The sequence below is a fragment of the Streptomyces sp. NPDC015345 genome (genome assembly GCF_043078805.1).
Taxonomy (GTDB): Bacteria; Actinomycetota; Actinomycetes; order Streptomycetales; family Streptomycetaceae; genus Streptomyces.
In genome coordinates this window covers 1-57,671 of sequence record NZ_JBIBTX010000003.1, presented here as the reverse complement: position 1 = coordinate 57,671, position 57,671 = coordinate 1, and the positions used below count along the sequence as shown (strand labels likewise).

The window sequence follows — 57,671 nt, the reverse complement described above, 5'->3', positions numbered from 1 at the left end:
CGCTGACCAGAGCGCGGTGGACCACCGCGCCGGCGATGACGTCGAAGATGAGGTCCGCCGTGCGGGCGGCGGCGGACGCGTCCGGCTCCACGGGGAGTTCGCCCCGTTCCTGCGCCCGCTTGCGCCCCGCGAGGACCAGCCGCTTCTGGCGGTCGACGATGGACTCCCGGATGCGGTGCCGCAGCGGCTCGTCCGTGGTGGACTCCGCGACCACCGCCATCAGCGCCGTCTTCGTCTCGGGGCGGCCGAGCAGCGCCGCGAACTGGAGGACCACGCCCTCGATGTCCGCGGCGAGGCTGCCCCGGTCCGGCAGTTCCAGCTCGTCGAAGAGCTCGGCCACCGCGTCCACGACCAGCTCGCTCTTGCCCGCCCAGCGCCGGTACAGGGTGGTCTTGGCGACCCCCGCGCGCGTGGCGACCGCGCCGAGCGTCAGCTTGGACCAGCCCAGTTCGACGAGGCCCTGCCGGGTCGCCTCCAGGATCGCGGCGTCGGCGGTCGCGCTGCGCGGGCGGCCGCCGGTGCGGGAGGGTGGAGTGGTGGACGTACGGCTCTGCATGGCCGCGACCATACCGGTCGGTACGGACCGGCCAGGGACCCCTTGTGCACCGGCAGTGAGGGAGATCACCGACGGGGGCTGTTCACGCCCGGGGCCCGCCGGTTACGCTACGACCCGTAGCGAAAGCCATGAGCGGCAACCACGAACGGCAACCTCGCACACACGCACGACGGCACGGGGTGGGGACCCCGGGCCAACCACCGGTCCTCCTCGGGACCTTGGACCAAGGCCTCCGTGGCCCCGCAATCCGGCGGGGGGTCACGGACGGGCGCGGTTCCCGCACGGCTTGGGGGAGGATGTACTCATGCAGCCACGGAACATGTCCATGAGCGGAGTCGTCGACCTCGCCGCGGTGAAGGCGGCCCAGGAGGCCAAGGCGAAGGCGGAGCAGGCGCGCGCCGAAGCGGCCCGGCAGGGCGGGGGCGCGGCGGGCGCCGCGATCGCCCCGTCGAGCCTCGTCATCGATGTCGATGAGGCGGGCTTCGAGCGCGAGGTCCTCCAGCGCTCCACCGAGGTCCCGGTCGTCATCGACTTCTGGGCCGAGTGGTGCGAGCCGTGCAAGCAGCTGAGCCCTCTTCTGGAGCGGCTCGCGCAGGAGTACAACGGCCGCTTCCTCCTCGCCAAGATCGACGTCGACGCCAACCAGATGCTGATGCAGCAGTTCGGGGTCCAGGGGATCCCGGCGGTCTTCGCGGTGGTGGCCGGGCAGGCCCTGCCCCTCTTCCAGGGCGCGGCCCCCGAGGCGCAGATCCGCCAGACCCTCGACCAGCTCATCCAGGTCGGCGAGGAGCGCTTCGGCCTGACCGGCCTGGTGGTCGACGCCGACGCCCAGGGGCAGCAGGCCCCCGCGCCGGCCGAGGTGCCCGCCGGTCCTTACGACGCCCTGCTCGAAGCGGCCGTGCAGGCGCTCGACGCGGGTGACCTGGCCGGCGCCGTACAGGCGTACAAGAACGTGCTCAGCGACGACCCGGCGAACACCGAGGCCAAGCTCGGTCTCGCCCAGGCCGAACTGCTCCAGCGCGTGCAGGGCCTCGACCCGCAGCAGGTCCGCAAGGCCGCCGCCGACCGGCCCGCGGATGTCGCGGCCCAGATCGCGGCCGCCGACCTGGATCTGGTGGGCGGTCATGTCGAGGACTCCTTCGGGCGGCTCATCGACACGGTGCGGCGCACGGCCGGTGACGACCGCGACGCCGCGCGGGTGCGGCTGCTCGAACTCTTCGAGGTGGTGGGCTCGGACGACCCGCGCGTGACGGCGGCGCGCACGGCGCTCGCCCGGGTGCTCTTCTGAGCCACGCGGCGAGCCCGCGGCCGGTCCCTCCACCGGCCCATCGGCTGACCAGACCCTAAACACTGGGGCTTGTGATGCCGGAGTGAAAACTCTGTTCCCAGGACGCGACGGTGGCCGTGCTTTGCCAAAACTTGGCAAACACGGCCACTGTTACTTGGAGTAAGTCGGAGGCGTCGGTCCGAACGCTTTCGCCCGGACATGTCCCGTTCCGCTCCCACCTGTTGGGCCACCGTCCGTGGCCGACCGATATCGCGTGGTCGCGGTTCGGTTATCCGCCCGTTACTAGCCAGTAACGAACCCCCTTGTGCGGGGACCGAGAATGCACCACGATCGGCCACGCTCGGTCCGATGAACCGCGACCCCGACAGCCGGTCGGGAGCGGGACCTTCGGGTCCCCACCGAGCAGACCGGTGACGCCGTCGCCGGTCTTGGACAGGGGGGTCTCTGCCGCTCCCGGCAGGGCCTGTCCATGAGGTTGTGCGTGATGCGTCAGGCGCGACCAGTGGTTGTCGCTCGGGGGTGATCGCCGGTGATGTGCGGTGCGGTTAGCGCCCTACGATGCGGGCGCTCTCCTTCCCGAGGACGTAGCACTTCTCCCATCCCTGCCCGGCTGAGCCGCCCGAAAGGGAGCAGTCAGGGCCGGAGATGTACGTCCGAGAAGGAGGAAAGTCATGGAATCTGTGGCTCGTGGCGGAACCAGATGGAAGCGGTTCGCCGTAGTCATGGTGCCGAGCGTCGCGGCTACCGCCGCGATAGGTGTCGCCCTCTCGCAGGGCGCGCTCGCGGCATCGTTCAGCGTGTCCGGCCAGTCGTTCAAGGTCTCGGCCGACAAGCTCGACGGCCGTGGAATGGTGCAGTACGGCGGCGTTGACGTCGGCGTCGACATGGAGGGCAAGAAGGCCGCCCACCCCGTGTCGGTCTCGGCCTTCAAGAAGGCCAAGATCACCAACATGTGCCAGTCCGTCGTGACGCACATCCCGGTGCTGGGCGATGTCACGCTCCAGTTGAGGGCGGGCGGCGGCAAGACGCCGGTCGTGGCCAAGAACCTGTACATCGACGTGGCGCAGCTCGATGCCGACGCCGAGTTCAGGAACATCAACATCGGTGTCGCGGCCGGGGAATCCACCAAGGGCCCCGGCATGAAGGGCGGCAAGGAGCAGGCGAACCCGAACGGCTTCGCCCAGGAAGCCGACCGCGCCATCCTGACCGACATCGAGCAGACGGCCTGGGCGACCAGCGCGGGCACCTTCAAGCTGAGCGGCCTCAACATGAAGCTGCACAAGGGCAAGAAGGAGTGCTTCTAAGCATCCGCTTGAGCACTCGCTGAGCCTTGACCCGTCGGCCCGTCAGGGCGGGCACGGGGCAGCGACTGGCCCGGCGGGCGCGGAGATCCACTCTCCCGCCCGCCACCACAGAGCTTCACCGAATTCACGTACCGCCGGTTCCAAGGAGCTGTTTTCCCATGAGCGCCAAGTCACCGGGGCCGAACGATCACTTCCTCAACGTCTACCGCAGGAAGTTCCGGGCCTGGCGGGGCACCCGTCCGTTCTGGGCGGGCCTCCTCACCATCCTCGGCGGCGTGCCGATCGCCTACCTGCCCTACGGCAACATCAAGCTCGGCAACCTGACGCTCGCCCTGGCGACGACGGCGGGAGCCGGCTCGCTGATCATCGGCGTCCTCCTGATGGTGCTCGGCCTGACCATGTGGTTCCAGGTGCATACGCGGGTCTTCGCGGGCGTCGCGGCGATCCTGCTCGCCCTGGTCTCCCTGGTCGTCTCCAACATCGGCGGCTTCGTCGTCGGCTTCCTGCTCGCGCTGATCGGCGGTGCCCTCGGCATTTCCTGGGGCGAGGGCGAGACCGTTCCCGCGAAGGGGAGTACGGAGAAGGAGCCCGAGCCCGCGGCCGGGGGCGGCCCGAACGGTGTCGGCGGTGCGAGCGTGACCGACGATCTGTCAGGAACGAGCCCGGTGGACGGGACGAACGGGAGGCACCGTGCAGGCTGACGAGGTGCGTCACGAGGACATGGCGGGGGCGACCCGTGCGAGATCCGGGCCGCGTCACGCGGCCCCCAGGAAGCCGCTGCTCACCCGTCTGCAGATGCCCGCGGGCAAGGCGATAGCCCTGGCGGCCATGCCGAGTGCGGTCCTCATGGGAATGGGCCTGACCCCCACGCTCGCGCAGGCGAAGCCGGGCGTCCCGAAGAACCCCTTCCAGGACGGCCCGTGTGTCACGGCGCCGGACGAGGCGTCCAAGGACGTCGAGAAGGAGGCCAAGGACGCCGAGGACGCCAAGAAGGCCGAGGACGCCGAGGACGCCGAGAAGAAGGCCGGTCAGGGCGAGGACGCCAAGGGCGAGACGGGCGAAAAGGGCGGCGGGGGCGGGGACACGGACGCGGCGGGCAAGGACTCCACCGGGCCCGCACCCTCCACCGACCCGGACGCCGGCGAGAAGGCCGGGGACACGCCGTCCGGCGACGCGGAAGACAAGGGCGAGGCGGCGGAGCCGAGCCCCGAACCGTCGAAGCCCAAGAACCCCTTGGACCCGCTGGGCCTGGGCGACGCGCTCAAGGACGTCTTCACGCCCGACGACAAGGAGTCCCCGGACCGGGCGCCCGTCCCCTCCGCCTCGGAGGAGACCAAGTCCCCAAAGGACACGGCCAAGGACACCGCGGACAAGGTCACCGAGCCCGCCGACGACGCGAAGGACACGGTCGACGGGACCGGGGACCGTGCGGACAAGACGGAGGACAAGGCCGGGGACACGGCACGGGACGCGGCAGGGAACGCGGACAAGGCCGGCGGCCTCGACGACGCGGCCGGGAAAGCCGCCGAGGGCGCGGACGGCAGCGAGGACGAAGGGGCCACCGACCCGATGGCCCCGGACGCGGACGGCAAGAAGCCGTTCCCGTGCGTGGTCGAGAAGAAGGTCGACGGCGAGGCCGAGGAGACCCCCGTCCGGGTCGCGGACGAGCCGTGGGAGCTGGAGGCCAGCTCCCTGCTCCTCAAGGGCCTTGACTACAAGGGCGTCGTGAACCTGACGACGGCCGGCGGCAAGAAGAAGCAGGCGCTGAAGTTCACCGTCGACAACGGCACGGACATCGGCGACCTGCACCAGATCGCCCCCGGCCCCGACGGGACGAAGTACCACATCCGGGCGGACGAGGGCTCCACGTCCACGATCCGCGACGGGCAGACGGTCATGTACACGGAGCGGTTGCAGGGCAACCTGTTCGGCCTGATCCCGATCGTCTTCGACCCCGAGCACCCGCCGCCGCTGAACATCCCCGTCGCGTACTTCACCAAGGTGAAGGTCCTTCAGGCCGCCCAGTTCGGCGGGACCCTGAAGGTGCCGGGCCTGGAGCAGACGATCACGCGGTGACGGCGCCGCCCCCCAAAGGCCTTTCCGGGCCCTGCGGGAGCCGCGAACGCCGAGGGCGCCCCCCTTGAACCAGGGGGGCGCCCTCGGCGCGTACGCAGGAAGGGACGGCCCGTCAGTCGCGGTCGCCGTTGCCCAGGTGGTGCACCCGCACCATGTTGGTGGTGCCGGGGACGCCGGGGGGCGAGCCCGCGGTGATGACGACCGTGTCGCCGTCGTTGAAGCGGTTGAGCCTGATCAGCTCGGCGTCGACGAGCTCGACCATCGCGTCGGTGTTGTCGACGTGCGGCACGACGTAGGTGTCCACGCCCCAGCTCAGCGTCAGCTGGTTGCGGGTCGACTCGTCGGTGGTGAAGGCCAGGATCGGCTGGGCCGCGCGGTAGCGGGACAGGCGGCGGGCCGTGTCACCGGACTTGGTGAAGGCCACCAGCGCCTTGCCGCCGAGGAAGTCGGCGATCTCGGCCGCGGCGCGGGCCACCGAACCACCCTGCGTACGCGGCTTCTTGCCGGGCACGAGCGGCTGGAGGCCCTTGGAGAGCAGCTCCTCCTCGGCCGCCGCGACGATCTTCGACATCGTCTTGACGGTCTCGATCGGGTAGGCGCCGACGCTCGACTCGGCCGACAGCATGACCGCGTCCGCGCCGTCCAGGATCGCGTTGGCGACGTCGGACGCCTCGGCGCGCGTCGGGCGGGAGTTGGTGATCATCGACTCCATCATCTGGGTCGCGACGATCACTGGCTTGGCGTTGCGGCGGCACATCTCCACGAGGCGCTTCTGCACCATCGGGACCTTTTCGAGCGGGTACTCGACCGCGAGGTCACCGCGGGCCACCATCACGGCGTCGAACGCCGCGACGACGCCCTCCATGTTGGCGACGGCCTGCGGCTTCTCCACCTTGGCGATGACGGGGACACGGCGGCCCTCCTCGTCCATCACCTTGTGGACGTCCTTGATGTCGCCCGCGTCGCGGACGAAGGACAGGGCGACCATGTCGCAGCCCATCTTCAGGGCGAAGCGCAGGTCCTCGATGTCCTTCTCGGACAGCGCGGGCACGTTCACGGCCGCGCCGGGCAGGTTGATGCCCTTGTGGTCGGAGATGACACCGCCCTCGACGACGATCGTCTTCACTCGCGGGCCGTCCACCTCGACGACGCGCAGCTCGACGTTGCCGTCGTTGATGAGGACCTGGTCGCCCTTGGAGACGTCGCCCGGCAGCCCCTTGTAGGTGGTGCCGCAGATCGACTTGTCACCGGGGACGTCCTCGGTGGTGATGGTGAACTCATCCCCGCGCACCAGCTCGACGGGGCCCTCGGCGAAGGTCTCCAGACGGATCTTCGGGCCCTGGAGGTCGGCGAGGACGCCGACCGCGCGGCCGGTCTTCGCGGCGGCCGAGCGGACGCGGTCGTACCGGCCCTGGTGCTCGGCGTGCGTGCCGTGGCTGAAGTTGAAGCGGGCCACGTTCATGCCGGCCTCGATCAGCGAGACGAGCTGCTCTTCGGAGTCGACGGCGGGGCCCAGCGTGCAGACGATTTTGGAACGGCGCATGGGGCGATCCTATCGGTTTGTTTCGCTACGGAATATTCCGTCTGGTGGAATATACAAATGGGCGGACACGCGCTCAGGCGTTGCGGTCGTCGACCAATGCATACGCCTGAGTGGCGATCTCCAATTCTTCGTCCGTCGGCACCACGGCGACGGCGACGCGCGCGTACTCCGGCGAAATGAGCCGGGCCTCATCGGAACGTACGGAATTGAGCGCGCCGTCGACCGCGAGCCCCAGCTCCTCCAGGCCCGCCACCGCCGCCTCGCGCACCGGGGCCGCGTTCTCGCCGACACCCGCCGTGAACACGACGGCGTCGACGCGGCCGAGGACGGCGTAATAGGCGCCGATGTACTTCTTCAGCCGGTGGACATAGATGTCGAAAGCGAGCGCCGCCTCCTGATCACCTTCGTCGATACGGCGCCGGATCTCCCGCATGTCGTTGTCGCCGCAGAGTCCGATCAGACCGCTCTTCTTGTTGAGGAGAATGTCGATCTCGTCGATGGACATTTTGCCGACCCTGGCCAGATGGAAGATGACCGCGGGGTCCATGTCGCCGGAACGGGTACCCATCACGAGCCCCTCAAGCGGCGTGAGCCCCATCGAGGTGTCGACGCAGCGACCGCCGCGCACGGCGCTCGCCGAGGCGCCGTTGCCCAGGTGCAGCACGATGACGTTCACGTCCTCGGGCGCCTTTCCCAGCAGCTTGGCGGTCTCGCGCGAGACGTACGCGTGGGAGGTGCCGTGGAAGCCGTAGCGCCGCACACGGTGCTCGTCGGCGGTCCTCACGTCGATCGCGTAGCGCGCCGCGGACTCCGGCATCGTCGTGTGGAACGCGGTGTCGAAGACGGCGACCTGCGGCAGGTCCGGGCGCAGTGCCTGGGCGGTGCGGATGCCCGTGATGTTGGCCGGGTTGTGCAGGGGGGCCACCGGCACCAGCCGCTCGATCTCCTTGAGCACCTCGTCGGTGATCACGGTCGGCGCGGTGAACTTCAGGCCGCCGTGCACCACGCGGTGGCCTATCGCGGCCAGCTCGGGGGAGTCGAGCCCGAGCCCGTCGGCGGCCAGCTCCCCGGCGACGGCCCTCAGCGCCGCCTCGTGGTCGGCGATCGGCTCCTCGCGCTCACGGGACCGGGCGTCGCCGCCGGTGAGCGGGGTGTGCTTGAGCCGCGAGGTCTCCTCGCCGATCCGCTCGACGAGACCGACGGCCAGACGTGAGCTGTCGCGCATGTCGAGCAGCTGGTACTTCACCGACGAGGAGCCGGAGTTGAGGACGAGGACGCGCGTAGCAGTCACGGATTCGGGGTGCTTTCTGTGGGGGAACTACTGGGTGGGCGTCTGGGACTGGATCGCCGTGATGGCGACGGTGTTGACGATGTCCTGGACGAGCGCGCCCCGGGACAGGTCGTTGACCGGCTTGCGCAGGCCCTGGAGGACCGGGCCGACGGCGATCGCGCCGGCCGAGCGCTGCACGGCCTTGTAGGTGTTGTTGCCGGTGTTGAGGTCCGGGAAGATCAGCACGCTGGCCTGGCCCGCGACATCGGAGCCGGGCAGCTTGGTGGCCGCCACCGACGGCTCCACGGCGGCGTCGTACTGGATCGGGCCCTCGATCTTCAGGTCGGGGCGCTGCGCGCGCACCAGCTCGGTCGCCTCGCGCACCTTGTCCACGTCGGCGCCCGAACCGGACGTGCCCGTCGAGTACGACAGCATCGCGATCCGCGGCTCCACCCCGAACTGCCCGGCCGTGGCGGCCGCCTGCACGGCGATGTCCGCGAGCTGCTCGGCGTTCGGGTCCGGGTTCACGGCGCAGTCGCCGTAGACCAGGACCTTGTCGGCGAGGCACATGAAGAAGACCGACGACACGATCGAGGCGTCCGGCTTGGTCTTGATGATCTCGAAGGCGGGCCGGATGGTGGCGGCCGTGGAGTGCACGGAGCCCGACACCATGCCGTCGGCCAGGCCCTCCTGGACCATCAGCGTGCCGAAGTAGTTCACGTCCGCCACCACGTCGTACGCCAGCTCGACGGTGACGCCCTTGTGGGCGCGCAGCTCGGCGTACTTCCCGGCGAAACGATCCCGCAGCTCGGAGGTCTGCGGGTCGATGAGCTCGGAGTCGGCGAGGTCCACGCCGAGGTCCGCGGCCTTCTTGCGGATCTGCTCGACGGGACCGAGCAGCGTCAGGTCGCAGACGCCCCGGCGCAGCAGGACGTCGGCGGCGCGCAGCACCCGCTCCTCGGTGCCCTCGGGCAACACGACGCGGCGCCGGTCGGCGCGGGCCCGCTCCAGGAGCTTGTGCTCGAACATCATCGGCGTGACGCGGTCGCTGCTCGGCGCGGAGACGCGCTTCAGGAGGTCCGCGGTGTCGACGTACCGCTCGAAGAGGCCGAGGGCGGTCTCCGCCTTGCGGGGCGTCGCGGCGTTCAGCTTCCCCTCCAGGGCGAAGAGCTCCGCCGCCGTCGGGAAGGAGCCGCCGGAGACCGCGACGACCGGGGTGCCGGGGGCGAGGCGGTCGGCGAGGGTGAGGATCTCCTGGCCCGGCTGTTCGTTCAGGGTCAGCAGGACGCCCGCGATGGGCGGCGTGCCGGCGCTGTGCGCGGCGAGCGAGCCCACCACCAGGTCGGCGCGGTCGCCCGGGGTGACCACCAGGCAGCCGGGGGTCAGGGCGTTCAAGAAGTTCGGCAGCATGGCGCCGCCGAACACGAAGTCCAGGGCGTCGCGCGCGAGCCCCGAGTCGTCGCCGAGCAGCACGCGGCCGCCCAGCGCGTGGGTGATCTGCGCGACGGTCGGCGCGGAGAGCGCGGGCTCGTCGGGCAGGACGTAGCAGGGGACCGGCAGGCTGGCTTCCAGCCCCTGGTGGATCTCGTCGCGGTCGGCGGGCGCCACCCGGTTGGTGACCATGGCGAGGACGTCGCAGCCGAGGCTCTCGTACGCGCGGTGGGCGTTGCGCGTCTCGGCGTGCACGGACTCCGCGGTCTGGTTCTTGCCGCCGACCACGGGGAGCACGGAGGCGCCGAACTCGTTGGCGAGGCGGGCGTTGAGCGCCAGCTCGTCGGGGAGCTGCGTGGCGGCGAAGTCGGTACCCAGGACGAGCACCACCTCGTACTCCCCGGCCACCCGGTGGAAGCGGTCGACGAGCCGCGAGACCAGCTCGTCGGTGCCCCGCTCGGCCTGGAGCGCGGACGCCTCGTGGTAGTCCATGCCGTACACGGACGCGGCGTCCTGCGAGAGGCGGTAGCGGGCCCGCAGCAGGTCGAAGAGGCGGTCGGGGCCGTCGTGGACGAGGGGCCGGAAGACGCCGACCCGGTCGACCTGACGGGTCAGGAGTTCCATCACTCCCAGCTCGACGACCTGGCGGCCGTCGCCGCGGTCGATCCCGGTCACGTACACGCTGCGCGTCACGCGTGCTCTTCCCTTCCTCGCTGCCCGCTGCTCACCCGGCGGGGGCGCCGGGTGAGCAGGACAAATTACCCGATATCGCGGCTGTGCCCTCTTGACAATACCTCTGCGGCTGGCTAGGTCGCCCGCCGGCCGAAGGCTCCGGCAGGAGGGGTCATAAGGCCTCTGCCCCCGCATCGCCCCCGTATTTCCCCTGTAGTGCCCCTCTGGTGCCCCCGCATCGCACACGCGTCCCTCGGACATCGGTGAGCGGCGACCCCCTTCCGGCCGTGGAACAATCGGATCGGCTCACAAGTACCAACAGCGAGCAGGAGACACAGCGCGATGCGTATCGGAATTCTCACCGCGGGCGGCGACTGCCCCGGCCTCAACGCAGTGATCCGGTCGGTCGTGCACCGCGCCGTGACGCACTACGGCGACGAGGTCATCGGCTTCGAGGACGGCTACGCAGGCCTGCTCGACGGGCGCTACCGCCCCCTCGACCTGAACGCGGTCAGCGGCATCCTGGCCCGCGGCGGAACGATCCTCGGCTCCTCTCGCCTGGAGCGCGACCGCTTCCGCGCCGCCTGTCACAACGCCAAGGAGCTCATCGAGAAGAGCGGCTTCGACGCGCTCATCCCGATCGGCGGCGAGGGCACGCTGACGGCGGCGGGCATGCTGGCCGACGCGGGCGTGCCGGTCGTCGGCGTCCCGAAGACGATCGACAACGACATCTCCTCCACGGACCGCACCTTCGGCTTCGACACGGCGGTGGGCGTGGCCACGGAGGCCATGGACCGCCTGAAGACGACGGCGGAGTCCCACCAGCGCGTGATGGTCGTCGAGGTCATGGGCCGCCACGCGGGCTGGATCGCCCTGGAGTCCGGCATGGCCGGCGGCGCGCACGGCATCTGCCTGCCCGAGCGCCCCTTCGACCCCGCCGACCTGGTCGCGCTGGTCGAGGAGCGGTTCTCGCGCGGCAAGAAGTTCGCGGTGATCTGCGTCGCGGAGGGCGCGCACCCGCAGGACGGCACGATGAACTACGGCAAGGGCGCGATCGACCAGTTCGGCCACGAGCGCTTCCAGGGCATCGGCACGGCCCTCGCGTACGAGCTCGAGGCCCGACTCGGCAAGGAGGCCAAGCCGGTCATCCTCGGCCACGTGCAGCGCGGCGGCACCCCGACCGCCTACGACCGTGTCCTCGCGACCCGCTTCGGCTGGCACGCGGTGGAGGCGGTGCACCGCGGGGAGTACGGCAAGATGACGGCGCTGCGGGGCACGGACATCATGATGGTGCCGCTGGCGGAGGCGGTCACGGAGCTGAAGACGGTGCCGAAGGACCGGATGGACGAGGCGGAGTCGGTCTTCTAGCGGTTCTCCGCGGGCCCCTCGGGCCATGGTGGCGGCGGGGGCGGGACACGGCAGGCCGGTGATCAGGCCCGGCCGCCCCCCGCCCCGCCGCGGACCAGCGTCCAGAAGTGCTCCAGGATCCGGTCGAGGAAGTCCCGCCCGGCCTCCCCGGACGCGTCGGAGCTCGCGCCGCCGCCCCAGCTCAGGGTCCGCGTCATCCGGGACTGGTAGTCGTCGTGCATCTGCCGCAGCACGTCCTCGACGTGCCGCTTCTCCACGGGCAGCAGCTTGCTGACGGGCCGCACATAGCCCTGCCACCGGGTGGTGACGGCACTGCGCAGCAGCTCGGCGAGCTGCTCGGCCCGGCCGGTGACGGTGACGAAGTCGGGCACGGAGAGCCGCAGGACCCGGGCGAGGGCCTCGGACTGCCGCTCGTTCCCGCGCCAGCTGTTGGTCTCCTCCATGCGCAGATACGCCTGGACCTCCACGCCGGACTCCCGGGCGACGTCCTCCGGCGCGAGCCCGCGGGCGACGCGGTGCTCACGCAGGGTCCGGGGGGCGCCCATCAGCTCCCCCGGCGCACACCAGAGCGTGGCGGCGAGCGCGGTGAGCTCGGCGGAACTGGGCGAGGCGAGCCCGCGCTCCCAGGCGGCGATGGTGTCGGCGGTGACGTACGTGAGCCCGTAACTGGCCCGCATCCCATACGCGACGTGCCCATGCGCCATCCCGAGCGCCTCCCGCAGGCGCCGGGCGGCGGGGAAGTTGAAGGGGGGTGTGGGCTGGTGCGGTGACTCGCTCGGTTGGCTCGGTTGCACGGGCACACGGTAGGCGCCTGGGGGGCCGGCGACTACGGTGCGTTCCTACGAGGTTGCGGGGTGGTGGGAAGGTACGTCCTGTGCTGAGCGGCCCGGGGAGGGCGTCAGCGGTACCAGTCCTCGCCCGCGTTCCCAAGGCAACTCCGAAGAAAACTCTCGAGGTCGGGCGAGATCAGGCTCCGGGAGTCCGTCTCGTGGTCCCACACGAATACTTCCTCGCGTTCCGGAGTCCGGACGAAAGCGAATTGGTCACCGCCGCCGTTGTCCCCGAAGAAGAGCAAGGAATCGAACGGCATGTACAGCGTGCGGTATTGCCCGTCACTCCTGAACGCCAAATTCTCCGACAGGATCTTCGCCGCGCTCCAGATCACTTCCGTTCCGAATTCGTCTTCGACGCCGTCCGTCTCCAGGAGCAGCGTCGAAAGGGAGGCGGGCACGGACTGGCCGAGGCCGCTCTCAATTGCGCGAACCGTGTCACCGTTCGCACCTTCGGACAATTGAACATCCGGGAATTCTGCAACAAGTTCACGCCACATATTGTCTGATCAAGAACTTCCTGCTCGCGGATTTTCGAGCGAGTGTATCTCGTCCGCGAGAACGGGTTCGGATAGCGCTTCAAGACCTGCTGCTCGATGACGTGGTGGACCACCACCTTGCCCTTGAGGTGCGGATGCTCGTCGAAGAAGGTCTTCTTGCAGCTGTGGCTCGTGGTGCTGCCGACAGAAGCCTCAGTTCTTACTGGAATACCCTTGCCCCAAGACGGTTTCATTCCTGACGGCAGCCCGCTTGACCGCCTCCTCGCGAGGCGTGGGGCCGAGAGGGGCGATCCGCGTGAAAGTGTAAGTGCAGGCCGCTTTCGGGGTCGAAGTGCTGCCCTGGAAATCGCAGTGGCGTATGGGTCACCTGCTTCGTGGATGAGTTCGGTGGGCGTACCGACGAGATCAGTGACGATGGCGAAGAATCGAGCGTCGATCTCATGACCCGGGACTTCCGACCCGGCTATTCGCTCGGTCCGGGCAATGGGTGTCAGGCCCTTGTGGTCCCAGGCGAGAATGACCTGATGCGGTAGTTCATCGGACGTCGTCTCGGGGTGACGACGCCGATGAGGCGGTCCTTGACGTCCCATGCGTAACGCCAGGTGTCCGGGGCACGGGACAGGCGCCGCTTTCGGCGAACGGTCATACGGCCGAGCGCATCGCGCTCGTAACGGACCTTGCCCGCGCGGTCGATGCGGGTGCCGCTGTACTCGTGCGTTCCTGTGGCCTCATGACCCGGATGAGTGCGGAGCCAGTCGCTGCGAATCAGGTTGCCGACCGTGTCGTACGCGTAGGTCTCGGTCCAGTTCGCGGCATGTACGGCCGTGACGCGGCCCAATGGCCAGTTCGAAGCGCCGGCTGCCGGAGAGCTGATCGTCGATGGCCGTGAGGCCACCGTCGGCGCGGTAGGAGTACGAGCGGTGCTGGAGGGACCGGCCGTAGGGGCCGGTGACCGACTGAGGCGTCCGCGGTCTTCCCCGCCCACCGCGGGATCGCGTCCTCGCCCGCCATCCCCTTGATGTCCCGCAGTACCTTGCCGACATCATCGGAGAAGTCATGCAGATCCTTGGCGAGCTTGCGCACCCGGTGCGGATCACCCGGCGTCGGATCCTTGTCCAGATCCAGGACATGCCAATCCCTCGGCCGATGGCCCCCCATGCGCCGTCCCCCGTACCTCTTGCGACTTCAGTAACCACACGCACGAAAGAAGCTATCGAATGCGGGTGCGACCGTGGAGGTCGGGCCACGGGGCCCGAATGGCATGCTCAGCGGCGCGTCGGCTCGAACTCCGTGTCGACCTTGCCGATCTCCGTCCAGCTGTTCCCCTCGCGGCGGTCGAACCACACCGGGCGCCCGCGTGCCGAGCGCCGCTTCTCGAAGGAGATGTCGTCGAGGACGCCGTTCACGGAGACGCGCTGGATCTCGCGGTCCAGGGTGTGGCGCAGCGAGGTGGCCGACGTGTCGGTGGACGGGAGCTTCTTGAGGGCCGTGGCCAGGGCCAGGGCGCCGTCGTACAGCTCCTGGTTGCCGCGTGCGGGGAGGTTGTCGCCGGGTTCGCCGGAGTAGTTGCGGGTGCGCAGGACGCCGGCGGGGACGTTCTTGTCCCGTGCCTCCGCCTTGGAGCGGTCCTCTGAGTCGGCGCAGGTGCCGTCCGGGTCGGCCTGCGTGAGTATGGGGCCCTTGAAGCCGTCCGTCCGCAGCGCCTTGGCCCATACGTCGGCCCGCGTACCTGTGGGCACCACGAGCGCGTCCGCCCCGGCCGCGGCGACCACGGAGGGAATCCGCGACGCCTCCACCTTGCCGGGCTCGACGTCCAGCGCCCGTACGGCGATCCCGCCCTTGCGCAGTGCGGTGCCGATGCCGTCCTCGCGGTCCGCCCACAGCTTGTCCTCCGCCACGAGCACCCGGCGCGCGGTCGTCTCCGTGCGCAGGTAGCGGGCCATCGCCTCCCCCTGCCGGGCCTCGTCCGCCGGAATCGCGAATGCCCCGTCGGCGTGGGCGTACTCGGCGCATGTGCTGATCTCCGGCAGGAACGCCTCGTCCGTGTCGTGGACCCAGGAGAAGTCCGTGGTGTCACCGACGACGGCGAGCATGCCCGGGTGCCGGGCCAGCAGTTCGCGCGAGGTGGTGTCCGGGTCGGCGGTCACCGGCACGATACGGAAGCGCGCGGCCTTCTCCGCGCCGAGCGTCTCGGTGAGGGCGGACTTCACCGTGCGCAGCTGCTGGGTTTTGAAGGCGGTCAGTTCCGTCTTCTCGTACTCGTTGGGGCGGGCGTCCGAGCCACGGGAGTTGCCCACGTGCCGGTAGCTGTGGGCGACGCCTATTTCGAGGGGTGCCGCCTTGCCGCCGGTGACCGACGGCGCCCCTGACGTCGAACCGGCATCCGGCGCGGTGAGGGCCTGCACGCCGAAGCCCGCGGGGATGGCGACCGCGAGGATCAGGGCCGCGGGGAGCAGCAGGGAGCGTCGCTTGCGGGGGCCGGGGCCCGGTGTGATCGGGGCGGTGGTCTTCCCGAGGCGGGGGGTGGGCTGGTTCGCGCGAGGCGGTGCGGGCCGGGTGTGGGCGGCATCCTGGGGCTCCGGCCGTGCGTGAGCGTGAGCGGTGGTTGACGGCGCCTCGTCGGACGGTGCCGGCTCGCGTCCGGCCGGCGCGTCGGCCTCGGGCACCGTCCCCTCACCCGTCGGCAGCGACCGCGCGACCGTCAGGATCCGGTCGAGTGCCGTCGCCGCGTCCGCCGGGCGGTCCTCGGGGGCCTTGGCGAGGAGGTCGAGGACGAGGCGCTCCACCGGCCGCGTCACCTCGCGGCGCGCCGCGCCCGGACGCAGCGGCGCGTCGTTGACGTGGTTGTACATCATCCCGACCGCCGTGCCCGTGAACGGGGGCCTGCCGACGAGGAGTTCGTACAGCACGCAGCCGAGCGCGTACAGGTCGGTGCGGCCGTCACCCGCCTCCTGGCGGAACCGCTCCGGGGCCAGATACGGCACGCTGCCGAACGGCAGCTGCCCCGTCCGCGTCAGGCGCGAGTCGCCCGCCGCGCGCTCGACGAACGTCGCGATGCCGAAGTCCACGACCTTCGCCGTGCCGTCCCGCGCGACCATCACGTTGCCCGGCTTGATGTCGCGGTGCACGATGCCCGCCGTATGCGCCACGTCCAGCGCGCGGCAGACGTCCGCCGCCCAGCGCAGCGCGTCCGCCACCGGCACGCGGACGCTCTCGCGCAGGATCTGGTCGAGCGAGCGGCCCTGTACGAGGGCCATCACCAGGTAGGGGGTGCTGTCGTCCTCGCCGTGGTCGTGCACGGCGACGATGTACGGGCTGTCCAGGGAGGCGGCGGCGCGGGCCTCCTGCCGGAAGCGGGCCAGGAGCTGCTCCTGCTCGCCGTCGTCCGCCGACGCGGACGGCACGAGGAGTTTGACCGCCACCTCGCGGTCCAGGCTGCGGTCCCGCGCCCGCCAGACCTGGCCCATGCCGCCCGCGCCGATCGGCGCGAGCAACTCGTACCGACCGTTCAGCAACCGCCCCTGCACGGCGTTCCCCCTTCGACGCCGGTGATCCTAATGGCAGCGGTTTTCGGTTACCGGTTGATGGACTGGATCTCCTGCACGACCACGTCCTGCTCCGCGCCGAACTCGCCGTCGGGGAGCGGCTGTTCGCCGTCCACGCCCGTCCCTGTCCAGCGGATCTTCCAGGTGACCGTCGCCTTCAGCGGATACGAACCGTCGCCCGAGGACCGCAGGTACTTCACGCCGCAGGGCGGGGTCTCCTTGGCCTTGCCCTTCGCGTACGGGGTGCCGATCTTGTCGCCCACGAGGTCGCAGACGCCGGACGCGGGGTAGGTCTCGGCGTCCGGAGTACCCGGGTCGATCTTGAGGGAGACGGGGGTGGCGGTCGTCGTCGCCTCGATGTTGAGGACGTCGACCCTCGCCGTCACCGACACCGGCTTGAACTCCGTGCCGTCCAGCCATGCCCAGGTGGGGAGGTTCACCTTCGTCTCGCCCTCGGGGGCCAGGGACACCTTCGTACCGGGTACGCGGATCCTGGCGTACGCCAGCTTCGCCAGGATCTCCGCGTCGATGGCGGGGATGTCGGCGGGGGGCGGCTCGTTCTCGTCGACCCAGAAGGTCTCCCTGTCGCACTTGTCCCAGCCGGGCGGGTAGGCCTTGTTGGGGAAGCCCGACCACCAGTAGCCCTTGCCGGCCTTGTCGAGGTTGAAGTTCTTGTACGGCTCGCCCTCGACGTACCGCTTGCGCTGCTCCAGGTCCCAGGAGGCGCCCGTGGAGTCCACCGCCCAGACGGCCTCGCGCTCCTTCTTGAACTGCGCGGGGGTGTAGGCGGGGCCGTACCAGCAGGGCGGTGGGCTGTAGTCGCCCGTCGGGGCGATGGTTCCGGACCTGGGTCCGGAGCCGTTCTTGGACTCGTCGTAGCTGATGCCGCCGGCGGTGGCCGTCAGGGAGCCCCCCTGCTGGTCACCGGATACGACCGGCGGCGCCTCGGTTCCGCCCCCGATCTCCTTCTCGGCCACGGCGGGTGTGGTGGTCAGTGCCACTGCGGCCATGGCGGCCATGGCTGTCAGCGCGAGTGCCCTCGTCTTCACGGCCGGCATTTGTCGCTCCCCCGAGTCGCGTTCAGTTCTGTCGTGACCCAGACACCCGCGTCGTTCCTGGTCAGCTTCGCCGCGTAGAGCACGTAGCTGTTCTTGGTGGCGGGTCCCTTGTCGACCTTGTCCTTCTTGAGGTACTTGTCGTACACCTTGCTCTGGTCCTCGCAGTAGGTGAGGGCCGCCGTGTCGCCGTCCGCCGTGACGGTCGGGGCGTAGTAGCGGTAGGCGCCGGTGGTGCGCGCGTCCGCCTTCACGTAGGCCTGGATGTACCTCTGCGCGTTGGCAGCGGCGTCGCCTTCGTAGTAGAAGCGCATGGCCTTGTGCGACGGGTCGTGCTCGGCGATGGCCAGGTCGACGGACTTGATCGCCTGCTGCCTGTCGGCCAGGACCGCGTCCTTGTTCTTGTCGCCCGTCTTGGCCCACGCGAACTCGTACGTCAGATCCGAGGGCAGCGAGATCTTCGGCCGCTCGGCCGCGGTCTCGGCCGGCTCGCTCGGAGGCGCCGACTTCTTCGCCTCCCCCTGTTCCGCTCCGGCGATCTTCTCATCGGCCCCGGAGGACTTGTCGTCGCTGCCGCAGGACGTCAGCAGCAGGGCCGCGGACGCGGTGAGCGCGGCCGTCGCGAGGCGGAGGGGGCGGTTCACTGTCGACTCCTGGCAGGTGGGGAGAGGGCGCGGGCTCAGCACGCTAGTGCGAGGCCGGGGCTGATGCCAGGGAGTCGTCTCGTCACGAATGGGACGTGGGGGATGTATCGCCCCGAACGCATGTCACAGTTCTGTGCCCACGGCCACGGCCACGGCACCACGGTCACACGACGGCCACGCCACCACCCCTCAGCCCTTCACCGCCCCGCCCAGCGCGAAACCGCCGCCCAGGCGGCGCGAGACGAGGACGTACAGCAGGATCACCGGCGTCGAGTAGAGGATCGAGAACGCCGCCAGCTGGCCGTAGACCACGGTTCCCTTGTTGCCGAAGAAGTCGTTGATGCTGACCGACGCCGGCATCTGTTCCGGGGTGAGCAGGAGCATGAAGGGGACGAAGAAGTTCCCCCACATCATGACGAAGGAGAAGACCGTCACCACGGCCACGCCCGGGCCCATCAGGGGGAGCACGATCCGCAGCAGGGACTGGAAGGAGGACGCGCCGTCCGTCCACGCCGCCTCCTCCAGCTCCTTCGGGACGCCGTCCATGAAGTTCTTCATCAGCCAGATGGCGAAGGGTAGTTGGGACGCGGCGAAGAAGAAGATCGTGCCCTGCATCGTGTCGATCAGGTCGACCCGCACGAACAGCGCGTACACCGGGACCATGATCGCCGTGATCGGCAGGCTCGTCGCGAAGAGGATCGTCAGCATGAACGGGCGGTTCAGGCGGGACCGGTAGCGGGACAGCGGGTACGCGGCGAGGGCCGCGCAGACCACCGTGAGGAGCGTGCCGCCGCCGCACAGGAGAAGGCTGTTGAGCAGCGGGGTGAAGGTGATCTCGGGGGTGAGGACCTTGTCGTAGTTGTCCAGGGTGAGGCTGTCGGGGAGCCGCACCCTGAGGTCCGCCTCCGGGTCGAAGGAGGACAGGACCACCCAGGCCAGGGGGAGTACGAACGCCGCGGCCACGGCCAGCAGGCCGGCGTCCGCCGCCAGGCGGTGCCTGGCGCGTCGGGAGCGGAGCGTGCGGGGGCGCTTGTCGGCGGGCACTCAGACCTCCGTACGCAGCAGGCGCATGTAGACGAGAGAGAAGAGCGAGCCGACCAGGAGGAGGAGCAGGGCCACGGCCGTGCCGTAGCCGATCATGCTCTTCTGGAAGGCCTGCTCGTACATGAACAGCGGCAGGGTCTGGCTGCGGTTTCCCGGGCCGCCGCGCGTCATCACCCAGATCAGGCCGAAGACGGAGAGGGTCTGGAGGGTGTTGAGCATGAGGTTCGTGCCGATCGAGCGGCGGATCATCGGCAGCGTGATGTGCCACATGCGGCGCCAGCCGCTCGCGCCGTCGACCTGCGCGGCCTCGGTGATCTCCTTGGGGATCTCGTTGAGGGCGGCGGAGTAGACCAGCATCGAGAAGGCCGTCCCGCGCCAGACGTTCGCGAACGACACGGCGAGGATCGGGAGCGTGAACAGCCAGTTCTGGGACGGGAGATGGAGGAGGTCCAGGACGGCGTTGAGGGTGCCCTCACGGCGGAAGAAGGCGTAGAGCAGGAAGCCCGCGACGACCTCCGGCAGCACCCAGGCCGTGACGACGATCGCGCCGGTGAGCGTGCGGACCGGCCTCGAGGCGCGCTGCATGAGGGAGGCGAGGGCGAGGCCCAGGACGTTCTGTCCGATGAGGGAGGAGACGACGGTGAAGACGAGGGTCAACCAGACCGCGTTGAGGAACCGCTCGTCGCCGAACGCCTCACGGAAGTTCTCGAACCCCACGAAGCTGGACTCGGCCTGACCGGTCAGCTGGAGGTCGGTGAAGGCGATGTACGCGCAGTAGCCGATCGGGCCCGCGAGGAACAGTACGAGGAGCACGACGGCGGGGGAGACGGGCAGGGCTCGGAGCAGGCCCCGGCGGGCACGGGCGGAGGATGCGGTGGTCACGTGCGGGCACTCGCTCTCTGGTACCGGTGGCTGGAGGCGCTACTTGTCGATGACCTCGCCGTCCGTCGCCGACTCCACCTCCTCGTCGTAGCCCTTCGCCGCCTCCTCCACCGAGCTGTCGCCCGTCGTCACCGACTCCATCGCCTCCTGGATCGCGGTGGAGACCTTTGGGTACGCGGGGTACGCGGGCCGGTAGTGCGTCGTGGCGACCAGGTCCGTGAAGAACTTGATGCCGGGCTGCGCCTTCACGTACGAAGGGTCGGCCGCGACGTCCTCGCGGACCGCGATGCCGGAGTTGGCGATGTACCACTTCTTGGCGTTGGCCTTGGTCTGCATCGTCTCGATGAACTCGAAGGCCAGGTCGGGGTTGCTCGCCTTGGCTGGGATCGCCCACGTCCAGCCGCCGGACATGCTCACCTTGCCGGGAGCCTGGCCGTTCTGCGTCGGCATGGCGGCGAGGCCCAGCTTCCGTGACCACTCGGGCCACTCGTGGCCCGCGCCCTTGCCCCAGTCCTGCGGCAGCCACGAGCCGTCGAGGGCGATGCCCAGCTTGTCCTCGGGCAGCAGTTCACCGCGTACGCGCGTCGCGAAGTTCGGGTCGAGGGCGTCCGAGACGTCGGGGCCGAGCTTCTCCTTGTAGACCGTCTCGACGAACTTCAGGGAGTCCTTGAAGCCCTTGCTGCCCGTGACCCACTTCTTGGCCTCCGTGTCGTACAGCGGGTCCTCGCCCGTGCCGTACGCGAGCATCTGGAACCCCTGCATGGCCGCCGCCTCACCGGCCGGCTTGCCCGTGTAGACGTTCAGGGGGGTGACGCCCGGGACCTTCTTCTTGATCGTGCGGGCCGCGTCGAGGAGCTCGTCCCAGTTCTTCGGCTGCCAGTCGGCCGGCAGGCCCGCCTTCTTGAAGACCGCCTTGCTGAACCACAGGCCGCGCGTGTCCGTGCCGTCCGGCACGCCGTACGTCTTGCCGTCGGCCGCCTTCGCCGCCGTCTTGGCCGTGTCGATGAACTGGTCCCAGTCCTTCCACTTGTCGAGGTAGGGGTCCAGCGGCTTCAAGTACCCGCTCGTGATGTCGGAGTTGATGAGGAACGTGTCCTCGTACACCAGGTCGGGCGCGGTCTTGGGGGAGCGCAGCATCTGCTGGAGCTTCGTGTAGTACTCGGAGTCCGGTGCCTTGATCGGCACCAGTTCGACCTTCTTGCCGGGGTTCGCCTTCTCGAACTGCTTCTTGATGTCCGCCAGATAGGTGTCCATGACCCGGATCTCGTTGTCCGTGGACTGCTTGAACGAGATCCGCACGGTGTCGGGGTCGTCACCGGATCCGCCGCCGCACGCGGAGAGGGTGCCGGCGGCCAGCAGAGCGGCGGTGGCGAGGATCAGCGGAGTGGTGGTGGGACGCACGGGCACGACCTCCTACAACGCGGGCTACAACGCGCGGTTGCGACGCGGGGCTGCCCGGTGAACGTACGGGCGCGCTCGGAGCAAGGTCAATGCCCGTGCCACGGATGGGCGTTGGCGCTCGTCATCCGCGTGACAACGTTGTTATAGGACGTACGGTGACGGCGCCTTCCGAAGGGGCGCTCACTCCGCCGCCGTGAGCCACCGGTAGACCAGCTCCGGCCGCCCGACATGGCCGTACTGCGGGCTGCGGACCGCGCGGGCCGTGTCGACCAGGTGTTCCAGGTAGCGGCGCGCGGTGATGCGGGACAGGCCCGCCGCCTGGGCCGCCGCCGTGGCGGTCAGGCCCTCGGGGGCGGCCCGCAGGGTGCGGATGACGCGTTCCAGGGTGGGGCCGCTGAGGCCCTTGGGGAGTGCGGCCGGGCCGGGGGCGCGCAGCGTGGCGAGGGCGCGGTCGACCTCGTCCTGGCCGGTGGCCTCGCCCTCGGCGGCGGCCGAGCGGAACTCCGCGTAGCGGCTCAGGCGGTCGCGGAGGGTGGCGAAGGTGAACGGCTTCAGGACGTACTGCACGACGCCGAGCGAGACGCCCTCGCGGACCACCGCCAGGTCGCGCGCCGACGTCACCGCGATCACGTCCGTGGGGTGGCCGGTGGCGCGCAGGCTGCGGGCGAGCTGGAGGCCGTGGCCGTCGGGGAGGTGCAGGTCGAGCAGGATCAGGTCGACGGGGGTGCGCTCCAGGGTGCGGCGGGCCTCGGCGGCGGTGTGCGCCGGCTTGGGGACGGCCTCGAAGCCGGGGACGCGGTTGACGTAGAGGACGTGGGCGTCGGCGGCCACCGGGTCGTCCTCGACCACGAGTACGCGGATCACCGGGCGTCACCTCCCTGTCGCCGGCTGCCGGAGAGGGCCCCGGCAGGGGTGGCCGCCCCGGTGGTCAGCACCACCTCGAACTCCGCCCCGCCCTCCGGCGACTCGCGCACCGTCAGCGTGCCGCCGTCGCGCGCCACCGTCTGGCGGACCAGCGCGAGGCCGAGGCCCCGGCCCGCCGCGGCCTTGGTCGACCAGCCCCGCTCGAAGACCGTTTCCCGTTGCGCGGGGTCGACCCCCGGGCCGGTGTCGCGGACGCGCAGGAGCAGGCCCGCCTCGTCCGCCCGCGCCGTCACCGTGACCCGCGCCGCCGGTGAGCCCTGGGCCGCGTCGACCGCGTTGTCGATGAGGTTGCCGAGGATGGTCACGAGGTCACGGGCGGGCAGGCCGGGCGGCAGCATGCCGTCGTCGATGCTGCTGTCGGGCGAGACGACGAGCTCCACGCCGTGCTCGTTGGCCTGCGCCGCCTTGCCGAGGAGCAGGGCCGCGAGGACCGGTTCGCTGACGGCCGCCACCACCTGGTCGGTCAGGGCCTGCGCCAGCTCCAGTTCGGCGGTGGCGAAGTCGACGGCCTCGTCCGCGCGGCCGAGCTCGATCAGCGAGACCACCGTGTGGAGGCGGTTCGCGGCCTCGTGGGCCTGTGAACGCAGCGCCTGCGTGAAGCCGCGCTCGGAGTCCAACTCCCCGGTCAGTGCCTGGAGTTCGGTGTGGTCGCGCAGGGTGACCACCGTGCCCCTGCGCTCGCCGCCGGTGACGGGCGAGGTGTTGACGACCAGCACCCGGTCGGCGGTCAGGTGCAGCTCGTCCACGCGCGGCTCGGACGCCAGGAGCGCTCCCGTGAGCGGCGCGGGCAGCCCGAGCTCGGCGACGTTGCGCCCCACGATGTCACCGCGGACGCCGAGGAGTTCGCGGCCGCCGTCGTTGATCAGCGCGACCCGCCGCTGCCCGTCGAGCATCAGCAGGCCTTCGCGCACCGCGTGCAGCGCCGCCTCGTGATAGTCGTGCATGCGGCTCAGCTCGGCGGCGTTCATGCCATGGGTGCTGCGGCGCAGGCGGGCGTTGATGACGTACGTCCCGATGCCGCCGAGGACGAGCGCCGCCGCGGCGACACCGAGCAGCGCGAGAAGCTGGCCGCGCGCCTTGGCGGTGATCTCCTCGATGGTGATGCCCGCGCTGACCAGGCCGATGATCCGCCCGTCTGCCGCCTCGCCCGCCCGGATCGGCGTGACCACCCGCACGGACGGGCCGAGCGTGCCCGTGTACGTCTCCGCGAAGGTCTCGCCGCGCAGCGCCCGCGCCGTGTGACCGAGGAAGCGCTCGCCTATGCGCCGCTCGTCGGGGTGTGTCCAGCGGATGCCGCGCGGATCCATGATCGTGACGAAGTCGACGCCGGTGTGCCGCTGCACCCGGCTCGCGTACGGCTGGAGCCGCCGCGAGGGGTCGTCGGCGCCGCGTATGGCCTCGCGTACGGAAGGGGAGTCCGCGACCGCCCGCGCCGCCGCGGTCGCCTGGTGGCGTGCGGCGTCCTCCGCCTGGTGCTTGTCGCTCAGGTAGGTGAAGAGCGCGCATCCGGCGACCACGACCGTGACCAGCACGATCTGCATCGCGAAGAGCTGGCCCGCCAGACTGCGCGGCAGGCGGCGACGGCGGGGCGGACGGGTGCGGGACATGCTGTCAGTCTGCCTCTTCGGCGAAGGGGGTGCGGCGGCGGTCGTACGGCGGCCGTACCCGCGGTGACACCGGAGGGTCGTGCAAGCGCGAACTAAATGAACGCAAGGGTGACCGCCCTCACAGAGCGGGAGATAGTCGCCGGGATCGCCCAGGACGTGAGCCGCACGCACTCCAGGCACCGCAAACGCCGACGTCGTCGTTCAAGGAGGGGCCCCGTGACCAGCACGGCTGACCCGCAGAAGGCACCCGCAGCCAAGCGGGACCGCACGCATTACCTCTACATCGCCGTCATCGGCGCCGTGCTGCTCGGCATCGCCGTCGGCTTCCTCTGGCCGGACTTCGCCAAGGAGCTGAAGCCGGTCGGCGCCGGTTTCGTCAACCTGATCAAGATGATGATCTCGCCGATCATCTTCTGCACGATCGTTCTCGGCGTCGGCTCGGTCCGCAAGGCCGCCAAGGTCGGCAAGGTGGGCGGCCTCGCCCTCGCCTACTTCGTCGCGATGTCCGTCGTCGCGCTCGCCATCGGCCTCGTCGTCGGCAACATCCTCCACCCGGGCTCCGGCATGGACCTCACCGAGTCCGAGAAGGGCGCGGGCCACGAGGCGGCCGACGAGGCGAACAAGGGTCTCGTCGACTTCGCGCTCGGCATCATCCCCAAGACGCTGGTCTCGGCCTTCACCGAGGGCGAGGTGCTCCAGACGCTGCTCGTCGCGCTGCTCGTGGGCTTCGCCCTCCAGGCCATGGGGCGTACGGGCGAGCCGGTGCTGCGCGGCATCGAGCACATCCAGAAGCTGGTCTTCCGGGTGCTCGGCATGATCATGTGGGCCGCTCCGGTCGGCGCGTTCGGCGCGATGGCGGCCGTCATCGGCGAGACCGGCACCGACGCCCTCAAGGCGCTCGCCACGATCATGATCGGGTTCTATGTCACCTGCGCGCTGTTCATCCTGGTCGTGCTCGGCACGCTGGTGCGCCTGGTGGCCGGGGTGAATCTCTTCCAGCTCCTGAAGTACCTGGGCCGCGAGTTCCTGCTGATCCTCTCCACCTCCTCCTCGGAGTCCGCGCTGCCGCGGCTCATCGCGAAGATGGAGCACCTGGGCGTCAGCCGCCCGGTCGTCGGCATCACCGTCCCGACCGGCTACTCCTTCAACCTCGACGGCACCATGATCTACCTGACCATGGCCTCCCTCTTCATCGCCGACGCCATGGACCAGCCGCTCGGCATCGGTGAGCAGATCTCGCTGCTGCTCTTCATGATGATCGCGTCCAAGGGCGCGGCGGGCGTCTCCGGCTCGGGCATCGCGGTCCTCGCGAGCGGCCTCCAGTCGCACAAGCCCGCGCTCGTCGACGGCGTCGGCCTGATCATCGGCGTCGACCGCTTCATGAGCGAGGCCCGCGCCCTGACCAACTTCGCGGGCAACGCGGTGGCCACGCTGCTGATCGGCACGTGGACCAAGGAGGTCGACAAGGGGCGGGTCGCGGAGGTCCTCGCGGGCCGACTGCCCTTCGACGAACGTACGTTGGTCGACGACGGCCACGGGCCCGAGCTGCCGGAGGCCACGGGCTCCGTGCCGGAGCACCGGAGCGAGGGCGGCAAGGAGCCCGCGAAGGTGTGACCGCGGCTCCCGCCCCCCCCGCATCGCAGGTGTCCTCCGCCCTCGGACGGGGAAGCCTCGCCGACGGGAGGGGTCGGAGAGCCGGCGGAGGAGCGGGGCGAGGCGGGGATGCAGGGACTCGAGACGGTGCTCGTCCGGCTGGCCGCGACCGTCCTGGCGACGCTCGCCAAGACGGTCGCGGCCCCGCACCCCGGCGCCGGCCTGGTCACGGCCCGCGTACGGCCCCTACCGAAACCGGCGGGGCCGGAGAGGCTGGCCAGGGTGCTGTCCCGGCGGATGGCCGACGCGTACGGGCGCCTCCCCGAACACGAGCGGCTGGCCGCCGTGGCCGCCGTACAGGACGGCTTCGCGGCGGCAGGGACGCTGGACGCGGAGCGGCTGTTCGCGGTGGACCTGGATCCGCGGCGGCTCGCGGCGGAGATACGCCGCCCCGTGCCCGACCTCGCCGAGGAGGCGCAGGCCCTCTATGCGGAGTTGCTGGACCTGTGCTGCGCGCACCTGGTCGAACAGCTCACCGCTCACCCGTCCTTCGCGGCGCGCGCCGCTGTGGAGCAGACCCGGCGCACCGGAGAACTGCTGCGTGAGCAGCGGCCGGTGGCGCCCGCGCCGGGCCCGGCGGACTTCGAGGAGCGGTACGCACGGTTCATCGTCGAGACCCACGGCCGTCTGGAGCTGTTCGGCGTCACCCTGGGCGGCCGCGCACGCGCCGAGTGGTCGCTCGACACGGCCTATCTGAGCCTCGCCGTGAGCGGGGACCGGCCGCACGGCCCGCAGGCCCACGAGGACGGCCTGCCGGGAGGCCTCGCGCAGCCCGCCGTACGAGTGGAGCAGGCGCTGACGGGCGGCCACCGGCTGATGCTGCGCGGCGCGGCGGGCTCGGGCAAGTCGACCCTCGTGCAGTGGCTGGCGCTGAATGCCGCCCGGCAGAGCTTCGGCCCGGAGCTGGCCGACTGGAACCGCTGCGTGCCGTTCGTCCTGCGGCTCCGGTCCTTCCGCCTGCCCGAGGGGCTGCCGCTGCCGGAGGACTTCCTGGGCGCGGCGGGCGTGCCGCTGCGGGCGCCGGAGGGCTGGGTGCAGGGCCTGCTGGACAGTGGGCGGGCGCTGGTGTTGGTGGACGGCGTCGACGAGGTGCCGGTCAAGCTCCGCAGCCGTACGGAGAGCTGGCTGAGGTCGCTGATCGCGGCGTTCCCCCGCGCGCGTTACGTGGTGACCACCCGCCCCTCGGCGGTCCCCGAGGGCTGGCCCGCGGGGCAGGGCTTCAGGGCGTTCACCCTGCTGCCCATGGAACGGGACGAGGTACGTGCCTTCATCGCGCACTGGCACGACACGGCCCGGCGGGAGTGCGCGGCCCCCGGCGAGCGGGAAGTGCTGCACCGCTATGAGGCGAGCCTCGACGAAGCGGTGACGACCCGGCGTGACCTGGGGCGTCTTGCCACCAACCCGCTGATGTGCGCGCTGCTGTGCGCCCTCCACCGGGACCGCCGCATGCACCTGCCGCGCGCCCGCAAGGAGCTCTACGACGCGGCCCTTGACCTGCTGCTGATCCGCCGGGACACCGAGCGCGATGTCACGTCGGTCGAGGGCGTCTCCCTTTCCCGCGACGAGCAGACCGCGCTGTTGCAACGGCTGGCGTACTGGATGATCCGCAACGGCCAGGCCGAGGCGGACCGGCAGGACGCCGTCGCCATGCTGGACGAATGGCTCGCGGCGATGCCGCAGGTGCGCGCGCAGGGCGACGCCGAGCAGGTCTTCACCCACCTGCTCATCCGCAGCGGCCTGCTCCGCGAACCCGTCCCCGGCTCCGTCGGCTTCGTGCACCGCACCTTCCAGGACTACCTGGGCGCGAAGGCGGCGGTCGAGGCCCGCGACTTCGGGGTGCTGGTGCGCAACGCCCACGACGATCAGTGGGACGACGTGGTGCGGATGGCGGTGGGACACGCGCGCGTGGAGGAACGTACGCGGTTGCTGCGGCAGTTGCTGCGGCGCGCGGACAAGGTGCGCCGCCATCGGGAGCGGCTGGTGCTGCTGGCGGCGGCGAGTCTGGAGCACGCGCCGGAGGTGGATCCGGGGGTGCGGCGGGAGGTGGAGGAGCGGACGGGGGTGTTGATGCCGCCGCAGACGTACGCGGAGGCGGATTCCCTCGCCAAGGTGGGTCAGCTGGTGCTGGAGTTGTTGCCGGGGCCCGAGGGGCTGACGGATTGGCAGGCGGCGGCGGTGGTGCGCACGGCCGCGCGGGTCGGAGGGCCTGCGGCGCTGATGGTGATTTCCCGGTTCCGTTCCGATGGGCGCCCTCGCACGCGCTCCTCCCTGGGCGCCGCGTGGTCGATGTTCGACACCCGTGAGTACTTCGAGTCAGTCCTTGAGGGCGCCGTGGGACCCGACCAGGTCGTGCCCATGGCCAGTGCGGAGGAGTTGGCGTACCTCCCGCGCCTGCCGGAGCTGACCCACCTCAACCTCTTGGGTGATCACGGCATGCCGGACATCGTGTTGGCCCACACCCCCCTGAAGTTCCTGCAGTTCTGGGACAACCACTCGCTCGACGACCTCTCGCGCCTCAGTCGGCTGCCGCGTCTGGAGACCCTGAGCCTCAACTGGTCCCCGTCCGTCACCGATCTGCGGCCGCTGGCGGGCCTGCCTCTGCGTCAGGTCTACGTCTACTCGCCCTCGACCCCGCTGTCGCTGGCCCCGCTGGCCGACCTGCCCGAGCTCCGCCATCTGGTGTTCGACTTCCTGCCCACGGAGAAGACCCTGGACGAGCTGCCGTTCGCCCCTCGGCTCACCGGCCTCGGGTTCTACCGGCAGGCCTGCCGGATGCGGTTGTCCGGGCTGGAAGCGCTGACCTCCCTGCGCTGGCTGACCGTCAATGAGGACCACCAGTGGCGCAGCTTCCTGGCCGCAGGCGTCTTCTCCCCTCTGTCCACGCTCCAGATCATCGACGTTCCCCTGGTCGACGTGTCCCCTCTCGCGGTACACCGGGAACTCGCCACGCTGCATGTCGGCAACGTCCAGCAGGTCGACGGGCTCGCCGCGCTCGCCGAGCTGCCCCGGCTGGAGGCGGTCGAGTTCGGCAACTGCGGCCCCCTCGATCTGGCTCCCCTGGCCGACCTGGAGAACGTCCGCGTCGAGCTCTACAACTGCCCTCAGGTCACCGGCCTCGACCTCATCCCGCCGGAACGCCTGGTCATTCAATGACCCGACGGGTACGGCCCTACCCCAGCCCCGCGATGATCCCCCGCGCCCTCTCCACCGGAACCCCCGCCGAGAGCAGAGCCGTCGACGCCGCGGCGCGGCCCGCGTCGCCCGGCGGGAGCAGGCCGTCGTTCACCGCCTCCATCAGGCCGAAGAGCTGCTGCTCATGCACGTACGCGAGCGCGGCGGGCGGCAGTGATGAGGTGAAGGAGCCGTCCGCCAGGCCGGCCCGCAGGACGTCCACGCACTTGGCGCGGACCGGGGCGAGGCGCTGCCTGATGCCCTCCATCGCGACGCTGCGCTGCGCCAGGCCGACCAGGAGGCGGTAGCCGTCGGCGATCTCCCAGACGGCGACCATCGAGTGCGCGAGCGACTCGGCCGGGTCGTCCGACTGCGCCCGCCCGGAGGCGTGGGCCGCGGCCACCGCCTCGACCGCGCCGTCGATGAGCGCGCCGATGAGGGCCTCGCGGCTCGGGAAGTGGCCGTACACGGTCCTGCGCACGACCCCCGCCGCCCGCGCGATCTGGTCCATGGACGCGTCCGGATCACGGAGGAGCTCGGCGAGAGCGACCTCCAGGATGCGGCGGCGGTTGGCGTCGGCTCGGCTCATGGGCTCCATTCTGCACGCGCGTCCCGGGGCTGTGACCGCGACCGTTTTGCACAGCTGTGTGCAGTGGCGTAAGTTGCGCACCAGTGTGTATTTGCACAGTGCTGTGCAAGGTCACCGGAAAGCAAGAACGCGCGGCAGCAGGGAAGGGTGAGACTTCGGTGGCTCTACTCATGAAGCAACCGGTCGAAGAGATGAAGGGGCCGTACGCACGCCGCTGGTGGGCGCTGGGCGTGCTCTGCCTGAGCCTTCTGATCATCGTCATGGCGAACACGGCACTGACCGTCGCCGCCCCCGACATGACCAAGGACCTCGGCCTCTCCAGCTCCGACCTCCAGTGGGTCATCGACGGCTACACCGTCCCGTACGCCGCGCTGATGCTGCTGCTCGGCGCCATCGGCGACAAGTACAGCCGCCGCGGCGCGCTGGTGCTCGGCCTCGTCGTCTTCGGTGCGGGCTCGGTCGCGGGCTCACTGGTCGACAGCTCGGGCGGGGTCATCGCGTCCCGCGCGGTGATGGGCTTCGGTGCGGCGATGATCATGCCGGCCACGCTGTCGCTGCTCGCGGCGACCTTCCCGCGCGCGGAGCGGGCCAAGGCCATCGTGCTGTGGACCGCCACCGCCGGCCTCGCGATCGCCGCCGGTCCGCTGGTCGCGGGCGCGCTCCTGGAGGACCACGGCTGGTCCTCGACCTTCCTGATCAACGTGCCGGTCGCCGTCCTCGCGATCGCCGGCGCCTTCGTGCTGATCCCGCCGTCCAAGGCCGGGCACCACGACCGCATCGACTATGTCGGCGGGCTGCTCTCCGTCATCTGGACCGGCGCGCTGGTCTACATGATCATCCAGGGTCCGCACTTCGGCTGGGACGTCAAGGCGGTCTCCGCGGCCGTCGTGGCGGGCGTCGGCCTGCTGGCCTTCGTCGCCTGGGAGCTGCGGCACCCGCACCCGATCCTGAACGTCCGCCGCTTCCTCGACCGCCGCTTCGCCGGCTCGAACCTCGCGGTGGCGCTGTTCTTCCTCGCGGTCTTCGGCGCGTTCTACTACCTGACGCAGCACCTCCAGTTCGTCCTCGGCTACAACCCGTTGGAGACGGGCGTACGCATGCTGCCGCTCGCGGGCGCGGTCTTCGTCGGCTCGGCGCTCACCGGTTTCCTCACCCCGCGCATCGGCATGAAGATCACCGTGTCGGCGGGCATGGTCGCGGGCACGGTGGCGCTCGCCCTGCTCACCCAGGTCGACGTCCACTCCTCGTACGGGGACTTCGTCGCCCCGCTGATCGTCCTCGGCCTGGCCATCGGCCTCGCGCTGTCGCCGTGCACCGACGCGATCATGGGCGCGTTCCCCGAGTCGGAGCTGGGCGTCGGCGGCGCGGTCAACGACACGTCGCTGGAGCTGGGCGGGTCGCTCGGCATCGCCATCCTCGGCTCGGTGCTTGCCAGTTCGTACTCCTCGAAGCTGGAGGACGCGGCGTCGGCCTCCGGCACCAAGCTGCCCGACGGCACGCTGGAGACCGCGCAGGACTCGGTCGGCGCGGGCTACGCGGTGGCCCAGGGCATCGGCGACAAGGCGCACGCGGTGGCCGAGAAGGCCGCCCACGCCGGTTCCAAGGAGCAGGCGGCCCAGCTCAAGGGCCAGGCCGAGCAGCTGGCCCAGGGCGCGGGCAAGATGGCCGACGCGGTCGGCTCCGCCTTCTCCGACGCGGTCGCGCACACCAGCCTGGTCGGCGCGGTGATCCTCGGCGTCGGCACGGTCCTGGTGGCGGCGCTGCTGCCGCGCAAGGGCAGGGACGCAGAGCCCGAGGCCGAGGCCTCGGCGCCGGAGCCGGTCGCCGCCGGGTCCAGCGGCCGGAAGTAGCAGTAGCAGTAGCAGCACATGGGCCGGGGCAGGGAGGCGAAACCTCCCTGCCCCGGCCTTGCGTTCGGCGCCCGCCCGAAGGCGGGCCCGCCCTCCAGGCGGCGATGTTCCGCGCGGGAGAGCAGCCCGAGCCGGGCGCGGTGGAGGCGTTCTGCGGCCGCGCGCGAAAGGCGCTCGCCGAGGCCTGGGCGCGCCCACGAGGGCCCGTGCCACACCACTCCGAAAAGAAGTCGCCGAAATTCGTTGACACCACTCCAGGTGGAGTACTACGTTCTAACCACTTCAGCCACAGTACAACGATCGACGTGCTTCTCGGCGCGTCGGACAAGGAGCCAGATTGCGCAGCCCCAGGCGCTTCCCGCGGCCCGTCAAGCCGCAGTCCGTGCCGCGGCCCCGGCCGCTCCCCAAGCCGGGGAGCCGCAGCTGACCGGCCACCGCGCCCGCGCCCTCGATGGACCTACCGCCCCCGACCGCCGCTTCCCAGGAGTCCGCATGCGAAAGCTCGTCTACTTCATCGCCGTCAGCATCGACGGGTTCATCGCCGGGCCCGACGGTTCTGACCCCACGGGCCCCGACGGCTTCTGGCCGGTCGCTCAGGACTACGTCCAGCACCTCGCGCAGACGTACCCCGAGACCCTGCCGGCCCCGGCCAGGGAAGCCCTCGGCATCACCGCCGAGGGGGCCCACTTCGACACCATCCTCGAAGGCCGCAGGACGTACATGAACGGCGTGGACGCCGGATTCGCCAACTGCTACCCGCACTTGAGGCACTACGTCTTCACCCGCACCCTCACCGAGAGCCCGGACCCCGGCGTCGAACTCGTCGCCACCGACCCCCTCGCCAAGGTGCGCGAGCTGAAGCGCGAGGACGGCAAGGACATCTGGCTCTGCGGCGGCGGCGAGCTGGCCGGAGCGCTGCGCGGCGAGATCGACCGCCTGGTCGTCAAGCTGGCCCCGCTGACGCTGGGTTCGGGCACACCCCTGTTCGGCCGGGGTGCCGCCTTCGAACCGCTGCTGTACGAGCGGACGGACGCCGTCGTCCTCGACAGCGGCACGGTGTTCCTCACGTACGACAAGACGGCGAAGAGCGACGCCTAGGCGCCCGTCGCGGCGGCGAGGCGGTGTCCCTCGCCCGCCGCCGCCCGCAGCAGCACCCCGGCCAGCTCGTCGGGCGTGGAGAGCATCGGCCAGTGCCCGGTGGCCAGTTCGAAGAAGGTCGCCCCCGGGCCGGCGAGACGCTGGACCAGCGGCATGCCCGAGGCCACGAGGGCTTCGAGCGCGGCGATGTCCGTCGTCCCGCCGACGGTGCAGAAGACGCCGCTCATCGGGAGCGCGTCGACCGCCTCCGAGATCCGCAGCTGCTGCGCGGCCGGGCCGAGGGGCATCGGCGAGGCCAGGCGCGCGATCCGGGCGAGCCCCTCGGGCGAGACACCCGCGAGGTTCCCGTGCTCCCGCCACTCCTCGGGGGTGGGCGCGGGGACCAGCCAGCCGTCCTCGGCCCGCTCGGCCATGCCGAGCATCCGCTCCCTGGCCGGCCCGGCGGGCATCAGCTCCCGCACCTGGTCGAGCATGGAGCGGCCGTCCTGCGGCAGTGGCGAGTCCAGGTACACGAGGCGGGCGATCCGCTCCGTGCGCCGGTCGGCGGCGCCCACCGCCGGGTAGATGCCGTAGCAGTAGCCGACGAGCACGACCTCGTCCGTGTCGACGTGGTCGATCGCCTGGACCACGTCCTCGATGTGCGTCTCCAGGCCCGTCTGCGGGCCCGCGAGATGGCGGCGGTCCCCGAGCCCCGTCAGCGTCACCGCGTGCACCTCGGCCCCCGCCGCGCGCAGCGGCGGCGCCACGTCCCGCCAGATCCAGCCGCCCGTGTGACCGCCCGACACCAGCACGAACGCCGTCATGATTCCTCCCGATACGACCTCTGGTACGCCGTTGCCCGCACGGCCGGGCCGATCACCCCGCCGCGCTCGCCCGTACGCTAGGAACTCCCCCTGAGGGAGGTTCAAGTGGTGCCGGAAGACGGCCAGTGGGAAGACGGCCGGCGGAGCAACGACTCGTGGAGCAGCGGTTCGTGGAGCATCGGGCAGCTGGCCGAGCGGGCGGGCGTCACCGTCAAGACCGTCCGCTTCTACTCCGACCGGGGCCTGCTGCCCGAAGCCGCCCGCAGCGGCGGCGGCCACCGCCGCTACGGCCCCGAGGCGCTGGAGCGGCTCCGCCTCATCCGCTCCCTGCGCGGCCTCGACGTGCCGGTGCCCGACGTCGGCCGGCTCCTCGGACAGGAGGACGCGCTGGACGACGCCCTGGAGGGCGTCATCGACGACCGGCTGCGCGAACTCGGCACGCGCCTGACCGTCCTGCGCTGGCGGCAGGCCGCGCTGCGCCTGCTGCGCGACTGCCCCGCCGAGGAGCGCGCCGAGCGGCTGAGGCTGGTCGGCGGGCTGCCGACGCCGCCCAGCACGGCCGCGCTCGCGCGGTTCTGGCGGCGCTGGCTGCCCGCGCGGCTGCCGGCCCGGGTCGTGTCGGCCGTCGTCGAACAGGCGGTCCCCCAGCTGCCCGATGACCCGGCCCCGGCCCAGGTGCTGGCCTTCGCCCGGCTGCACGCGTTCGTGTCCGACAGCTGCTTCGACGCGGGACCGGGCCCGGACGGCTGCCGGCCCGAGGCGCACCTGCCCGGCAAGGGCTACCGCCCCGCCGTGCTCTACGAGGGTCTGCCCGAGGCCTTCGCGCTGGCCTCGGCGGAGCTGCGGGCGGGCCGGGCGCCGCGCCGGGGCGAGGCGCTCGACTGCTTCGTCGCCGTCCACGCCGCCGCCCTCAACACCCGCGACAGCGCCGGTTTCCGCCGGGGCCTTGGCCGCATGCTCGCCGCCGAGGAGCGCATCGACCACTACTGGCAGCTCGCCGCCGAGGTCATGACCCCACCGCCGGGCCCGCCCGAGCCGACGCCCGGCACCGCCGACAACTGGCTCCGCGCGGCCCTGACCGACACCACCGGGCTCGGTCGGCAGGCCCGCGCCGGTCGAGGTCAGACCGGGGCGTAGGCCTCTTCGAGCTCCGTCAAGGACTCCTGCCACAGCCGCGGCAGCCGACCGGGATCGGCGTCGCCGCGGTCGCTGGTGAAGCTGATGGTCGCCCGCTCTTCGTAGGTGGTCAGGGCCACGCTCAGCGGGTGGCCGAACAGCAGGGGCGGCAGGCAGGCGAGTCCGCGGACGGGGTGGCCGTTGACCACCAGCCCTGCCCCCAGGGGGACGTTGGTGGTCAGGAGGGCGGTCCTGCTTCGGTTGAGCAGACAACGGGTGGCGAGGCCCGCGGCGCGGGGCAGGGCGCGCAGGGCCGCCCGCTGCTGCGGGACCTCGGCGGCGTGCCTGTCCGTGCTCGGGCGCATCAGGTCCAGCCGGCGGCGGGGGTCGGGCTCCGCGCAGTGCAGTTCGGCCCGCAGAGCGGCCAGGTGGTTGCCGAGGGTGGCCGTCTCGTGGCCCGGAGGGCGGCTCTCGGCGGGGACGAAGGAGTGCAGGGGCCCGGCGCCGCGGGCCGCCCAGTCCTCGGGTGTCCAGGCGCGCAGGGCACCGGCGGTGGTGGCGAGGTAGATCTGGTTGAGGGAGGCCCCGGCCGCACGGGCGAGTGCCTTCAGGCGCCCCGTGTCGCAGCTCGTGACGTGCAGCGTGCGAGTGGTGCCCGCCGCCTGACGTGCCGGGCTCCAGCGGGCCGTCGGCCGCAGCAGGGCCGGCAGGGTGCGGACGGCCCAGCGGGCGGTGCGGACCGGCCGGAACGGCGGCTCGGCGTCCGGTGGGACGCCCAGTGGGAGCTCCAGGCCAGGGACCATGAAGGCGGCCACCCCCGCCATGGCTCCCAGGGCGTCCTGGAGGGCGTGGTGCACGCGGCAGGCGAGGGCGTAGCGGTCGGGGGCCCAGCCGGTGACGAGCCAGACGCCCCAGTTGTCGGCCCCTTCGGGAAAGGGCACGTCGTGCGCCGCCCGGGCGATCTCCTCAAGTGTCACGGGACCCCCGGGCAGGCGCAGTTCATGGACGTGCCCACGCGGGTCCTGGCCGTGGGCCGGCTCCCAGACCCGCCGGTTGTCGGCGCACACCCGGTACTGCCACGCGGGGACGCGGGCCACGGCGTCGGCGACCAGGTCACGCAGCTCTTCGACGCCCGGCGGCGGTCCATCCAGGATGCCGACGAAGCCCAGATAGCCCCCGTGGTGCGGGAGTGCGCGGGTGGCACGGTGCAGGTGCCGGTCGACGGGTGAGGGCCGGGGCGGGGTGGTGCGGCTCATGGCGCGAGGGCCTCTCCGTGCTGGTGGGGGCTCGCGGGGGTGGTCGGCACGGCTCGCCGCAGGGTGCGGTGGATCCGCTCGGTGAGGTCGGCGAGGGACCGGACGGTCACCAGCTCCATGAGCGGCAGTTCGCAGCCGATGGTGCGCCGTACGGAGACGGTGAGTTCGGCCAGCATCAGGGAGTCCAGGCCCAGAGCGCTGATGTCCTTGGTGGCGTCGAGGCGCTCGGCCGGGGTCTGCAGGACACCGGCCGCCAGACGGATCAGTGTCTCGGTCAGGACGGCACGGGCCTCGTCGTCGCTCTTGGCACCGGAGTAGCGGGCGGTGAACTCCTCCGCGGCGCCCACACCCTCTCCCGGGTCCCCCTCGCCGGTCAGCGGGACGAAGCGGGCGGCGGACCGCAACACAGCCAGGGCGCGCGCCATGCGCGGCCAGTCGAACCGCCCCACGGCCCTCACCTGTGCCCGCTGCCCCAGCAGGTCGTCCAGGCAGGTCAGGGCCTGGGCGGGGGCGATGGCACCTGCCCCCAGGCGGTCGAACGTCTGCGTCATCCCAGCGCGGTGGAGGTAGCCCGTTTCGCCGATGCCGCCCCAGGCCACGGCCAGACCGGCGGCCCCGCCCGCCCTGCGGGCACGTACGAGCGCCTCCTGGAAGAGGTTCCCGGCGGCGTAGGGCGCTTGCGTCGGGTTGCCGATGAGGGCGGAGACGGAGGAGTAGAGGACGAAGTGCTCCACCTCGTGTTCCCGGCTCACCGCGTCGAGTACCAGAGCCCCTTGCATCTTCGGGGCCAGCACCGCGTGGAACCGGTCGGCGTCCAGTTCCGCCAGGGGCGCGTCGTCCAGCCGCATCGCCGCGTGCACGACGCCCCGCACGGGACGGCCCGCGTCGTACGCCCGGGTGAAGATCTCGCGCACCGCCACGGGATCGGTCACGTCGGCGGCGTGCACGTGCGCGGTGGCCCCCAGGGCGGCGAGCTCCCGCACCAGCCCGGCGGCCTCGGGGGCCCGGGGGCCGCTGCGGCTGACCAGCGCCAGGTGCCGGGCGCCGCGGGCCGCCAGATGGCGGGCGGTGGCCGCGCCGAAGCCGCTGGTGCCGCCCGTGACGAGGTAGGTGGCGTCGGGCGTCGGGGCCGGGGCGGGGGCGGGCCGTTCCAGTGGGGGCGGTTCGGCGAGGGAGATGACGACCTTGCCGAGGTGCCGGGAGTGCTGGAGGGTGCGGAAGGCCTCGTGGATCCGCGCGGCCGGGTACACCTCGTGGGGCAGGGGACGGTAGACGCCCTCGGCCACGCGCTCATTGACCTCGGCGAAGGCGGCGGCCAGCGCCTCGGGGGCGTGCACGGTCAACTGGTTGACGTCCAGGGCGTGGAAGGAGATGTTGCGGCGGAACGGACGCAGCAGCAGCGGCTGGTTGGCGTAGATGTCGCGCTTGCCGAGTTCGATGAACCGCCCGCCCGGCCGCAGGGTCTCCAGGCTGCGCGTGATCGCCTCCCCGGACAGGGAGTTGAGGACGACGTCGACGCCGTGTCCGTCCGTGGCGGCGCGTACCCGGTCGGCGAAGTCGAGCGTGCGGGAGTCGAAGACATGGGTGACGCCAAGGGCGCGCAGCAGGTCCCGCTTGGCGGGTGTCCCGGCGGTGGCGATCACGTGTGCGCCGAGGTGGTGTGCGTACTGGAGCGCCGCCATGCCCACGCCGCCCGCCCCTCCGTGCACCAGCAGCGTCTCCCCGGGCCGCAGGTGGGCCAGGTGCGCCAGCGCGTAGTGGACGGTCAGGAAGACGACCGGCAGCGTGGCCGCCTCCTCGTGGCTCATGCCGGCGGGCGTGCGGCCCACCGACTCGGGCCGTACGCGCACGTGTGACGCCAAGGAGCGCGGCGCGAGGCCGTGGACGCGGTCGCCGGGGGCGTAGCCGGTGACGTCGCGCCCGACGGCGGTCACCTCACCGGCGCATTCCAGACCGAGGGCGGGGCCGCCGGGCAGCGGTACCTCGGCGTCCGGGGGCAGCATGCCGGTGGCCAGCATCACGTCGCGGTAGTTGAGCGCGGCGGCGCGGACGCGTACGAGGAGTTCGTCGGGGGCGCAGGCGGGCGGGGGCCGTAGGGCCCAGGCGGTCCGGCTGCGCAGGCCTTGGTCGCGCAGTTCGAGGGCGTAGGGCTCGTCGCGGTCCGCCGGCGGGCCCGCGGTGGGGTGGCGGTCGGTCAGCCGTGCCACGAAGCGGCCCCTGGGGGTCAGCACGACTTCGTCCTCGGCGGGCCCCGCGGCGGGCGCCGAGGCGTGCAGGAATTCGCGCACCAGCCGACCTGCGTCCGCGGTGGCGTCTGGGCCCTCCTCCAGCGAGACGCGGCGCACGGCCAGGCCGGGCCGCTCGTTGGCCAGCGTGCGCGCGGTGCCCCAGAGGGCCGCGGCGGCGGGATCGAGGGGGCGTTCGGGGCGGGGCAGGGCGCCGGTGGGCCGGGTGACCAGCCAGAGCGTGGCGTGCCGGTCCGGGGAGCCGGCGGACAGGGCCCGCGCCGCGGCGCGGAGGGTCTGCGCCCGCTGGACGGCCCGGCGGGTGAGCGCCCCGGCGTCGGAGGGCGCCTGCCCGTCCACGATCAGTACGCAGTGAACGGCCTCGGCGCCGGCCGTCAGCTCCTCCCAGCCCTCGGGTCCGGGAACCGTGCCGCATACGACGTCGACGGCGCCGGCGTCGGTCACGGCGGCGGCCAGCGCCGGGGGCAGCGGGGTCGTGGCGCTTTCCGAGAGCAGGAGCCACCGGCCGGACAGGGCAACCGTGCCGGCGGCGGGTGCTGATGTCCCGTTCGCCTCGGGCCGCGGCGGGCGGGCCAGGAGCACGCCGCCCGTCCCGTCGGCCGCCCCGGCGGCCGTGATGTCGGTGAAGCGCGCGTCGCGCAGAGCCGAGCGCAGCGTGTCCAGTGTGTCGCCGCCGTCGCACGGGCGAGTGGGCGCGGCGGGGTCGAACAGCCCCTGCAACAGCGCCGTGTGGTGCAGCGGGCCGCGGTCCAGGGCCAGCAGCAGCCCGCCCTCGGCGAGCAACCGTCCGACGCGGCGCGCGGCCGCGGCCGGTGCCTCCGCCCGCTGGAGGGCGCCGGAGCTGATCACCAAGTCGTACGCGCCGGGAAGATCCCATTCGGCCGCCCCGTCGCCGGAGTCATCGGTGGCATCGGTGGCATCGGGGGCAGCGGGATCGAAGGTCCGGTAGTCGACGAAGTCGTAGGCCTCCAGGCGTGCCCGTGCGCGCGGAAAGGTGTCCGCGGAGCGGTCGGTGAAGACGTACTCGGTCACCTCGGGCGGCAGCAGCGGCAGGAGTTCGGCGCTCAGATCACCGGTCCCGGCACCGATCTCCAGCACCCGCAGGGGGCTGTCGGCGGGCCGGTCGGCGAGGGCCCGCGCGAGCAGCAGCCGGGCGTCGCGCCGCAGGGCGGGGTGCAGGGTGCGGGCCTGGAAGCGTTCCCACAGGTGCCGGTCGCCCTCGGTGGTGAACAGCTCCCGCGGATCGCGTTCTCCGCTCAGTACGGCCGCGAGCCGCAGCCCACAGCGCTGGTGGACCGCGAGTAGCGCGGCCATCCCCGGGTGTTCGGCGAGCAGGGCGCGGGCATGGCCGTCCGTGTCCCTGGCCGTACGCCACTGCCAGCCGGGCCGCGCGGGATCGTCGGTGGCCGACAGCAGGCCGTGGTCGACGGCGAGCCGGGCCAGCAGGGAGGCCTGCGCCGCGTACCGCTCGGGCATTCCGGCGGCGTGCAGATCGGCCAGGGCGAAGCGGGTGCGCGTGGGCAGCAGCTCGGCGAACGCGTGCGCGCTCCAGTGCGCCGTCGACTCCCGCAGACGCTCCATGAGGCGGGTGACCCCCTCATCGGCGCGTGCGGCGCGGGCGGCCGCTGTCGCCGCCGCCACCTCCCGGGGCGCGGGCAGGGCAGCGGGGCGGGTCGTGCCGGGATGTGCCGCCGAGCGCAGTACGACGGAGGCGTGTCGCACCGCTGTGGCGGACAGCATGTCCGCTCGCCGCATCCGGCAGTCACGCAGTTCGGCGGTGACCTCGCCGCTCTCATCGGTGATCAGGGCGTCGAACCGGGCATCGCGGCCGGTGACGTGGACGGACCGGACGTACAGGTGCCCTCGGGGCGCGGGGGACCGCCACACACGGGCGGCGCCGATCGCGGCCGGCAGGAACAAGCGGTGCTCCCCGGACCCGGAGAGAAGGGCCGCGGCGCTCTGCAGGGCGCCGTCCAGGATCGCCGGATGGGCCTCGAAGCCGTCGGGCGGCACCGTGAGGTGGTATCCGCTCAGTACTTCACCGTCACCGGCGCGGACCCCGGTGACGACGCGGAAGGCGGGCCCGTAGTGCAGACCCACGGCGGCGAACGACGCGTAGAAGGCGTCCGGGTCCATCTCCACGGCGCGCAGCCCTGAACGCACCGCCGCGAGGTCCAGCGGGCCGGGCGCCGGGGCGAGGAGCCTGCGTACGCGGCCACGGGCGTGCAGCTGCCAAGGAGCTCCGGTGTCGGGCCGGCCTGCGACGCGGACGACACCGTCCTCCGGTGACAGGGTCGTCTGCACCAGGACCTCCCGGGTGTCCGTGCGGCCCGGCAGAGACAGGGCTTTGACCAGGTGCAGATCGGTGACCTCCGCGGGGCCGTCGAAGTGGCGGCGGCCGGCGGCGCACGCGGCCTCCGCGAAGGCGGCGGCGGGCATGACCACCGCGTCGCCCACCCGGTGGTCCGCCAGCCACGGCAGGCGCGCGGTGTCGATCTCCTGGCGCCAGGCGGGCTGAGCGAGCTGGGCGGACTGGCCCAGCAGCGGGTGCGGGATGCCGCGATCGCCGCGTACGCGCTCCCAGTCCCACGGTGATCCGTTCCAGCACCGCTCACGCTGCCACGGGTAGGCGGGGAGCGTGGTGACGCGTCCGGGCTGCGGGAAGTGACTGCCGGCCGTGCGTGCGCCGAGGGCGATGGCCGCCGCGGCGGCGGCCCGCACGGCGTCCGGATCGTCCTTCCCGCGGCGGCAGACGGCGACCGCACCCGGGAGGGGACCGGCGTCCGCCCGGCGCCGCCCGAGGTAGGGGGTGAGCACGCCGTGCGGCCCGATCTCCAGGAAGACGGCGGGCCCTTCGGCCAGCAGCGCGGTGACCGCGCGGTCGAAGGCGACCGGCTCACGCACGTTGCGCCACCAGTACGAGGCGGTCAGGTGAGGGCCGTCGAGTGGCCCACCGGTGACGGTGGAGAAGAAGGGAACGCGGTGATCGCGGCAGGTGAGGGAGGCCAGGGCGGCGAGGAGCTCGTCCTTGACGGGATCCATGGCCCGGCTGTGGAAGGCGTGGTCCAGGTCGAGTTCCCTGAAGTAGACGCCGCGCGCCGTCAGTTCCGTGCCGAGCCGGGCGAGCGCCTGCCGCTCCCCTGCGACGGTGCAGTCCCCGGGGCTGTTCACCCCGGCCAGCTCCAGCCTGGGGGCGAAGGCGGCCAGTTCCTTCGTCAGGTCCTCGGCGCCCATGCCGACCGCGGCCATCCTGCCCGTGCCCGCCGTGGCGGCCTGGGCGTGGCTGCGAGCGGCCACGACCCGGCACGCCGCGGGCAGGTCGAGGGCGCCCGACACACAGGCGGCGGCCACCTCGCCGATGCTGTGGCCGACGGTGGCCTGCGCGTGGACGCCGTAGGTGGCCAGCAGCTCGACCAGGCCGATCTGCACGGCGAACAGCAGTGGTTGGGCCACCTCCGTCAGGTGCAGGCGCGTCTGCCGTGCCGGGCGGCGCAGTTCCTCGGTCACCGACCAGCCGAGCCGGGGCCGCAGCAGACCGTCGACCTCTTCGACCGCCCGGCGGAAGGCGGGTTCGGCGTCCAGCAGGGCCGTCCCCATGCCGGGCCACTGCGAGCCGTTGCCGGAGAAGGCGAACACGGTACGGCACGGCGCCCGGCCGGTGGTCCCGGCGCCGGTGACGGTACGCAGCGCCGCGTCCGGGCGGACGGCTGCCGCGTGCAGTGCCTGCGCGGCCCGGGCGGGGGTGGCGGCGAGGACGGCGGTGGCGTACTCGTGCCGGCCGCGGCGTTCGGTGGCCGTGTAGGCGATGTCGTAGAACTCCTCGGGCGCGGCGTACTCCAGGCGCTGGGCCATGTTCTCGGCGGCCTGGGCCACCGCCTCGGGGGTGCGTGCCGAGACGACGACGGGCAGGGGACCGGGCGCCGTCCGGGCCGCGCGGGGAGAGGGGACCCGTGGCGCGGGCGCGAGGACGAGGTGGGCGTTGGCCCCTCCGAAACCGAAGGAGTTCACCCCGGCCAGCGGCCGCCGCGGCCCGGCGAGGTCTTCCGCCTCGACGACGGGTCGCAGGCCGAGGGCGTCGAAGTCGATGTCCGTGTTCAGCGGCTCGGCGTTGACGGTCGCCGGAACGCGCCGGTGCCTGAGCACCAGCAGCGCCTTGAACAGGCCCGCCATGCCCGCCGCGCCCTCCAAGTGGCCCAGGTTGCCCTTCACCGATCCGATGGGCAGGGTGCCGGTGCGGCGGCGGGCACCGAGGGCGCGGCCGATGGCGGCGCATTCGACGGGGTCGCCGACCGGGGTGCCGGTGCCGTGCGCCTCCACGTAGCCGAGTTCGTCGGCGCTGATGCCCGCCTCTTCGTACACCTCGGTGAGCAGGGCCTGCTGGGCCGTGCTGCTGGGCAGGGTGAGGCCGGGGGTGTTCCCGTCGCTGTTGACACCGCTCGCCACGATGAGTCCGTGGATCCGGTCCCCGTCGGCCGTGGCGTCCGAGAGCCGCTTCAGGAGCACGAGGCCCGCGCCCTCGGAGCGGACGAAACCGTCGGCATCGGCGGAGAAGGGCCGGCAGCGCCCTGTCGGGGAGAGCATGCCGGCCGCCGAGAAGCCGATGAACGAGGAGGGGGCCAGGAGGACTTGGACACCACCGGCGAGCACGGTCCGCGAGCGCCCGTGGCGCAGGATCTCGCAGGCCTGGTGCACGGCCGTCAGCGCGGAGGAACAGGCGGTGTCCACGGTCGTGCTCATGCCGTGCCAGTCGAAGGCGTGGGACAGGCGGTTGGCGAGGTTGCAGCTCGCCAGGCCCGCCATCATGTGCGGGTCCGGCTCGCCCCCGGCGAGCGTCTGCAGTTGTTCGTAGTCGTGGGAGCTGCCGCCGATCACCACGGCTGTGTCGGAACCCGCGAGGACCGGCCGGCAGGCCCCCGCGTCGTCCACGGCCTCGACCGCCAACTCCAGCAGCAGCCGCTGCTGGGGGTCCATCGCCGCGGCCTCACGGGGCGAGATCCCGTCGAAATAGCCCGAGTCGAACCCCGCGACGTCGTCGAGGAAGCCGCCTGCCGCGGTGTAGCTCTTGGATGCCCTGCGCCGCGACGGGTCGGCGAACCGGTCGGCGGGGAACCGGTCGTCCGGCACGGTCGTCACCAGGTCGAGCCCCAGTTCCAGAGCGCCCCACAGATCGTCCAATGTGGCGATGGCGCCCGGCAGCCGGCAGGAAGCCCCCACGACGGCGATGGGTTCGTTGGCGTCGGGTCCGGAAACAGGCATGCGGCATCCTCGGAGCGGGGGACAGAGACCGGGCCGACAGGCCCGCCCGGGGTAACGGACATGGGCCCTTCGGGTTGCGGCATGTGCGACAAATCGCCCGACTGCTACGCGGTGACCCCCGTACGGGTGGCGTAGCGCACAGCGGGGCCGTGCCCCAGTGCCGCCCGCACGTAGGCCGCGTCGAGCGGCGGTGGGTCCGCCAGGTCCGGTACGAGTGAGAGCAGGCCCGACCGCTCGTAGCCGCGTCGTTGCCCGCCGTACCGCCAGAGGAAGCCGGGCAGTCGCGCGACGATCCGGGTCTCGGCCGGGTCCGGGTCGGTGACGTGTCCGGCCTGCTCCAGCCGCAAGCCCGGATGCCGGCTCTCGACGGCCTCCAGGAGCAGGCGTACGGGGGTGGCGACCGGGTGGACCACGTGGAAGGTGTGGACTCCGGGCCGGTCCGGGGCGCGCGCGGCGAGCCGCAGCATCGCCTGGACCGCGTACTCGACCTGCACCGCGTTGAGCGTGCACTCCGGCGGCAGGGGCAGCCGCACGCGTCCCGTCGCTTCCTCGGGGAAGCCGTCGCCCGAACTCCCGGTACTCCGCCCCAGCACACCGAAGGGGTGCTGCGGCTCGCCCTCCTCGGGGCGGCTGCCCGTCACCAGGACGCTGGGGCGCAGCACGGTCACCGGCCGCTGCCGGCGCTGCGCCCAGGCGCGCACGAGCCGTTCGGCCTCGAACTTGGTCTGCTCGTAGGGCGTTTCAAAGCCGGGCGAGTCATCGAGTTCCGTCTCCGCGATCCACCCCTCCCGCCGACGCCCGGCGACGAAGGCGGTGCTGATGTGCGTGACGCGGCAGTCCTGGCCGGCGTACTCCGCGAGTTCGAGTACGTGTGCCGTGCCGGCCACGTTGACCGCTCTCAGCGCGTCCAGTGGCGCGGAGAGCGAGATGTCGGCGGCACAGTGCCAGACGGCGGTCGTGCGCTCCGCGAGCCGGCGGTAGTGGGCCGGGGGCAGGGCCAGGCGGGGCCGGGAGACGTCGCCCGACAGGCAGTGCAGGCGGTCCAGTGCCGCCTGGGGCAGCGGCCCGTCGGCCAGGCCGGTGAGGGACGCGACGACGCGTGCGCGCAGTGCGGCGGGTGTGCCGCGCCCCAGCGCCGTGACCTCGCGGCCCTCTTCCACGAGCAGGGAGTACAGCAGGCGGGAGCCAAGGAAACCGGTGGCTCCGGTGAACAGAATGGACATGCGCGACACCATCGCACTGGACCCCGCCCCGTCGGCCCCGGCGGCGAGGGGATCGGGGAAGCACGACCGGTGACCGCGCCGCCGGTCACCCGGATGGCGGGCACACCTCCGGCGCAGACGGCACGTTAACCGGCGAGAGACCGTCTTGCGGAAGGCAACCTCATGAGGCGCAGCGGCGCATGCGTACCAGGTGTCACCGGGCCTCGTCACCGGGCCGCCGGAGGGCGGACGGACTGGAGGCGTTTCGCGCTCGCCGCGACAGGCGCGCTGGTGCTGGCCGGTGCGATGGTCGCGGCCACGACGGCCGCGGCGGTCCCGGTGTCGTTCGCCGTCGCCGGCAGCCCCTTCGCCGTCACGGCGCACCGGCTGGAGGCCAAGGGGGTGACGCAGTTCGCCTCGTTCCGTGAGGAGACGTCAGGGAAGCGGCACGCGGTCGCCGCGGTCGGGCTGGAAGAGGCGGCGCTGTACGGGCTGTGCCAGTCCGCGGTGGCACGGACACCGCTGGGGACGGCGACGCTGCGGATCCGGTCCGGCGACCACCGGGCGGTGAGGGCTTCGTCGCTGGCGCTCGACCTGTCGTCCATCCGGGGCGACATGCGGTTCCACGAGGTGGAGATGGGACGGGACGCCGCCACGCTGCGCGGGGGCGCCCGGGGGACGGCGGGAACGTACGGCCAGCAGGCGGACGCACTGACGATCCGGCACCTGGAGATCGACGCCTGGTCGCTGACCGCAGGGGTGTTCACGCTGGGCGACGCCACCATGGACGTCCGCGCCGGGGAGCAGCCGTGCGCGTGAGGCGAGGACACCGTCCACGGGGAGCCATCGCGTGCGTCGCCTGCGCCGGGGTGGAGATCGGCTACTTTCCGCTGGCCCAGGTCGGTCTGCTGCCGGTGCAGGGAGTCAGCGGGGCGGCCACCGTCATGTTCGCCCTCGCGCTGGTCGGCTGTGCGGCGCACCTGTGGGCCGTGCCGGCGCGCGCCCACCTCAGCGGGGCCGCCGCCATCGTCCTGGGCGTCCTCTCCTATCCGTTCGCCAACCTGGGCGGCTTCCTCCTCGGCATGCTCCTCGCGCTGGTCGGAGGGGCCCTGGCGCTGGCGTGGCGGCCCCCGCCCGCCCAGGCCGCGGGGAGCGGCGGGTGAGCCCTGGCCGTGCGCGGTGGTGGCTGGCCGTGGGCGCCGGCCTGACCGCCGCCCTCGCACCGGCCTGGGCGGGCACCGCCGTCGACACGGAGCCCGACGATCACTTCGGCGAGGTCTCCGCTCCCGCCCGGGAGACTCCCGGGCCCTCCGACGGGCCGAAGGGCACCGCCGCGGGGGGCGACCGCGACTGCGCGCCCGGCGCCCTGCCTTCCGCGCAGCCGCGGCGCGGGGAGCGTGTGACGGCTGCGCGGGCGCTGGCCGGCTGCCTGGCCGGGGCGGTACCGAGCGGGCGCACCACAGGGTCCGGGGGGACCACGCTGCGGGCGGCCACACTGTCCGTCACCGGCCTCTACTGTCCTCCCGGCGCGGACGTGTGCCGGGCCTCCGCGATCCACCTGTCCCGGCCCCGCATCCGTTACGGGCAGGGAGAGGCCGCTTCCTGCCTGGCCGCCGACGAGTTGTCGCTGACCGGTGCCGTCCGCTTCCGCGCGGCGAGCCTGCACGGGCGGCTCCTGGGTGTGCTGCCCCTGACCGTCTCCACCCGGGCGGTGCCGCCCGTCCCCGTCCCGTTCCTGCGGCTGGACGCGGTGGTCGCGCGCGGGCTGTGGGTGAAGGCCGGCGAGGGCACGGGCTCGGCGGTGACGGTCGGCCCGGGGAGCGGCGCGTGCGGTGCCGCCCGCCCCGGCCCGGCCCCGGACCCGTCCTCAGGAGACGTATGACGCCCGCTTCGCCGTCGACACCACCTTCGCGCCGTCCGCCGCGCTCAGCCTCCCCGCGGCCACCCAGGAGTCCACGGTGGCCCGGACGTGCTGGACGAGCGCGTTCTTGTTCTTGAACGGGGCGGCCGACCAGACGGCGTCGAGGAACGTCGTGCCGTCCGGGCCCGCCGGGTTGGCGACGCCCGCCTCGTTCCCGCCGAACACCACCTGGGGCTCGGCCCGCCGGAAGTAGGCGTGCGTCGGGTCCTGCGTGCCTTCGAGGAAAGGCGCGAACTCGACGTCGCCCAGCCGGTGGTGGAGCGGCTTGCCCGGCACCGGGGTGAGGCTGGGCAGCAGGTCCCCGGAGAGCGCGGCGTCGCGGTAGAGGCCGAGGCGCAGATAGCCCTTGCTCGCGTCGCGGGCCACGAGGTTGACCGGGCCGTAGAAGAGGGTCTGGATCTCCGGCTCGTCCGGGCACTTCTCGGTGCGCAGCCGGAAGGGCACACTGACGCGCACGGTGTCACCGTCGCGCCAGGTGCGGGAGACGGAGCAGTAACTCCCCGGCTCCGCGTCCGCCGTCGCCTTGCGGCCGTTGACGGTCACCGTGAACCCGTCCTTCGCCCACGCCGGGACGCGCAGCCGCAGCTCGAAGGCGGTGGTGGCACCCCGGACCGTGAGGGTCGTGCCCTGCTCCCTCGGGTAGTCGGTGGTCTGCGTGACCGTGACGCCCTTGGCCGCCCACGTCAGCGTGGAGGGGCTGTAGAGGTTGACGTACAGGGCGGAGCCGTCGGCCCGCTGGAAGTAGACCGAGTCCTGGTACTTGGTGGCGCTCTCCAGGCCGGTGCCCTCACAGCAGGTCGTGCCCTGCTTCGGCGTGTAGTCGCGGACGTGCCCGGGCGACAGGCCGATGAAGTACGTGACGAGGGGCTTCTCCGCGTCCGGCTCGTCCTGCTTGGAGCCGAGAACCTGGTTGTAGAGGGCGCGTTCGTAGTAGTCCATGTACGCCGCGTCCTGCTCGTGGAAGAACAGCGTGCGGCTCAGCTTCAGCAGGTTGTACGCGCAGCAGGTCTCGGCGGTGGCCTCGCCGAGTGTCCCCGCGATGACACCGCGCGCCTTCCAGAACTCCGCCGTGCTGGTGCCGCCGATGCCGTACATCCGGTGCGGCACGACCATCTTCCAGAAGTTCCGGGCGGCCGTGAGGTAGCGCCGCTCACCCGTCGAGTCGTACAGCCGCAGCAGGCCCGTGAAGATCGGGATGTGCTGGTTGGCGTGGAGCCCGTCGAGGGTGTCGGTGCCCGCGGCGCACGCGTCGATGAGCTTGTCGAGGTCGAAGAGGCGGGCCAGCGCGAGGTGTTCGGCCTTGCCCGTGACGGCGTGCAGGTCGCAGATCGCCTCGACGATCCCGCCGAACTCGCCGCTGGAGAAGATGCCCCACATGCGCTGGCGGGTGGCTTCGGAGAGCCGGGAGAGCCGGGAGTACATCCAGTCGCACATGCCCGACGCGAGATCGAGCGCCCGCTCGTCGCCGACGTGGAGGTAGGCGTCGAGCACACCGCGCAGGATCTTGTGCGCGGTGTAGTACGGCGCCCACACCACGTGGTAGTCGGGGCCGGTCATCGACTCCAGGGTGATGAACTGCGTCTCGGGATACGCCGCGAGGAACCCGGGATGGCTCGGGCGGCCCCAGGTGCGGCGCAGGGCGGCCGGACGGTCGCGGCCGGAGGCGTCGGCGAACACGGCGCCGCTCGTCTCGTCGAAGGCGTACGACGCGAGGTCGCCGCGCCCGGCGGCCGTCCGGGCGGCGGGGGCGTCCTGGAGTCCCGCGACCTCGGCGGCGGTCAGCGCCCGCGACCAGAGGTTGACCTCGTCGAACGCGCCGGCGAAGACGGGGTCGGAGGCGAAGTGGGAGCGGCCGAGCCAGTGGTCCTCAAGGGTGCCGAGCGCCGCCGGGTCGAGGGTCATCGCGGTGTTCCTGGCGACGACGGCGCCGTTGACGTAGAGCGTCCCGGTGCCTTCGCCGAGGGTCACCGCCACGTGGCTCCACTTGTCCAGGGGCAGCGGCGCCGTGCCGTCGAGGGCCTGCTCGCCGCCGGGGCCCTTGGTGGTGAGGGCGAACCGCGGGGCGCCGTCGGCACCCCGCGCCGTCAGGTAGAGGTAGCGGGTGGTGTCGTCGCCGCAGTCCAGGATCCGTGCCCAGGGGGCGTCGTGGGCGGGCTTGACCCACGCCGAGAACGTGAGCGCCGAGCCGCCGCCGAGGACCCCCGACGGCAGGTCGACGTACTGGTGGGAGCCCCGCACCTGCATGGTGGCCGTCCCGAACCTGCCCTCGACGGAGAGGACTTCGGGACCGTCGCGCAGCGCCGACCGGACCTCCGTGAGCGCGCCGATCATGTGGCGGACCTTCTCCGCGTACACCTTCTCGCCCGTACCGGCGTACGCCTGCGACAGCATGGTGAGGAAGTGGCCGGTGTAGTGGCCCCGCAGATTGCCGTTCGCCTCCCCGTCGAGGCCCTCCCAGCCGCCGGGGGCCACCGCGCCGCCCGTGGCGAGGCCGGCGTTGGCGCGGAAGACCTGGAGCAGGCGGTTCACGTCGTAGCCGCGGCCGTGGTCGAGGATCAGGGCGCGCTTGGTGGCGAAGACGCCCTTGCGGAGCGAGACGTCCTTGAGGGCGAAGGGGCGGGCCGTCCAGGTGGCCGGGGCGGCGACTCCCGCCGCGCCGGCGGCCACGCCCGACGGGGGTCTTTGGGAGGCCGCCGCCCGGCCGTCGGCGAAGGAGGACAGGGCGGTCGCCGAGGCCGCGAGGGCCGCCGCGCGCAGGACGGCGCGTCTGGCGGGCCGGGGCGCGGAGCCGGGTGCGGGCGAGGGTATGGGGGCGGGGGCCATGGGGGTCTCATTCCTCGGCTGCGCGCGGGCAGCGCATGTTCGAAATCCCGGACGTGGTTCGGATGTTCGACCAGACGCTAGGAGTGACGGAGGGGTACGTCAATGGCTGCGGCACAAGCCAGGTCTGACGCGGCGTCAGCGACGGCGTGCCGCCTCCGGGCCGCACCCTTACCTTCCGGTGAGTACCTGACTAATTAGTCGGTACTTGTGGGCAGTTGGGCCCCGGCCGACGATGGGACGCATGACCACCGCACCAGACCCCCGCCCCGCCGTCACCGTCCTCGGCCTCGGCGCCATGGGCCAGGCCCTCGCCGGCGCCTTCCTGAAGGCCGGCCACCCCACCACCGTCTGGAACCGCTCGCCCGGCAAGGGCGAGGACCTCGTCTCCCTCGGGGCCACGCGCGCCGCCACCCCCGCCGAAGCCGTCCGCGCCGGTGAGGTCGTCGTCGTGTGCGTCCTCGACTACGCCGCCGCGGACGCGATCCTCGACCAGGTCACCGCCGCCGACCTCGACGGCCGCCTCCTCGTGAACCTCACCTCCGACACCCCCGAGCGCGCCCGCGAGGCCGCCGTCAGGGCCGCGGCCCTCGGCGTCGACTACCTGGACGGCGCGGTCATGGTGCCGGTCCCCATGATCGGCACCCCGGACGCGCTGATCTTCCACAGCGGTGCGCGGGCCGCGTACGAGAAGTACGAGGGCACGCTGAAGGCGCTCGGCGGGCAGAGCGCCTACGTCGGCGAGGACCACGGGCTCGCCGCGGTGTACGACCTCTCCGCCCTGGACTTCTTCTGGACCGCGATGCACGGCCTGGTGCACGGCTTCGCCCTCGCGGCCACGGAGGGCGTGCCGGGGGCGGCCGTCGCCCCCTATATGAAGACCCTCGCCGCCCTCCTCACGAGCGTCGTCGACGGCACGGCCGAGGATCTGGACGCGGGGAAGTTCCCCGGCGACCTGGACAACCTCACCGTCGAGGCGGCGAACGTGCGGCACATCGTGCGCGCCGCCGAGCACCGCGGCCTGGACGCGGCCGCTCTGCGCGGCGTCCTCACGGCGGCCGACAGGTCGATCGGCCTCGGGCACGGCGGCGACAACTGGACCTCGATCGTCGAGGGCATCCGCAGGCCCGCCTGACCCGGGGGCCGGAGCCGGCCTGGCCTTGACGCCCACGTCAACGATTACCGTCGGGGCATGCGAATCGGCGAGCTCGCGGCGCGCGCGGGGACCACCACGCGGACGCTGCGCTACTACGAGTCCCGCGGGCTGTTGCCCGCACAGCGTGCCGGAAACGGGTACCGCACCTACGACGAGGATGATCTGCGGCTCCTGGAACAGATCAGGACCTTGCAGGACTTCGGGTTCGACCTGGAGGAGACCCGGCCCTTCGTGGAGTGTCTGCGCTCCGGCCATCCGGAGGGCGACTCGTGCCCCGCGTCGCTCGCCGTCTACCGCCGCAAGCTCACCGAACTCGACGCGCTGATCGGCGAGTTGAACGCGGTGCGCGCGCAGGTCGGCGCGCAGCTCGTGCGCGCGGAGGCGGCGCTCGAAGGCGGCCCCGAGCCGCGGTGCGAACTGACGGGATGAGGAGAGTGGTGGCAGTGAAGGCAGCAGGTGTGGCCGAGGTGACGGACGCGGACTTCGAGGGGGAGGTGCTGCGTGAGACGGACCGGCCCGTGCTCGTGGAGTTCACGGCGGACTGGTGCGGCCCGTGCCGGCAGCTGGCGCCGGTGCTGAGCGAGATCGCGCGGGAGGAGGCGGACCGGATCAAGATCCTCCAGCTGGACGTCGACCGGAGCCCCGAGACCGCGATCGCCTACCAGGTGCTCTCGGCGCCGACCATGATCGTGTTCCGGGGCGGTGAGCCCGTGAAGCAGATGGTGGGCGCGCGGGCCAAGCGCAAGCTCCTCGCGGAGCTGGCCGACGTGCTCTGAGGCTCCGCACGCGCCCAAGGGAAATGCCCCGGACGAATTGACGTCCGGGGCATTTCCCTGCGTATTATGGATTCTTTCGAGAAGTTGTATCCGCTGAGATGCAGCGACTTCACGAGAAGCTTTATACGAGCACTGTAACTGGCGAGGGGCTGAATTGTCAACCGAGGAATTGCGGAAAGAGCAGCAATTCGTCTCCGGGCTGTACGCGCGCCTTGACGCGCTGCGCGCGGAGGCCGAGGACGCCGTGCGGTCTTCGTTGTCGCAGGTGGGCAACGGTCTCCAGGCGCGCCTTGAGCGCGATGTCCTGGTGGCGGAGCAGTCCGGCCTGCTCGCCGCCTTCGACGCGGGGGAGAACGGCCTCTGCTTCGGCAGACTCGAATTCCGCGACGGCCGCGACCACCACATCGGACGCATCGGAATCCGCGCCTCTGACGCCGAGCGGACCCCGCTCGTGATCGACTGGCGCGCCGATGTCGCCCGCCCCTTCTACCTCGCGACGGGCCATACGCCGATGGGTCTGCGGCGCCGCCGGCACATCACCACCGAGGGCCGTGAGGTCACCGGTCTGCACGACGAGATCCTCGACCTCGGCGACACGACCCGCACCGGTCACGAGAGCGCCGACGCGGACGAGGTGCTGCTCGCCGCGCTCGACTCGGCGCGCACCGGCCGCATGCACGACATCGTGCAGACCATCCAGGCCGAGCAGGACCGGATCATCCGCGCCCCGCACCGCGGCGTCCTCGTCGTCGAGGGTGGCCCCGGGACGGGCAAGACGGTCGTGGCGCTGCACCGCGCCGCGTTCCTCCTCTACGCCCACCGCGAGCTGCTCGCCAAGCGCGCGGTCCTCGTCGTCGGCCCGAACCCGGCGTTCCTCGGCTACATCGGCGAGGTCCTGCCCGCGCTCGGTGAGACCGGCGTCCTGCTGTCGACGGTCGGCGAGCTGTTCCCCGGCGTGAGCGCCACCGGCACCGACAGCCCCGAGGCGGCCGAGGTGAAGGGCCGCGCCGAGATGGCGGAGGTGCTCGCCACGGCGGTGCGCGACCGCCAGCGCATCCCCGAGCCGGGCGAGCCGCTGATCATCGCGCACGACGACGGCGACCTGATCCTGGACTGGACGATCGCCTACGAGGCGCGGGAGGCGGCCCGCGAGGCGGACGTGCCGCACAACCTGGGGCGCCCCTACTTCGCGTTCCGGGTCATCGACTCGCTCACCGAGCAGCTCGCCGAGCGCATCGGCCACGACCCGTACGGCGGCCCGAACTTCCTCGGCCCCGACGACATCGCCCAGCTCGGCAAGGCCATCGCGGCCAGCCCCGAGGTGCACGCGGCCATCGAGGAGCTGTGGCCCACGCTGACCCCGCAGGGCTTCCTCGCCGACTTCCTGGAGGAGCCGACGGGCCTCGGCGAAAAGGACGCGAGGGCGATCCGGCGGCCGCGCGGCGCGCCCTGGACGGCGGCCGACGTCCCGCTGCTCGACGAGGCGGCCGAACTGCTCGGCCACGACGACAGCGCCGAGCGGGCGGCGGCGGAGGCCGAGCGCGCCCGGGAGATCGCGTACGCGCAGGGTGTCCTCGACGTCTCGCGGGCCTCGCGGACGTACGAGTTCGAGGACAAGGACGAGGACGACGCCGAGGTCCTGCTCGCGCACAACATCATCGACGCCGAGCGGATGGCCGAACGGCAGGAGGAGGCCGACCACCGCAGCGCCGCCGAGCGCGCGGCGGCCGACCGCACCTGGGCGTTCGGGCACATCATCGTCGACGAGGCGCAGGAGCTGTCCGCCATGGCCTGGCGGCTGCTGATGCGGCGCTGCCCGACCCGCTCCATGACGCTCGTCGGCGACCCGGCGCAGACCGCGGAGGCGGGCGGCTGCGGCTCGTGGGAGAGCATCCTCGCGCCGTACGTCGAGGACCGTTGGGAGTACACCCGGCTCGGCGTGAACTACCGCACGCCCGTGGAGATCATGGAGGTGGCGGCCGAGGTGCCGCGCCTTGCCGGGAACCCGGACTTCCGCCCGCCAAGCTCGGTGCGGTCCACGGGCGTACGGCCCTGGGCGCGCCGCGCCGACCACCTCGCCGCCGCCGTGGCCGACGTGGTGGCGGCCGAGGCCGGGGACGACGGCCGCCTCGCGGTCATCGCCCCGCGCGAACTCCACCAGGAGCTCGCCGCACGGCTCCCCGGGGTGACGGCCGGGGAGGCCCCGAACCTGACGCGGCCGGTGGTGCTGATCGACCCGCGTCAGGCGAAGGGCCTGGAGTTCGACACGGTCCTGGTCGTCGAGCCGGTGAGGTACGGCGCCAGCGACCTGTACGTCGCCCTGACCCGGGCCACCCAGCGCCTCGGCGTGCTGTACACGGGGGAGCTTCCGGTGGCCCTCAAGCGCATCGAGGAGGTCACGCCGGCCGCAGCCACACCGTAGCCAGCGGCGGCAGGGTCAGGCGCAGGGACGCGGGGCGGCCGTGGGACGCCACCGGCTCCGGCTTGAGCGGGTCGGGGTTGGTGACGTCGCTGCCGCCGTAGCGCGCCTCGTCCGTGTTCAGGACCTCCTGCCAGGCCGCGAACTCGTCCGGCACGCCGAGCCGGTAGGCGTGCCGCACCACCGGTGAGAAGTGGGAGACGGCGAGCAGGGGCGCCCCTTGCGCGTCGTGGCGCAGGAAGGCGAAGACGTTGTCCTCGGCCGCGTCGCCCTCCACCCAGGCGAAGCCGCCGGGGTCCGTGTCGCGCTGCCACAGGGCGGCCTCGCCGCGGTAGACGGAGTTCAGGTCGCGGACCAGGTCCCGTACCCCCCGGTGGTCGGGCTCCGCGCCGTACGCCGGGTCGAGCAGCCACCAGTCCGGGCCGTGCGCTTCCGACCACTCGGCGCCCTGCGCGAACTCCTGGCCCATGAACAGGAGTTGCTTGCCGGGGTGGGCCCACATGAAGCCGAGGTAGGCGCGGTGGGTGGCCCGCTGCTGCCACCAGTCGCCGGGCATCTTCGAAACCAACGAGCGCTTGCCGTGCACCACTTCGTCGTGCGAGATGGGCAGGACGTAGTTCTCGCTGTACGCGTACACCATCGAGAACGTCATCTCGTTGTGGTGGTGCTTGCGGTGTACGGGCTCCTTCGCGACGTAGTCGAGGGAGTCGTGCATCCAGCCCATGTTCCACTTCAGGCCGAAACCGAGCCCTCCGAAGCCGCCGGGCCCCTGGTGGTGGGTGGCCCGGGTCACGCCGTCCCAGGCCGTGGACTCCTCGGCGATCGTGACGACGCCGGGCGCCCGGCGGTAGACGGTGGCGTTCATCTCCTGGAGGAAGGCGACCGCGTCGAGGTTCTCGCGGCCGCCGTGCGCGTTCGGTGTCCACTGGCCGTGCTCGCGGGAGTAGTCGAGGTAGAGCATCGAGGCGACCGCGTCCACCCGCAGGCCGTCGATGTGGAACTCCTCGCACCAGTAACAGGCGTTAGCGACAAGGAAGTTGCGCACCTCCCTGCGGCCGTAGTCGAACTCCAGGGTGCCCCAGTCGGGGTGCGCCGCCCTGAGCGGGTCCTCGTGCTCGTACAGCGGCCGCCCGTCGAACTCCGCGAGCGCCCAGTCGTCGCGGGGGAAGTGCGCGGGCACCCAGTCCATCAGGACACCGATCCCGGCGCGGTGCAGCGCGTCCACCAGGTACTTGAAGTCGTCGGGGGTGCCGAGGCGGGCCGTCGGCGCGTAGAAGCCGGTGACCTGATAGCCCCAGGAGCCGCCGAAGGGATGCTCGGCGACGGGCATCAGCTCGACATGGGTGAAGCCGAGATCGCAGACGTACGCGGGCAACTGATCCGCCAGTTGGCGGTACGTCAGGCCCGGTCGCCACGAGGCGAGGTGCACCTCGTACACGGAGAAGGGCGCCTCGTGGGCGGGTCGTTCCGCCCGGCGGGCGAGCCACTGCGCGTCGTGCCACTCGTGGTGCGACTCGTGCACGACCGAGGAGTTGGCGGGCGGCGCCTGCGTGTGGCGGGCCAGCGGGTCGGCGCGCATCGTCTTCGTGCCGTCCGGCCGGGTGATCTCGAACTTGTACAGCTCGCCCTCGCCGACGGACGGCACGAACAGCTCCCAGACGCCGGTCCCGCCGAGCGAACGCATCGGAAAGCCGGTGCCGTCCCAGAAGTTGAAGCCGCCGACGACCCGTACGCCCCGGGCATTGGGCGCCCACACGGTGAAGCGGGTGCCGGTCGCGCCCTGGTGGGTCATGGGATGCGCGCCCAGCGCCTTCCACAGTTCCTCGTGCCGCCCCTCGCCGATCAGATGCAGGTCGAAGTCGCCGAGCGAGGGCAGGAAGCGGTACGCGTCGTGGATCTCCAGCTCCGCGTCCTCGTACGTGACGTGGAGCCGGTAGTCGTCGGGCGCGGCCGGCAGCGGCAGCACCGCGGAGAAGAACCCGTCACCGTCGTCCCGCAGCTCGGCCCGGACGTCCTTGGCGACGACCGAGACCGCCTTGGCGTAGGGCCGCAGGGCGCGGAAGGCCGTGCCGCCCGGGACGGGATGGGCGCCGAGGACGCCGTGCGGGTCGTGGTGGGTGCCCGCCAGGAGGCGCGCCCGGTCCTCCTCGGGGACGGGCGACGCGGCGACGGCGGTCACGGGGGACGGCGCCTCCGCGGGCGGGGGTTGTGTCTTTGATGGATTCGGTGTCTTCGGCGTCTTCGGCGTCTTCGGTGTCTTCGGCGTGGCCTTCGGGGGCGTCTTCGCGGCGGCCTTCCGGGAGGCCCTCGGGCTCTTCGCGGCCTTGGCCGCGTCAGCCGCCTTCGCTGTCCCGCGCGCCTTCTGGGCCGGTGTCTTCCGCGTGCCCTTCGGGGCGGGCCGCTGCTCGGCGGGGTCCGGTTCCGGGGTGCGGGGCGGGGGCGGGGCCGGGGCTTCGGCGGACGGTTTGCGGGGGCGGGGGGTCACGGGAGAGGCCTCCTCCGAAAGGGATGGTCAGTGGGCGGCGTCGGCGGAGCCGTTCTCGGCCAGGCGGCGGGCCGCGGCCAGCGGCACGGGAAGCCAGTCGGGCCGGTGCCGGGCCTCGTAGAGGACTTCGTAGACCGCCTTGTCCGTCTCGTGGGCGCGCAGCAGCACGGGGTCCGTCCGCGGGTCGCGGCCCGAGACGTCGGCGTACCCCACGCAGAAGGCGGCCCGGCAGTCCGTGGCCCACTCCCGCGCCCACGGGTCGCGGGTGGCGGCCGCGTAGTCGAAGGAGCGCAGCATGCCCGCCACGTCGCGGGCCGGCGGCTGCGGCATGCGCCGCTCGGCGAGGGGACGCGCCGGCTCGCCCTCGAAGTCGATGAGCGACCAGTGGCCGTCAGGGGAGCGCAGGCACTGCCCCAGGTGCAGGTCGCCGTGGATGCGCTGGGCGGTCCAGGACTGGCCCTCGCCGCCCAGGTCGGCCAGCGCCTCGAAGGCGGTGAGCAGCCCCGGGGCGTACGGCCGCAGCGCCGGGACGGCCTGCGCCGCCGCGGCGAGGCGCCGCGCCATGGCGTCGGCGATCAGCCCGATCTGGGCCCGGCCGAGCGTGACGGTCGGCAGCGCGTCGGCGAGCGCCGCGTGCACCTCGGCCGTGGCACGGCCGAGCGCCCGGGCCTCGCCGGTGAAGACCTCGCCCTTGCCGAGCATGCGCAGGGCCAGTTCCCAGCCGTCCTCGGCGGCGGCCAGAAAGGGCTGGAGCACGCCGAGGCCGCACGCCTCACCCGCCGTGCCGGCGTCGGCCGCGCCGCCCGTCAGCTCCGCGAGGAACCACGCGGCGGGCGCGGGCACGCGCGCGCAGCCCTGCCGGGCCAGGTGCAGCGGCAGCTCCAGGTCGGGGTTGACGCCGGGCACGACGCGGCGGAACAGCTTGAGGATGAACGTATCTCCGTACACGACCGAGGAGTTGGACTGCTCGGCGGCGAGTGGGCGCGGCGTGAGGCCGGAGGGGATGCCGACGCTCATGTCACGTTCGAAGCGCAGCACACCGTGCCGGCCCGGCATCCGCAGCCGCTCCAGTAGCAGCGCGGCGAGCCGCGGGTCGTGCAGCGCCTCGTACACCGTCTGACCGGCGAGCGGGCCCTCGGTGACGTGGCCGATGAGGGCGGGCGCCAGCTGGGGCGGCAGGGTGCGGCGTACACCGAGCAGCAACTGGTAGCAATCGCCCATGTGTTCGGCCGACGGGCCCTCCAGGGCGGTGTCCTGTGCGGGCACGAGCGGTCGGCGGACCCGCAGCAGCAGGTGCAGCAGGCCCGACGGCGCGGTGCGGGGCAGGAGTTCGGTCACGGCCACCGGCTCGAAGGAGCCGATCGGACGGCCCTTCCCGGCGAACCACCGCTGCCTGGGCAGCCACTCGCGCAGCAGTGGATCGAGTGAGGCGAGCAGCGCGGTGGCGTGCGCGGTGGGGCGGGTGGCGGCTTCCGACATGGCGTCGCGTCCTTTCCGCGAGGCGGACAAGGCAGAGTGCGGGAGTGCCGGTTGTGCGTAGGAGTGCCCAGGGCGGGGCGGTGGAAACCGCCCCGCGAAGGCGTCGCGCCGCTGGAGCCTACGACGGTTCCCGGCGCAGACGGAACCAGTAGAAGCCGTGCCCGGCCAGCGTGAGGAGGTAGGGCAGTTCACCGATGGCCGGGAAGCGCACCCCGCCGGTCAGCTCCACCGGATGGCGTCCGTTGAAGGCTTGGAGATCCAACTCCGTGGGCTGCGCGAAACGCGAGAAGTTGTGCACGCACAGCACGAGGTCGTCGTCGCCCTCCTCCTCCGCGGGCGCCTCGCGGAGGAAGGCGAGGACGGCGGGGTTGGAGGAGGGGAGTTCGGTGTAGGTGCCGAGGCCGAAGGCGGGGTTCTGTTTGCGGATCTCGATCA

Annotated in this window: 40 protein-coding genes and 2 pseudogenes (1 of these 42 running past the window's edge); 17 read left to right on the top strand and 25 right to left on the bottom strand. The window is 72.1% G+C overall.

What is annotated here, in order from left to right; genetic code table 11:
- Positions 1-556, bottom strand: the 5' portion of a protein-coding gene (locus ACF062_RS12575; protein WP_392137766.1) for a TetR/AcrR family transcriptional regulator. The gene continues 83 nt to the left of window position 1, outside the view; only the first 556 of its 639 coding nucleotides appear in the window; it begins with the start codon at positions 554-556; its stop codon lies beyond the left edge, outside the window.
- A gap of 304 nt (positions 557-860) precedes the next feature.
- Here ACF062_RS12575 and ACF062_RS12570 point away from each other — a divergent pair, with 304 nt between their 5' ends.
- The 4 genes from ACF062_RS12570 (at position 861) to ACF062_RS12555 (ending at position 5,224) form a co-directional block, all read left to right on the top strand.
- Positions 861-1,844 (top strand): tetratricopeptide repeat protein, encoded by a 984-nt coding sequence (locus tag ACF062_RS12570; protein WP_392137765.1) that lies wholly within the window; start codon positions 861-863, stop codon positions 1,842-1,844.
- Positions 1,845-2,515: 671 nt separating this feature from the next.
- Positions 2,516-3,148, top strand: coding sequence for a DUF6230 family protein (locus tag ACF062_RS12565; protein WP_392137764.1), 633 nt, complete (start codon positions 2,516-2,518; stop codon positions 3,146-3,148).
- A gap of 158 nt (positions 3,149-3,306) precedes the next feature.
- Positions 3,307-3,849: a DUF6114 domain-containing protein gene (locus ACF062_RS12560; RefSeq protein ID WP_392137763.1), complete on the top strand. Its 543-nt coding sequence runs from the start codon at positions 3,307-3,309 to the stop codon at positions 3,847-3,849.
- Complete coding sequence (locus ACF062_RS12555; RefSeq protein ID WP_392137762.1) at positions 3,839-5,224, top strand: hypothetical protein; 1,386 nt, start codon at positions 3,839-3,841, stop codon at positions 5,222-5,224. Before ACF062_RS12560 ends, ACF062_RS12555 begins: the two co-directional genes overlap by 11 nt.
- A 112-nt stretch (positions 5,225-5,336) precedes the next feature.
- On the opposite strand, the gene pyk is transcribed toward ACF062_RS12555, so the two are convergent.
- From pyk to pta, 3 genes are all read right to left on the bottom strand, one after another.
- A complete protein-coding gene (gene pyk, locus ACF062_RS12550; protein WP_392137761.1) occupies positions 5,337-6,767 on the bottom strand; it encodes a pyruvate kinase in 1,431 nt (476 codons plus the stop codon).
- 73 nt (positions 6,768-6,840) lie between these two features.
- Positions 6,841-8,058, bottom strand: coding sequence for an acetate kinase (locus ACF062_RS12545; RefSeq protein WP_392137760.1), 1,218 nt, complete (start codon positions 8,056-8,058; stop codon positions 6,841-6,843).
- 27 nt (positions 8,059-8,085) lie between these two features.
- Positions 8,086-10,161, bottom strand: coding sequence for a phosphate acetyltransferase (gene pta / locus ACF062_RS12540; RefSeq protein WP_392137759.1), 2,076 nt, complete (start codon positions 10,159-10,161; stop codon positions 8,086-8,088).
- Positions 10,162-10,482: 321 nt separating this feature from the next.
- On the opposite strand from pta, the gene ACF062_RS12535 reads away from it, so the two are divergent.
- On the top strand, positions 10,483-11,508 hold the full coding sequence (locus ACF062_RS12535) for a 6-phosphofructokinase (protein WP_392137758.1): 1,026 nt from the start codon (positions 10,483-10,485) through the stop codon (positions 11,506-11,508).
- A 62-nt stretch (positions 11,509-11,570) separates the two neighbouring features.
- Here ACF062_RS12535 and ACF062_RS12530 read toward each other — a convergent pair whose 3' ends face one another.
- The 12 genes and pseudogenes from ACF062_RS12530 to ACF062_RS12475 all read right to left on the bottom strand — a co-directional run bounded on the left by ACF062_RS12530 (position 11,571) and on the right by ACF062_RS12475 (position 23,940).
- Positions 11,571-12,308 carry a helix-turn-helix domain-containing protein gene (locus tag ACF062_RS12530; RefSeq protein WP_392137757.1) on the bottom strand — a complete coding sequence of 246 codons (738 nt, stop codon included), beginning with the start codon at positions 12,306-12,308 and terminating at the stop codon, positions 11,571-11,573.
- A gap of 98 nt (positions 12,309-12,406) precedes the next feature.
- Entirely contained in the window at positions 12,407-12,838 is a 432-nt protein-coding gene (locus ACF062_RS12525) for an SMI1/KNR4 family protein (protein WP_392137756.1), read from the bottom strand.
- A gap of 298 nt (positions 12,839-13,136) precedes the next feature.
- Positions 13,137-13,803 (bottom strand): annotated as a pseudogene (locus ACF062_RS12520) (type IV secretion protein Rhs); the annotation flags it as partial.
- Positions 13,802-13,996: pseudogene (locus ACF062_RS12515) on the bottom strand (hypothetical protein); the annotation flags it as partial. The pseudogenes ACF062_RS12515 and ACF062_RS12520, both read right to left, overlap by 2 nt.
- 107 nt (positions 13,997-14,103) lie before the next feature.
- Complete coding sequence (locus ACF062_RS12510; protein WP_392137755.1) at positions 14,104-16,365, bottom strand: protein kinase; 2,262 nt, start codon at positions 16,363-16,365, stop codon at positions 14,104-14,106.
- A gap of 47 nt (positions 16,366-16,412) precedes the next feature.
- Positions 16,413-17,441, bottom strand: coding sequence for a hypothetical protein (locus ACF062_RS12505; protein WP_392137754.1), 1,029 nt, complete (start codon positions 17,439-17,441; stop codon positions 16,413-16,415).
- Entirely contained in the window at positions 17,429-18,082 is a 654-nt protein-coding gene (locus tag ACF062_RS12500; protein ID WP_392137753.1) for a hypothetical protein, read from the bottom strand. Before ACF062_RS12500 ends, ACF062_RS12505 begins: the two co-directional genes overlap by 13 nt.
- Before the next feature lie 189 nt (positions 18,083-18,271).
- Positions 18,272-19,126 (bottom strand): carbohydrate ABC transporter permease, encoded by an 855-nt coding sequence (locus tag ACF062_RS12495; protein ID WP_392137752.1) that lies wholly within the window; start codon positions 19,124-19,126, stop codon positions 18,272-18,274.
- Positions 19,127-20,008 (bottom strand): carbohydrate ABC transporter permease, encoded by an 882-nt coding sequence (locus ACF062_RS12490; protein ID WP_392137751.1) that lies wholly within the window; start codon positions 20,006-20,008, stop codon positions 19,127-19,129.
- 39 nt (positions 20,009-20,047) lie between these two features.
- Positions 20,048-21,415: an extracellular solute-binding protein gene (locus ACF062_RS12485; RefSeq protein WP_392137750.1), complete on the bottom strand. Its 1,368-nt coding sequence runs from the start codon at positions 21,413-21,415 to the stop codon at positions 20,048-20,050.
- Positions 21,416-21,589: 174 nt separating this feature from the next.
- Complete coding sequence (locus ACF062_RS12480) at positions 21,590-22,273, bottom strand: response regulator (RefSeq protein WP_223776848.1); 684 nt, start codon at positions 22,271-22,273, stop codon at positions 21,590-21,592.
- Positions 22,270-23,940, bottom strand: coding sequence for an ATP-binding protein (locus ACF062_RS12475; RefSeq protein WP_392137749.1), 1,671 nt, complete (start codon positions 23,938-23,940; stop codon positions 22,270-22,272). Before ACF062_RS12475 ends, ACF062_RS12480 begins: the two co-directional genes overlap by 4 nt.
- A 216-nt stretch (positions 23,941-24,156) precedes the next feature.
- Between ACF062_RS12475 and ACF062_RS12470 the strand changes: the two genes are divergently transcribed.
- Together ACF062_RS12470 and ACF062_RS12465 are read left to right on the top strand one after the other, a co-directional pair.
- On the top strand, positions 24,157-25,554 hold the full coding sequence (locus tag ACF062_RS12470; RefSeq protein WP_392137748.1) for a cation:dicarboxylate symporter family transporter: 1,398 nt from the start codon (positions 24,157-24,159) through the stop codon (positions 25,552-25,554).
- A 108-nt stretch (positions 25,555-25,662) separates the two neighbouring features.
- Entirely contained in the window at positions 25,663-28,746 is a 3,084-nt protein-coding gene (locus ACF062_RS12465; protein WP_392137747.1) for an NACHT domain-containing protein, read from the top strand.
- A 16-nt stretch (positions 28,747-28,762) separates the two neighbouring features.
- On the opposite strand, the gene ACF062_RS12460 is transcribed toward ACF062_RS12465, so the two are convergent.
- Positions 28,763-29,362 carry a TetR/AcrR family transcriptional regulator gene (locus ACF062_RS12460; protein ID WP_392137746.1) on the bottom strand — a complete coding sequence of 200 codons (600 nt, stop codon included), beginning with the start codon at positions 29,360-29,362 and terminating at the stop codon, positions 28,763-28,765.
- Positions 29,363-29,523: 161 nt separating this feature from the next.
- Between ACF062_RS12460 and ACF062_RS12455 the strand changes: the two genes are divergently transcribed.
- The gene (locus ACF062_RS12455; protein WP_392137745.1) at positions 29,524-31,203 is read left to right on the top strand and encodes an MFS transporter; all 1,680 of its coding nucleotides are present in this window, start codon (positions 29,524-29,526) and stop codon (positions 31,201-31,203) included.
- 492 nt (positions 31,204-31,695) lie between these two features.
- Complete coding sequence (locus ACF062_RS12450) at positions 31,696-32,301, top strand: dihydrofolate reductase family protein (protein WP_392137744.1); 606 nt, start codon at positions 31,696-31,698, stop codon at positions 32,299-32,301.
- Here the strand turns inward: ACF062_RS12450 and ACF062_RS12445 are convergent.
- On the bottom strand, positions 32,298-33,104 hold the full coding sequence (locus ACF062_RS12445; RefSeq protein WP_392137743.1) for an alpha/beta fold hydrolase: 807 nt from the start codon (positions 33,102-33,104) through the stop codon (positions 32,298-32,300). The genes ACF062_RS12450 and ACF062_RS12445 overlap by 4 nt on opposite strands.
- Positions 33,105-33,212: 108 nt before the next feature.
- On the opposite strand from ACF062_RS12445, the gene ACF062_RS12440 reads away from it, so the two are divergent.
- The gene (locus ACF062_RS12440; protein WP_392138827.1) at positions 33,213-34,241 is read left to right on the top strand and encodes a MerR family transcriptional regulator; all 1,029 of its coding nucleotides are present in this window, start codon (positions 33,213-33,215) and stop codon (positions 34,239-34,241) included.
- Here the strand turns inward: ACF062_RS12440 and ACF062_RS12435 are convergent.
- The 3 genes from ACF062_RS12435 to ACF062_RS12425 all read right to left on the bottom strand — a co-directional run bounded on the left by ACF062_RS12435 (position 34,226) and on the right by ACF062_RS12425 (position 44,201).
- Positions 34,226-35,476: a WS/DGAT domain-containing protein gene (locus ACF062_RS12435; RefSeq protein ID WP_392137742.1), complete on the bottom strand. Its 1,251-nt coding sequence runs from the start codon at positions 35,474-35,476 to the stop codon at positions 34,226-34,228. The two genes, ACF062_RS12440 and ACF062_RS12435, sit on opposite strands and share 16 nt — an antisense overlap.
- Positions 35,473-42,978: an SDR family NAD(P)-dependent oxidoreductase gene (locus ACF062_RS12430; protein ID WP_392137741.1), complete on the bottom strand. Its 7,506-nt coding sequence runs from the start codon at positions 42,976-42,978 to the stop codon at positions 35,473-35,475. Before ACF062_RS12430 ends, ACF062_RS12435 begins: the two co-directional genes overlap by 4 nt.
- Before the next feature lie 104 nt (positions 42,979-43,082).
- Positions 43,083-44,201, bottom strand: coding sequence for an SDR family oxidoreductase (locus ACF062_RS12425; RefSeq protein ID WP_392137740.1), 1,119 nt, complete (start codon positions 44,199-44,201; stop codon positions 43,083-43,085).
- Between the two features lie 270 nt (positions 44,202-44,471).
- On the opposite strand from ACF062_RS12425, the gene ACF062_RS12420 reads away from it, so the two are divergent.
- The 3 genes from ACF062_RS12420 to ACF062_RS12410 are packed head-to-tail and all read left to right on the top strand — an operon-like array spanning position 44,472 to position 46,062.
- On the top strand, positions 44,472-44,999 hold the full coding sequence (locus ACF062_RS12420; protein WP_392137739.1) for a DUF6230 family protein: 528 nt from the start codon (positions 44,472-44,474) through the stop codon (positions 44,997-44,999).
- Positions 44,996-45,343, top strand: a complete 348-nt coding sequence (locus tag ACF062_RS12415; RefSeq protein WP_392137738.1) for a DUF6114 domain-containing protein — start codon at positions 44,996-44,998, stop codon at positions 45,341-45,343. Before ACF062_RS12420 ends, ACF062_RS12415 begins: the two co-directional genes overlap by 4 nt.
- Positions 45,340-46,062, top strand: a complete 723-nt coding sequence (locus tag ACF062_RS12410) for a hypothetical protein (protein WP_392137737.1) — start codon at positions 45,340-45,342, stop codon at positions 46,060-46,062. Before ACF062_RS12415 ends, ACF062_RS12410 begins: the two co-directional genes overlap by 4 nt.
- Here ACF062_RS12410 and ACF062_RS12405 read toward each other — a convergent pair.
- The gene (locus ACF062_RS12405) at positions 46,048-48,924 is read right to left on the bottom strand and encodes a beta-L-arabinofuranosidase domain-containing protein (RefSeq protein ID WP_392137736.1); all 2,877 of its coding nucleotides are present in this window, start codon (positions 48,922-48,924) and stop codon (positions 46,048-46,050) included. The genes ACF062_RS12410 and ACF062_RS12405 overlap by 15 nt on opposite strands.
- A gap of 241 nt (positions 48,925-49,165) precedes the next feature.
- Here ACF062_RS12405 and ACF062_RS12400 point away from each other — a divergent pair, with 241 nt between their 5' ends.
- The 4 genes from ACF062_RS12400 (at position 49,166) to ACF062_RS12385 (ending at position 53,275) form a co-directional block, all read left to right on the top strand.
- Positions 49,166-50,056: an NAD(P)-dependent oxidoreductase gene (locus ACF062_RS12400; RefSeq protein ID WP_392137735.1), complete on the top strand. Its 891-nt coding sequence runs from the start codon at positions 49,166-49,168 to the stop codon at positions 50,054-50,056.
- 57 nt (positions 50,057-50,113) lie between these two features.
- Positions 50,114-50,506, top strand: a complete 393-nt coding sequence (locus tag ACF062_RS12395; protein WP_392137734.1) for a MerR family transcriptional regulator — start codon at positions 50,114-50,116, stop codon at positions 50,504-50,506.
- Entirely contained in the window at positions 50,503-50,853 is a 351-nt protein-coding gene (gene trxA / locus ACF062_RS12390; RefSeq protein WP_392137733.1) for a thioredoxin, read from the top strand. Before ACF062_RS12395 ends, trxA begins: the two co-directional genes overlap by 4 nt.
- Positions 50,854-51,007: 154 nt before the next feature.
- Positions 51,008-53,275, top strand: a complete 2,268-nt coding sequence (locus ACF062_RS12385; RefSeq protein ID WP_392137732.1) for a HelD family protein — start codon at positions 51,008-51,010, stop codon at positions 53,273-53,275.
- Here ACF062_RS12385 and glgB read toward each other — a convergent pair.
- The 3 genes from glgB to ACF062_RS12370 form a co-directional block, all read right to left on the bottom strand.
- Positions 53,250-55,757 carry a 1,4-alpha-glucan branching enzyme gene (gene glgB, locus ACF062_RS12380; protein WP_392137731.1) on the bottom strand — a complete coding sequence of 836 codons (2,508 nt, stop codon included), beginning with the start codon at positions 55,755-55,757 and terminating at the stop codon, positions 53,250-53,252. The two genes, ACF062_RS12385 and glgB, sit on opposite strands and share 26 nt — an antisense overlap.
- 27 nt (positions 55,758-55,784) lie before the next feature.
- Positions 55,785-57,236, bottom strand: a complete 1,452-nt coding sequence (locus tag ACF062_RS12375) for a maltokinase (RefSeq protein ID WP_392137730.1) — start codon at positions 57,234-57,236, stop codon at positions 55,785-55,787.
- Positions 57,237-57,354: 118 nt separating this feature from the next.
- A partial coding sequence (locus ACF062_RS12370; protein ID WP_392137729.1) for an alpha-glucosidase C-terminal domain-containing protein occupies positions 57,355-57,671 on the bottom strand: 317 nt, incomplete at its 5' end.

What these genes read in the sequence shown, in the direction of transcription:
- ACF062_RS12560 (WP_392137763.1), top strand. Translation starts at nt 3,307, where the DNA reads ATGAGCGCCAAGTCACCGGGGCCGAACGATCACTTCCTCAACGTCTAC.
- ACF062_RS12505 (WP_392137754.1), bottom strand. Translation starts at nt 17,441, where the DNA reads ATGCCGGCCGTGAAGACGAGGGCACTCGCGCTGACAGCCATGGCCGCC.
- ACF062_RS12450 (WP_392137744.1), top strand. Translation starts at nt 31,696, where the DNA reads ATGCGAAAGCTCGTCTACTTCATCGCCGTCAGCATCGACGGGTTCATC.
- trxA (WP_392137733.1), top strand. Translation starts at nt 50,503, where the DNA reads ATGAGGAGAGTGGTGGCAGTGAAGGCAGCAGGTGTGGCCGAGGTGACG.
- ACF062_RS12565 (WP_392137764.1), top strand. Translation starts at nt 2,516, where the DNA reads ATGGAATCTGTGGCTCGTGGCGGAACCAGATGGAAGCGGTTCGCCGTA.
- ACF062_RS12525 (WP_392137756.1), bottom strand. Translation starts at nt 12,838, where the DNA reads ATGTGGCGTGAACTTGTTGCAGAATTCCCGGATGTTCAATTGTCCGAA.
- ACF062_RS12425 (WP_392137740.1), bottom strand. Translation starts at nt 44,201, where the DNA reads ATGTCCATTCTGTTCACCGGAGCCACCGGTTTCCTTGGCTCCCGCCTG.
- ACF062_RS12460 (WP_392137746.1), bottom strand. Translation starts at nt 29,362, where the DNA reads ATGGAGCCCATGAGCCGAGCCGACGCCAACCGCCGCCGCATCCTGGAG.
- ACF062_RS12570 (WP_392137765.1), top strand. Translation starts at nt 861, where the DNA reads ATGCAGCCACGGAACATGTCCATGAGCGGAGTCGTCGACCTCGCCGCG.
- ACF062_RS12435 (WP_392137742.1), bottom strand. Translation starts at nt 35,476, where the DNA reads ATGAGCCGCACCACCCCGCCCCGGCCCTCACCCGTCGACCGGCACCTG.
- ACF062_RS12430 (WP_392137741.1), bottom strand. Translation starts at nt 42,978, where the DNA reads ATGCCTGTTTCCGGACCCGACGCCAACGAACCCATCGCCGTCGTGGGG.
- ACF062_RS12395 (WP_392137734.1), top strand. Translation starts at nt 50,114, where the DNA reads ATGCGAATCGGCGAGCTCGCGGCGCGCGCGGGGACCACCACGCGGACG.
- ACF062_RS12465 (WP_392137747.1), top strand. Translation starts at nt 25,663, where the DNA reads ATGCAGGGACTCGAGACGGTGCTCGTCCGGCTGGCCGCGACCGTCCTG.
- ACF062_RS12405 (WP_392137736.1), bottom strand. Translation starts at nt 48,924, where the DNA reads ATGGCCCCCGCCCCCATACCCTCGCCCGCACCCGGCTCCGCGCCCCGG.
- ACF062_RS12375 (WP_392137730.1), bottom strand. Translation starts at nt 57,236, where the DNA reads ATGTCGGAAGCCGCCACCCGCCCCACCGCGCACGCCACCGCGCTGCTC.
- pyk (WP_392137761.1), bottom strand. Translation starts at nt 6,767, where the DNA reads ATGCGCCGTTCCAAAATCGTCTGCACGCTGGGCCCCGCCGTCGACTCC.
- ACF062_RS12455 (WP_392137745.1), top strand. Translation starts at nt 29,524, where the DNA reads ATGAAGCAACCGGTCGAAGAGATGAAGGGGCCGTACGCACGCCGCTGG.
- ACF062_RS12475 (WP_392137749.1), bottom strand. Translation starts at nt 23,940, where the DNA reads ATGTCCCGCACCCGTCCGCCCCGCCGTCGCCGCCTGCCGCGCAGTCTG.
- ACF062_RS12445 (WP_392137743.1), bottom strand. Translation starts at nt 33,104, where the DNA reads ATGACGGCGTTCGTGCTGGTGTCGGGCGGTCACACGGGCGGCTGGATC.
- ACF062_RS12400 (WP_392137735.1), top strand. Translation starts at nt 49,166, where the DNA reads ATGACCACCGCACCAGACCCCCGCCCCGCCGTCACCGTCCTCGGCCTC.
- ACF062_RS12535 (WP_392137758.1), top strand. Translation starts at nt 10,483, where the DNA reads ATGCGTATCGGAATTCTCACCGCGGGCGGCGACTGCCCCGGCCTCAAC.